At 45.5% G+C, this 57,671-nt stretch carries 55 protein-coding genes (1 of these 55 running past the window's edge); 45 read left to right on the top strand and 10 right to left on the bottom strand.

Annotated features, from left to right (window positions below; genetic code table 11):
- On the top strand, positions 1-394 hold the end of the coding sequence (gene fliI, locus R7O13_RS15410; RefSeq protein WP_318304192.1) for a flagellar protein export ATPase FliI. The gene continues 926 nt to the left of window position 1, outside the view; only the last 394 of its 1,320 coding nucleotides appear in the window; its start codon lies off the left edge, out of view; the stop codon is at positions 392-394.
- A gap of 6 nt (positions 395-400) precedes the next feature.
- Positions 401-844: a flagellar export protein FliJ gene (gene fliJ, locus R7O13_RS15405; RefSeq protein WP_005380474.1), complete on the top strand. Its 444-nt coding sequence runs from the start codon at positions 401-403 to the stop codon at positions 842-844.
- A gap of 40 nt (positions 845-884) precedes the next feature.
- Here fliJ and R7O13_RS15400 read toward each other — a convergent pair whose 3' ends face one another.
- Complete coding sequence (locus R7O13_RS15400) at positions 885-1,199, bottom strand: NIPSNAP family protein (RefSeq protein WP_213876293.1); 315 nt, start codon at positions 1,197-1,199, stop codon at positions 885-887.
- A gap of 280 nt (positions 1,200-1,479) precedes the next feature.
- Between R7O13_RS15400 and R7O13_RS15395 the strand changes: the two genes are divergently transcribed.
- The 31 genes from R7O13_RS15395 (at position 1,480) to R7O13_RS15245 (ending at position 30,263) form a co-directional block, all read left to right on the top strand.
- On the top strand, positions 1,480-3,333 hold the full coding sequence (locus R7O13_RS15395) for a flagellar hook-length control protein FliK (RefSeq protein WP_318304189.1): 1,854 nt from the start codon (positions 1,480-1,482) through the stop codon (positions 3,331-3,333).
- A gap of 85 nt (positions 3,334-3,418) precedes the next feature.
- Positions 3,419-3,922: a flagellar basal body-associated protein FliL gene (gene fliL, locus R7O13_RS15390; RefSeq protein WP_005380477.1), complete on the top strand. Its 504-nt coding sequence runs from the start codon at positions 3,419-3,421 to the stop codon at positions 3,920-3,922.
- 7 nt (positions 3,923-3,929) lie between these two features.
- Complete coding sequence (gene fliM, locus R7O13_RS15385; RefSeq protein WP_005380478.1) at positions 3,930-4,976, top strand: flagellar motor switch protein FliM; 1,047 nt, start codon at positions 3,930-3,932, stop codon at positions 4,974-4,976.
- A 58-nt stretch (positions 4,977-5,034) separates the two neighbouring features.
- Positions 5,035-5,445: a flagellar motor switch protein FliN gene (gene fliN, locus R7O13_RS15380; protein WP_005380479.1), complete on the top strand. Its 411-nt coding sequence runs from the start codon at positions 5,035-5,037 to the stop codon at positions 5,443-5,445.
- 1 nt (position 5,446) lies between these two features.
- Entirely contained in the window at positions 5,447-5,860 is a 414-nt protein-coding gene (gene fliO / locus R7O13_RS15375; protein WP_262665345.1) for a flagellar biosynthetic protein FliO, read from the top strand.
- Positions 5,847-6,716: a flagellar type III secretion system pore protein FliP gene (gene fliP / locus R7O13_RS15370; RefSeq protein WP_005380487.1), complete on the top strand. Its 870-nt coding sequence runs from the start codon at positions 5,847-5,849 to the stop codon at positions 6,714-6,716. Before fliO ends, fliP begins: the two co-directional genes overlap by 14 nt.
- A gap of 24 nt (positions 6,717-6,740) precedes the next feature.
- Complete coding sequence (gene fliQ, locus R7O13_RS15365) at positions 6,741-7,010, top strand: flagellar biosynthesis protein FliQ (RefSeq protein ID WP_005380488.1); 270 nt, start codon at positions 6,741-6,743, stop codon at positions 7,008-7,010.
- 8 nt (positions 7,011-7,018) lie between these two features.
- Positions 7,019-7,801 carry a flagellar biosynthetic protein FliR gene (fliR, locus tag R7O13_RS15360; RefSeq protein ID WP_258644809.1) on the top strand — a complete coding sequence of 261 codons (783 nt, stop codon included), beginning with the start codon at positions 7,019-7,021 and terminating at the stop codon, positions 7,799-7,801.
- 3 nt (positions 7,802-7,804) lie between these two features.
- Entirely contained in the window at positions 7,805-8,935 is a 1,131-nt protein-coding gene (flhB, locus tag R7O13_RS15355; RefSeq protein WP_005380490.1) for a flagellar biosynthesis protein FlhB, read from the top strand.
- A gap of 210 nt (positions 8,936-9,145) precedes the next feature.
- A complete protein-coding gene (gene flhA, locus R7O13_RS15350; RefSeq protein WP_025998722.1) occupies positions 9,146-11,245 on the top strand; it encodes a flagellar biosynthesis protein FlhA in 2,100 nt (699 codons plus the stop codon).
- A 28-nt stretch (positions 11,246-11,273) separates the two neighbouring features.
- Positions 11,274-12,791, top strand: coding sequence for a flagellar biosynthesis protein FlhF (gene flhF / locus R7O13_RS15345; protein WP_017635950.1), 1,518 nt, complete (start codon positions 11,274-11,276; stop codon positions 12,789-12,791).
- Positions 12,792-12,805: 14 nt separating this feature from the next.
- On the top strand, positions 12,806-13,693 hold the full coding sequence (locus R7O13_RS15340) for a MinD/ParA family protein (RefSeq protein WP_005380498.1): 888 nt from the start codon (positions 12,806-12,808) through the stop codon (positions 13,691-13,693).
- Positions 13,686-14,420, top strand: a complete 735-nt coding sequence (locus tag R7O13_RS15335; protein WP_005380499.1) for an RNA polymerase sigma factor FliA — start codon at positions 13,686-13,688, stop codon at positions 14,418-14,420. Before R7O13_RS15340 ends, R7O13_RS15335 begins: the two co-directional genes overlap by 8 nt.
- A 45-nt stretch (positions 14,421-14,465) precedes the next feature.
- Positions 14,466-14,834 (top strand): chemotaxis response regulator CheY, encoded by a 369-nt coding sequence (gene cheY, locus R7O13_RS15330; RefSeq protein WP_017635949.1) that lies wholly within the window; start codon positions 14,466-14,468, stop codon positions 14,832-14,834.
- A 118-nt stretch (positions 14,835-14,952) separates the two neighbouring features.
- Positions 14,953-15,693 carry a protein phosphatase CheZ gene (locus tag R7O13_RS15325; RefSeq protein WP_005380502.1) on the top strand — a complete coding sequence of 247 codons (741 nt, stop codon included), beginning with the start codon at positions 14,953-14,955 and terminating at the stop codon, positions 15,691-15,693.
- Positions 15,694-15,702: 9 nt separating this feature from the next.
- A complete protein-coding gene (locus R7O13_RS15320) occupies positions 15,703-17,937 on the top strand; it encodes a chemotaxis protein CheA (protein ID WP_154205109.1) in 2,235 nt (744 codons plus the stop codon).
- Positions 17,938-17,966: 29 nt separating this feature from the next.
- Positions 17,967-19,079, top strand: a complete 1,113-nt coding sequence (locus R7O13_RS15315; protein ID WP_318304183.1) for a chemotaxis response regulator protein-glutamate methylesterase — start codon at positions 17,967-17,969, stop codon at positions 19,077-19,079.
- 8 nt (positions 19,080-19,087) lie between these two features.
- Entirely contained in the window at positions 19,088-19,867 is a 780-nt protein-coding gene (locus R7O13_RS15310; RefSeq protein WP_005380505.1) for a ParA family protein, read from the top strand.
- On the top strand, positions 19,857-20,879 hold the full coding sequence (locus R7O13_RS15305) for a chemotaxis protein CheW (RefSeq protein WP_318304181.1): 1,023 nt from the start codon (positions 19,857-19,859) through the stop codon (positions 20,877-20,879). The genes R7O13_RS15310 and R7O13_RS15305 overlap by 11 nt, the downstream gene beginning before the upstream one ends.
- Before the next feature lie 35 nt (positions 20,880-20,914).
- A complete protein-coding gene (locus tag R7O13_RS15300; RefSeq protein WP_005380507.1) occupies positions 20,915-21,409 on the top strand; it encodes a chemotaxis protein CheW in 495 nt (164 codons plus the stop codon).
- A 13-nt stretch (positions 21,410-21,422) separates the two neighbouring features.
- The gene (locus R7O13_RS15295) at positions 21,423-21,917 is read left to right on the top strand and encodes a DUF2802 domain-containing protein (RefSeq protein WP_262659128.1); all 495 of its coding nucleotides are present in this window, start codon (positions 21,423-21,425) and stop codon (positions 21,915-21,917) included.
- A gap of 290 nt (positions 21,918-22,207) precedes the next feature.
- Positions 22,208-22,825, top strand: coding sequence for a cytochrome c biogenesis heme-transporting ATPase CcmA (gene ccmA / locus R7O13_RS15290; RefSeq protein WP_005380511.1), 618 nt, complete (start codon positions 22,208-22,210; stop codon positions 22,823-22,825).
- 1 nt (position 22,826) lies between these two features.
- The gene (ccmB, locus tag R7O13_RS15285; protein ID WP_005380512.1) at positions 22,827-23,495 is read left to right on the top strand and encodes a heme exporter protein CcmB; all 669 of its coding nucleotides are present in this window, start codon (positions 22,827-22,829) and stop codon (positions 23,493-23,495) included.
- 109 nt (positions 23,496-23,604) lie between these two features.
- Entirely contained in the window at positions 23,605-24,348 is a 744-nt protein-coding gene (locus tag R7O13_RS15280; protein ID WP_005380513.1) for a heme ABC transporter permease, read from the top strand.
- Positions 24,349-24,359: 11 nt separating this feature from the next.
- Positions 24,360-24,566, top strand: a complete 207-nt coding sequence (ccmD, locus tag R7O13_RS15275; RefSeq protein ID WP_005380515.1) for a heme exporter protein CcmD — start codon at positions 24,360-24,362, stop codon at positions 24,564-24,566.
- On the top strand, positions 24,563-25,048 hold the full coding sequence (gene ccmE, locus R7O13_RS15270) for a cytochrome c maturation protein CcmE (RefSeq protein ID WP_005380516.1): 486 nt from the start codon (positions 24,563-24,565) through the stop codon (positions 25,046-25,048). Before ccmD ends, ccmE begins: the two co-directional genes overlap by 4 nt.
- A complete protein-coding gene (locus tag R7O13_RS15265) occupies positions 25,045-27,021 on the top strand; it encodes a heme lyase CcmF/NrfE family subunit (protein WP_017635943.1) in 1,977 nt (658 codons plus the stop codon). Before ccmE ends, R7O13_RS15265 begins: the two co-directional genes overlap by 4 nt.
- 1 nt (position 27,022) lies before the next feature.
- The gene (locus R7O13_RS15260) at positions 27,023-27,577 is read left to right on the top strand and encodes a DsbE family thiol:disulfide interchange protein (RefSeq protein ID WP_005380518.1); all 555 of its coding nucleotides are present in this window, start codon (positions 27,023-27,025) and stop codon (positions 27,575-27,577) included.
- Positions 27,574-28,059, top strand: a complete 486-nt coding sequence (locus R7O13_RS15255; protein WP_005380519.1) for a cytochrome c-type biogenesis protein — start codon at positions 27,574-27,576, stop codon at positions 28,057-28,059. The genes R7O13_RS15260 and R7O13_RS15255 overlap by 4 nt, the downstream gene beginning before the upstream one ends.
- Positions 28,059-29,273 (top strand): c-type cytochrome biogenesis protein CcmI, encoded by a 1,215-nt coding sequence (gene ccmI / locus R7O13_RS15250; RefSeq protein WP_258483206.1) that lies wholly within the window; start codon positions 28,059-28,061, stop codon positions 29,271-29,273. Before R7O13_RS15255 ends, ccmI begins: the two co-directional genes overlap by 1 nt.
- A 216-nt stretch (positions 29,274-29,489) precedes the next feature.
- Entirely contained in the window at positions 29,490-30,263 is a 774-nt protein-coding gene (locus R7O13_RS15245; RefSeq protein ID WP_005380523.1) for a VacJ family lipoprotein, read from the top strand.
- 74 nt (positions 30,264-30,337) lie between these two features.
- Here the strand turns inward: R7O13_RS15245 and R7O13_RS15240 are convergent, their stop codons facing one another.
- From R7O13_RS15240 to R7O13_RS15225, 4 genes are all read right to left on the bottom strand, one after another.
- Complete coding sequence (locus tag R7O13_RS15240) at positions 30,338-31,654, bottom strand: outer membrane protein transport protein (RefSeq protein WP_005380525.1); 1,317 nt, start codon at positions 31,652-31,654, stop codon at positions 30,338-30,340.
- Positions 31,655-31,963: 309 nt separating this feature from the next.
- Positions 31,964-33,223, bottom strand: coding sequence for an outer membrane protein transport protein (locus tag R7O13_RS15235; protein WP_318304180.1), 1,260 nt, complete (start codon positions 33,221-33,223; stop codon positions 31,964-31,966).
- A gap of 297 nt (positions 33,224-33,520) precedes the next feature.
- The gene (locus R7O13_RS15230) at positions 33,521-34,252 is read right to left on the bottom strand and encodes a DUF3379 domain-containing protein (RefSeq protein ID WP_005380527.1); all 732 of its coding nucleotides are present in this window, start codon (positions 34,250-34,252) and stop codon (positions 33,521-33,523) included.
- Complete coding sequence (locus R7O13_RS15225) at positions 34,245-34,820, bottom strand: sigma-70 family RNA polymerase sigma factor (RefSeq protein WP_042522516.1); 576 nt, start codon at positions 34,818-34,820, stop codon at positions 34,245-34,247. The genes R7O13_RS15230 and R7O13_RS15225 overlap by 8 nt, the downstream gene beginning before the upstream one ends.
- A 720-nt stretch (positions 34,821-35,540) precedes the next feature.
- Between R7O13_RS15225 and fadI the strand changes: the two genes are divergently transcribed.
- Together fadI and fadJ are read left to right on the top strand one after the other, a co-directional pair.
- Complete coding sequence (gene fadI / locus R7O13_RS15220; protein ID WP_318304179.1) at positions 35,541-36,848, top strand: acetyl-CoA C-acyltransferase FadI; 1,308 nt, start codon at positions 35,541-35,543, stop codon at positions 36,846-36,848.
- Positions 36,848-38,959 (top strand): fatty acid oxidation complex subunit alpha FadJ, encoded by a 2,112-nt coding sequence (gene fadJ, locus R7O13_RS15215; protein ID WP_318304178.1) that lies wholly within the window; start codon positions 36,848-36,850, stop codon positions 38,957-38,959. The genes fadI and fadJ overlap by 1 nt, the downstream gene beginning before the upstream one ends.
- Before the next feature lie 62 nt (positions 38,960-39,021).
- Here fadJ and R7O13_RS15210 read toward each other — a convergent pair whose 3' ends face one another.
- Positions 39,022-39,276 carry a hypothetical protein gene (locus R7O13_RS15210; RefSeq protein WP_005384444.1) on the bottom strand — a complete coding sequence of 85 codons (255 nt, stop codon included), beginning with the start codon at positions 39,274-39,276 and terminating at the stop codon, positions 39,022-39,024.
- 167 nt (positions 39,277-39,443) lie between these two features.
- A complete protein-coding gene (locus R7O13_RS15205; protein WP_318304177.1) occupies positions 39,444-42,221 on the bottom strand; it encodes an insulinase family protein in 2,778 nt (925 codons plus the stop codon).
- A 374-nt stretch (positions 42,222-42,595) separates the two neighbouring features.
- On the opposite strand from R7O13_RS15205, the gene sixA reads away from it, so the two are divergent.
- Positions 42,596-43,060, top strand: coding sequence for a phosphohistidine phosphatase SixA (gene sixA, locus R7O13_RS15200; RefSeq protein ID WP_005380537.1), 465 nt, complete (start codon positions 42,596-42,598; stop codon positions 43,058-43,060).
- 96 nt (positions 43,061-43,156) lie between these two features.
- On the opposite strand, the gene smrB is transcribed toward sixA, so the two are convergent.
- A complete protein-coding gene (gene smrB / locus R7O13_RS15195; protein WP_005380539.1) occupies positions 43,157-43,687 on the bottom strand; it encodes an endonuclease SmrB in 531 nt (176 codons plus the stop codon).
- Between the two features lie 62 nt (positions 43,688-43,749).
- Between smrB and prmB the strand changes: the two genes are divergently transcribed.
- Both prmB and aroC read left to right on the top strand, forming a co-directional pair.
- Entirely contained in the window at positions 43,750-44,682 is a 933-nt protein-coding gene (gene prmB / locus R7O13_RS15190; RefSeq protein WP_005380541.1) for a 50S ribosomal protein L3 N(5)-glutamine methyltransferase, read from the top strand.
- A gap of 180 nt (positions 44,683-44,862) precedes the next feature.
- Positions 44,863-45,948, top strand: coding sequence for a chorismate synthase (gene aroC / locus R7O13_RS15185; protein WP_213901793.1), 1,086 nt, complete (start codon positions 44,863-44,865; stop codon positions 45,946-45,948).
- Positions 45,949-46,171: 223 nt separating this feature from the next.
- On the opposite strand, the gene R7O13_RS15180 is transcribed toward aroC, so the two are convergent.
- Positions 46,172-46,795: a trimeric intracellular cation channel family protein gene (locus R7O13_RS15180; RefSeq protein WP_005380544.1), complete on the bottom strand. Its 624-nt coding sequence runs from the start codon at positions 46,793-46,795 to the stop codon at positions 46,172-46,174.
- Positions 46,796-47,127: 332 nt separating this feature from the next.
- On the opposite strand from R7O13_RS15180, the gene R7O13_RS15175 reads away from it, so the two are divergent.
- The 3 genes from R7O13_RS15175 (at position 47,128) to R7O13_RS15165 (ending at position 48,618) form a co-directional block, all read left to right on the top strand.
- Positions 47,128-47,658 (top strand): elongation factor P hydroxylase, encoded by a 531-nt coding sequence (locus tag R7O13_RS15175; protein WP_005380546.1) that lies wholly within the window; start codon positions 47,128-47,130, stop codon positions 47,656-47,658.
- Between the two features lie 25 nt (positions 47,659-47,683).
- The gene (locus R7O13_RS15170; RefSeq protein ID WP_005380548.1) at positions 47,684-47,947 is read left to right on the top strand and encodes a YfcL family protein; all 264 of its coding nucleotides are present in this window, start codon (positions 47,684-47,686) and stop codon (positions 47,945-47,947) included.
- 146 nt (positions 47,948-48,093) lie between these two features.
- Entirely contained in the window at positions 48,094-48,618 is a 525-nt protein-coding gene (locus R7O13_RS15165) for an NADPH-dependent FMN reductase (protein ID WP_005380552.1), read from the top strand.
- A gap of 76 nt (positions 48,619-48,694) precedes the next feature.
- Here R7O13_RS15165 and mnmC read toward each other — a convergent pair whose 3' ends face one another.
- A complete protein-coding gene (mnmC, locus tag R7O13_RS15160; RefSeq protein WP_064354220.1) occupies positions 48,695-50,713 on the bottom strand; it encodes a bifunctional tRNA (5-methylaminomethyl-2-thiouridine)(34)-methyltransferase MnmD/FAD-dependent 5-carboxymethylaminomethyl-2-thiouridine(34) oxidoreductase MnmC in 2,019 nt (672 codons plus the stop codon).
- 128 nt (positions 50,714-50,841) lie between these two features.
- On the opposite strand from mnmC, the gene fabB reads away from it, so the two are divergent.
- From fabB to R7O13_RS15140, 4 genes are all read left to right on the top strand, one after another.
- The gene (gene fabB, locus R7O13_RS15155) at positions 50,842-52,053 is read left to right on the top strand and encodes a beta-ketoacyl-ACP synthase I (protein ID WP_005380557.1); all 1,212 of its coding nucleotides are present in this window, start codon (positions 50,842-50,844) and stop codon (positions 52,051-52,053) included.
- Between the two features lie 340 nt (positions 52,054-52,393).
- The gene (locus R7O13_RS15150) at positions 52,394-53,527 is read left to right on the top strand and encodes a 4-phosphoerythronate dehydrogenase (RefSeq protein ID WP_167415373.1); all 1,134 of its coding nucleotides are present in this window, start codon (positions 52,394-52,396) and stop codon (positions 53,525-53,527) included.
- Positions 53,524-54,537, top strand: a complete 1,014-nt coding sequence (locus R7O13_RS15145) for an aspartate-semialdehyde dehydrogenase (RefSeq protein ID WP_005380562.1) — start codon at positions 53,524-53,526, stop codon at positions 54,535-54,537. Before R7O13_RS15150 ends, R7O13_RS15145 begins: the two co-directional genes overlap by 4 nt.
- 197 nt (positions 54,538-54,734) lie before the next feature.
- The coding region (locus R7O13_RS15140) for a FimV/HubP family polar landmark protein (protein WP_318304172.1) at positions 54,735-57,671 on the top strand (2,937 nt) is incomplete at its 3' end.

Raw genomic sequence — 57,671 nt, 5'->3', positions numbered from 1 at the left:
CTTTACCGTGTTGACCGAAGGGGATGATTTGCAAGATCCGATAGCGGACGCATCGCGAGCCATTCTTGATGGCCATATTGTACTTTCTCGTGAAATGGCGGATGCAGGCCATTATCCGGCGATTGATGTCGAGAAGTCGGTGAGCCGTGTTATGCCGCAAATCACGACCGAAGAGCACGTTCTGATGTCAAAAGCGGTGCGACAGGTCTTGTCTATTTGTCGCAAGAATCAAGATTTGGTCTCGATTGGAGCGTACAAACCGGGTACCGATCCTGCTATTGATGGCGCATTTACTTTGAAACCGAAGTTAGACGAATACTTGCAGCAGAGCATGAAAGAATCAGTGCCATATGATATGTGCGTCAATATGCTTAGAAACATTTTGGGTGGGTGATAGCGCATGAATAATGCGATGGAGTTTCTACTTGAGCAAACTAAGGATCGTGAAGACCAAGCTGTGCTTGCACTGAACAAAGCGCGTTCTGAACTCGAAGATTATTACCGTCAGGTTGAACAAATTGAAAAGTATCGGCTTGATTATTGCCAGCAGCTCGTCGACCGTGGTCAGGCGGGCCTAACGGCAAGTCAATATGGACACTTAAATCGATTCCTTACCCAGCTAGATGAAACTTTATCTAAGCAAAAGCAAGCAGAAAGTCATTTCAAAGAGCAGGTTGAAAACTGTAAAGAATATTGGTTAACCGTGCGTAAAGAACGCAAATCCTATGAGTGGATGATAGACAAACGCGAAAAAGAGAAACAACTTGCTGAAGCTAAGCGCGAACAAAAGCAAATGGACGAGTTTTCCACCTTACTTTACAGTCGAAAACCACATCGTTTCTAAAGGTTATCGGTTCGATATTGCATTACGGTGTTGCAGTTGACTACATCTCTACCGATTCAAGTAAGGTAACTTTGATTGAGTCTTGTTCAATTAGCTCAAATACCTTCGGTCGAATCTCGCGAACCCACCACTCGTTGTATGTTTTTTCGTAGAGAACCTGGCGTGCTTGTTCATTGTCGAACTCTCTAAGCCAAACAAAATAGTCATGTCCATCATCACCAGTGTGGACGTAAGTATTCAGTACACGCATGCCTTGTGAGCGTTGATAGGGCAACAGTTCTTCCTTCATCCAACTTAGCCACTGTTCTGTTTTGCCTGCTCTGATTCTATATTGGCGTAATTCTGTGATCTTCAAAGTGATTCCTTAATTGTTAAGCCAAGTGTCTGTTTACGCTTATCGTTTTTCAAAGTCAATCAAGTAGCTGTACATCATGTTAGGAACCAGGTTATCGGATAGTATTGTTGATGTTTGTTCCATAAACATGCCATCTATTAGCTTGCCGAGAATTGGCTCAATATTGTGGTGTGATTTTTGCATTTTAGCTGTCAGTGTCGGGTCTTTTTGACCTTAGTTTGCCGCCAGTATTGCTGCCTGCCAGCGATATACTCAGAGCCACGAGAACGAGAGTTTCTAAATGAGTGTGAATTTGTCCCATGTATCTGCGACTACCAAGACGCCAGTTTCTGATGTGTCCGCTAAAGCGTCCGCAGAGAGCACTGAGAGCAAGGGATTTTTAGAAACGTTAACCGATGCGTTTGCTGGTAAACAAAAGCCCGAAAAAGTAGCAACAGAATCGACAGTGGTTGAAGAAAAAGAAAGAGCGGATGTAGGCAGTACTTCTTCTGCTAACGTCTCGGACGAATTGTTGGCGCAAGAAAGCCAAGAATCCGTCAGTGACGAGACCCATGGTTTTGATGAAATATCAGCAAACAAACCGAATGCAACCTTAAGTGAAGAAGCAAGTTTACAAAAGGCGAGTAACAGCACACCTTTGGAGAATGATGTTGAAGCTATTGAAAAAGTGAAATCAACATCAGTCGATACGAGCAACCCATCAAATACAATGGACGTAAAAAGCACGATGGGCGAAGGACAACAGCTTCTTGGTCGAATTGAACAAGCGAATCAAACCCTGAATGCGAGTAATGCATCCATCGATAGTGGCAAAGTTTTGCCTCAGAGAGCGAATTTAGTGCATTCGTTCCACGAGCAAGCAACCGTTTCGACAAACCTTGATGAGCTGGCTTTGAATGAAACGCCATTAGTTCATTCGCTTGAACAAGCACAGATGATCCCAGGGCAAGACTTAGAGCCAATTTTAGATAAGAATGGTCAACCTATCGATGTCGACAAACTCTCGTCTGAGTTTGCTGCTTGGCAAGAGCTAGCGAAACAAGCCAGCCATCCGACGACTAAGAGCGCAGTCAGTGGTGAAGTAGCTAATGATCTGTCGCCGTTGTTAACAGACGTTGATGGTTCCAACATCGACGCGCTTCCACGAGTCTCCTTGGATGAACTTGAAGTTATAGATACTAAGTTGGCGCAAGGAAAACCACTGACTCAGCAAGAAGCTCAGATCATTGAAGGGTTGAAACAAGGAAGGATCACGGCGGATATTCCTGATCAAGACCTTGCCCAATTTGTTGCGCTCCCTAATGACATTAAACAGATTCTCGCAGAGCAACAAGTACAACATAATTTAACTCGCCAGGCTGGACCTATGGCAGTGTCTCAGCAAATCCAGCATACAGCGGCTCAAGTACCCCAGCCACAAACTGCTCATAGTGGAGATAAAGTCGCATTATCTCCAACGCCCGATACGTTGATAGCCGCGCAAGTGCCGACGTCGCTTCAAGGTGTGAAAGACGGAGAGATTAGCCAGAAAGTGATGAACGCAGCATTGGCGACTGGTGCGCTAAAGGCGACTGCTGATAAACAAGATAAGCCGGACCTCCAACATGGCTTCGCTGGACAGCTTCAGGCTATGGCAGGTCAGCAAGGAATTAATGTGCAGCAACAAGCGCGTATTGATGCTGCACAACAAGCTCAGCTTCCGTTGCAACTAACTAAAGAGCTAGCCAACGAGCAAGTTGCGGAAAAAGTGCAAATGATGATGTCGAAGAATCTGAAAAATCTCGATATTCGTCTTGATCCACCAGAGTTAGGTCGTATGCAAATTCGTATGACCATGAATAATGACGTTGCCAATGTACATTTTACAGTGAACAACCCGCAAGCTCGTGACATTATTGAACAGACGCTCCCTCGTTTGAGAGAAATGCTAGCGCAACAAGGTATGCAGCTGGCTGATTCTTCCGTCCAGCAACAAAACAGCGGGCAACAGCAAGGTAGGTATACTGCTGAACAACATGGTCAAAGCGCGCAAAGTGGCGGTTTTTCTGGACAGTCCGAAGAGGGTTTTGAATCTGATGTCAATCTGGATTTGAATGTCGCTTCAAAGCGTGATGGAATTAGTTTTTACGCATAAAAGGCCGTTTAACGGCAATGGAATATGGTTACCAAGCAACTCACTAAAACGTCTTGGTAACTCAAAAGAACAATAAGAGACAAGAATGGCAGAAGAACAGTTACAAGGGGCCGATGCGCCGAAAGGAAAAAGCAAGTTACTTATCATCATCATCGCTGTTGTAGTATTACTACTTGGTGGCGGGGCAGCGGCATTTTTTCTAATGGGCTCTGATGAACCTGCTCAGGCTGAATCGTCTCAACAGGCTCAAGTGAAGGCATCGGATGCTGCGCCCATCGCGTATGTGAATCTTCCTCAGGCATTTGTATTTAACGTTACTGGGGATAGCCGCGATAGGCTGGTTCAAATTAAAGCGCAGTTAATGGTTCGCGGTGCAGAAAATGAAGAGTTGGCGCGGTATCATTCGCCACTGATTGAAAGCTCTATGCTATCAACGTTTGCTTCCGCGACGGTTGATCAATTGCGCTCTCCTACAGGACGAGTGGAGTTGCGCGATCGTGCTTCCGAAGATATCAAAGCAGCGCTGAATGCTGCGGTCGGTAAGCCAGTGATTGAAAAAGTACTGTTTACAGATTTTGTTATTCAATAGGTAAAACGTGACCGATCTATTAAGCCAAGACGAAATTGATGCGCTATTGCATGGGGTTGACGATGTTGATGACGTCGATGAACCGATAGAAAACGACACTGAGGGTGCCGTCAATTTTGATTTCTCGTCGCAAGACAGAATCGTACGTGGTCGAATGCCGACGCTCGAACTTATCAACGAGCGCTTTGCACGGCACATGCGTATTAGTCTGTTTAATATGCTGCGTAAAACGGCAGAGGTGTCGATCAATGGCGTGCAGATGATGAAGTTTGGTGAATACCAGAACACATTGTACGTGCCAACCAGTTTGAACATGGTGCGTTTTCGTCCGTTAAAAGGCACTGCGTTGATCACCATGGAGGCTCGTTTAGTCTTTATTCTGGTAGAAAACTTCTTTGGCGGTGATGGTCGATTCCACGCCAAAATCGAAGGCCGCGAATTTACCCCAACGGAACGCCGCATCATTCAGTTGTTACTGAAAATTGTATTTGAAGATTATAAAGAAGCGTGGTCGCCAGTGATGGGGGTAGAGTTCGAATATCTCGACTCTGAAGTAAACCCAAGTATGGCAAACATTGTCAGCCCGACAGAAGTGATTGTCGTGAGTTCCTTCCATATAGAAGTTGACGGCGGTGGCGGCGATTTTCATGTCGTTATGCCTTACTCCATGGTTGAGCCTATCCGTGAACTATTGGATGCAGGTGTTCAGTCCGACAAGATGGAAACGGACGTTCGCTGGAGCTCAGCACTACGTGAAGAGATCATGGATTGTCCGGTTAACTTCCGCGTGAACTTGCTCGAAAAAGACATTTCTTTGCGTGACCTCATGGAGCTGCAACCGGGCGATATCATCCCGATTGAAATGCCAGAACATGCGACGATGTTTGTAGAAGACCTACCGACCTATCGCGTAAAAATGGGTCGTTCGGAAGACAAATTAGCGGTGCAAATTTCTGAGGAAATTGAGCGCCCACATGTCGTCAAAACAGATTTAGCTTTCTTAGGTAAAGACATCATGTCCGAGCTTGAGAGTGAAGACGATATAGACCATTAAGATACCTTATTAAACAGACATGCTATGGCATGAGTAAGGCGTAACACAGGATAGAAAAATGGAACCAAGTGACGATCAAAAGCTAGCAGACGAATGGGCAGCCGCTCTTGGCGAAGACCCGTCTGCCCCTTCTGTAGACGTAGATGAAGTATTGGCTGCGCCACTGGAAGAGCTAAAAGACACTTCAAGCCCAATTAGCGAAGATGAGCGTCGTAAACTCGACACTATTATGGATATCCCGGTGACGATTTCGATGGAAGTCGGTCGTTCTCAAATTAGCATTCGGAACCTGTTGCAGCTTAACCAAGGTTCGGTTGTTGAGTTGGATCGTCTAGCCGGTGAGTCGCTCGACGTATTGGTTAACGGTACTTTGATTGCTCACGGCGAAGTCGTGGTCGTCAACGATAAGTTTGGTATCCGTTTGACGGATGTGATCAGCCAAACTGAACGAATTAAGAAGCTGCGTTAAGATGAGTCGTTCAATCAAAATGCGATTGAAGCAAATCACTGGAGCACTGAGCTTAATGCTAAGTGCTCCTTATGCATTTGCTGCCGCACCAAATAATCTGGATCTTGCGACGACACTTGGCTCGCTTGTGCTTGTAATCGGTGTGATTCTTTTGCTGGCTTGGTTGCTGAAACGTATGCAAGTGCCAGCGATGGGACAACAAAAGGGCTTGCGTATAGTGAGTCAGTTGCCAGTGGGTACAAAAGAAAGAATCGCAGTAGTTCAAGTGGGTGAAGAACAGTTTTTGGTTGGGATTACTAGCCAATCGATCCAAACTTTAGCCAAGTTAGATAAGCCACTGAAAGAGGAAGAGTTGGCGACCAATGCTTTTGCGACTCAATTTAGCCAGCTGATCAAAAAATATGACAAAGGGTAATCCAATTCGTTTGCTCCTGAGTACGTTGTTACTTTTTGTCGGCGTGCTGTTTTCTTCATTTACCTTTGCTGAAGCAGAGGAGTCAGCGCTGCCAGATAACTTAGCCGATGGAAGTAGTGTTACAGTTCAGGCTATGCAAAGTGATACTGGTGCTAGCCGTGCTATGTCCGTTTCTAGTGGCGGTGGTATTCCAGCATTCACCATGACCACGAACCCTGATGGCAGTGAAGACTACTCGGTTACACTACAAATTTTAGCGTTAATGACCATGCTTGGCTTCTTGCCTGCCATGGTGATTCTGATGACCTCGTTCACTCGAATTGTGGTGGTGATGTCGATATTGCGTCAGGCAATGGGTTTGCAACAAACGCCTTCTAATCAGGTTATTATTGGTATTGCGCTGTTTTTGACCTTTTTTGTTATGTCTCCTGTCCTGAACGAAATCAACGACAAAGCTGTTCAGCCTTATTTGAACGAGCAAGTCACGGCGCGAGAAGCGTTTGATGCTGCACAAGCGCCAATGAAAGCATTTATGCTTAAGCAGACCCGAATCAAAGATTTGGAGACGTTTGTAACCATGTCAGGAGAGCAAGTCGAGAATCCAGAAGATGTGTCGATGGCGGTGTTGATTCCGGCTTTTATCACCTCAGAGCTAAAAACTGCATTCCAAATTGGCTTTATGCTCTTCTTGCCGTTTTTGATTATTGACCTTGTAGTCGCTTCGGTACTGATGGCAATGGGTATGATGATGTTGTCACCAATGATTGTTTCGTTGCCGTTCAAGTTGATGTTGTTCGTATTGGTCGATGGTTGGAACTTGATACTCTCGACACTCGCGGGCAGCTTTGCCCTTTAGTTAAGCGCAGATAGAGGATAAGACATGACACCAGAAATGTTTGTCGAGCTTTTCCGTGAAGCACTTTGGATGGTGCTTATCATGGTCTGCGCTATTATCATCCCAAGCTTGCTTATCGGCCTTGTAGTCGCGATTTTTCAAGCTGCGACATCCATCAACGAACAAACATTGAGCTTCTTACCGCGTTTGATTGTCACGCTTTTGGCCCTGATGCTGTTTGGGCATTGGATGACGCAAATGTTGATGGAATATTTCTATGGCTTGATTGAACGCTTACCTCAGGTGCTTTATTAGAGGCGCCTATGGAGTACCCCACTAGCGTTGTCTTAGATTGGATCGCAAACTACTTCTGGCCCTATGTTCGTATCTCATCCATGTTGATGGTGATGACAGTAACCGGGGCCCGATTTGTTTCGCCAAGAATCCGCCTTTACCTCGGTTTAGCCATCACTTTCGCTGTCATGCCAGCCATCCCCGCCGTACCTCAAGACATTGAGCTACTCTCGTTTCGTGGCTTCATGACCATTGCCGAGCAAATGATCATCGGCATAGCGATGGGTATGGTTACTCAATTTATGATTCAAACCTTTGTCCTACTTGGTCAAATATTGGGTATGCAATCAAGTTTGGGCTTTGCTTCTATGGTTGATCCTGCAAATGGTCAGAACACGCCATTGCTTGGCCAGTTATTCATGTTCTTAACGACAATGTTTTTCCTTGCCACCGATGGACACTTAAAAATGCTGCAATTGGTGGTGTTCAGTTTTAAAACTTTGCCGATTGGCTCCGGCTCGCTCAACGCGGTTGATTTCCGTGAAATGGCAGGCTGGCTTGGTCTTATGTTCCAAACGGCACTGAGTATGTCTCTATCCGGCATTATTGCACTACTGACCATTAACTTGTCGTTTGGTGTAATGACCCGTGCCGCACCACAGCTGAATATCTTCTCGCTTGGTTTTGCTTTTGCTTTGATGGTGGGTCTATTACTTTGTTGGTACATACTGGCTGGTCTATACAGTCATTATGAAATGTTCTGGACAGTGGGTGAGGCGCAGATTTGTCGGCTTATTCGCTTGGAGTGCTAAGATTTGGCAGAATCAGACGGTCAGGAACGCACCGAAGAAGCCACGCCCCGACGGTTACAACAAGCCAGAGAAAAGGGGCAGGTCGCTCGATCTAAAGAGCTGGCATCAGCATCTGTGCTGATCGTTGGCGCCATTTCATTGATGTGGTTTGGCGAGGCGTTAGCACGTTCATTGTTTTCCATCATGAGCCGTTTATTTGATCTTCAACGAGAAGAGATTTTCGATACTGCAAAACTGTTTGATATCGCTTTGGGCGCGATGAGTGATTTGTTGTTCCCACTATTTTTGGTGTTAGCGACATTGTTTACCGCCGCCATGATTGGAGCAGCAGGTGTGGGAGGAATCAGTTTTTCTGCCCAAGCGGCCATGCCCAAGCTGTCGAAAATGAATCCGCTTAGCGGCTTAAAGCGAATGGTTGGAATGCAAAGCTGGGTAGAGTTGATCAAATCAATCCTTAAAGTGGTTCTGGTCACTGGTGTCGCCATCTATTTGATCCAAGCATCGCAGGCCGATCTGATTCAATTGAGCATGGATGTGTATCCGCAAAACATCTTCCATGCTTTAGATATTTTGCTGAACTTTATTTTGCTGATCAGTTGCTCGCTATTGATTGTGGTTGCCATCGATATTCCATTTCAAATCTGGCAGCACGCCGATCAGTTAAAAATGACGAAGCAAGAAGTCAAAGACGAATACAAAGAGACTGAAGGTAAGCCGGAAGTGAAAGGCCGTATTCGTATGTTGCAAAGGGAAGCGGCTCAACGTCGAATGATGGCGGATGTTCCTCAAGCTGATGTTATTGTTACTAACCCAGAGCACTTCTCGGTAGCGCTTCGTTATAAGCAGAAGACAGACCGTGCGCCAGTCGTGATCGCTAAAGGTACTGACCACATGGCGATGAAGATTCGAGAAGTCGCACGCGAACATGACATTACGATTGTGCCCGCACCACCTTTGGCTCGTGCGTTGTACCACACGACAGAGCTCGAGCAAGAGATCCCCGATGGGTTATTTACTGCCGTCGCTCAGGTTTTGGCATTTGTATTCCAATTGAAGCAATACCGAAAACGAGGTGGACAGCGCCCGAAAATTCAAGATTATGATTTGCCAATCCCGCCCGAGCACCGTCATTGATACGAAAAGCGGTAAAGCCTTAAAAAAGCTCGTTTGATCAAAAGCTAAACTCTATTTGAGTGTTTAGTCATTATTTTGGCGCTAATTATGGTACATAGATTGCTTAAAACGCTTTAATTATCAACCCTACCTAAACTTTTAGGCTAAAGCGGTCGCGTATTAATAGTAAGAGCTTACGTGACGCTTCAATCGATTGAGATCTCTCGCAGTATGAAGTTAAGCCTGCCGTTTGCAGATAAATTGCCACGAATCCCTCAACGTGAAATGCCAGCTATTGGTGCTCCGGTGATGGTTTTGGCCACCCTAGCGATGGTGGTACTGCCGATTCCAGCATTTTTGCTGGATATGTTCTTCACCTTTAACATCGCGCTGTCGATGGTGGTGTTGTTAGTGACCGTTTACACACGTCGCCCTTTGGACTTCGCTGCTTTTCCAACGGTATTGCTGATCGCCACGTTGCTCCGCTTGGCTTTGAACGTTGCCTCGACTCGTGTCGTCTTACTGCATGGTCATGAAGGCGGTAATGCGGCAGGTAACGTAATTGAGGCGTTCGGTAACGTCGTTATTGGTGGTAACTACGCGGTCGGCCTAGTGGTTTTCCTCATCTTAATGATCATCAACTTTATGGTGGTGACCAAAGGTGCGGGTCGTATCTCTGAGGTAAGTGCTCGCTTTACGCTTGATGCGTTGCCGGGTAAGCAAATGGCGATTGATGCGGACTTGAATGCCGGATTGATAGACCAAGAGCAGGCAAGAGTTCGTCGTTTTGAAGTGACCAAAGAAGCGGATTTCTATGGCTCGATGGATGGTGCCTCGAAGTTCGTAAAAGGTGACGCGATTGCCGGTATTTTGATTCTGTTTATCAACATCGTCGGCGGTCTGTCGATCGGTATGGCGCAGTATGGATTGGGTTTCGGTGAAGCGATTGAAATCTATACCTTACTGACAATCGGTGATGGTTTGGTCGCACAAATCCCATCGCTATTGCTGTCAATTGCAGCGGCAATGATGGTGACACGCCAAAACACCGATGAAGACATGGGTGAACAACTGGTCTTCCAGATGTTCGACAACCCAAAAGCGCTGATGATTACTGCGGCTATTCTTGGTGTGATGGGCATCGTACCGGGCATGCCACACTTTGCGTTTTTGAGCCTGGCAGTCGCGGCCGGTGCAGCGGCATATTTCATCGACAAACGGCAGAAGCAGAAAGCGAAAGAGCCCGCTTTACCAGCAACAGCAGACGAAGGTACAGAACCTTCCTCACAGCGCGAACTGTCTTGGGATGACGTCCAGCCAGTCGATATTATTGGCTTGGAAGTCGGTTATCGCTTAATCCCTTTGGTGGACAGAGATCAAGGTGGGGAACTGTTAGAGCGGGTAAAAGGTGTGCGTAAAAAGTTATCGCAAGATTTTGGGTTCCTAATTCCAGCGGTTCATATTCGTGACAATCTTGAGCTGACCCCAAACAGTTACCGAATTACATTGATGGGGGTTGCGGTGGGCGAAGCAGAGATTCGTCCGGATCAAGAGCTAGCGATTAACCCAGGTCAGGTGTATGGCATGATTGATGGTGAGCCAACCATTGACCCTGCTTTTGGACTGGAAGCCGTATGGATCCGAGAAGATCAGCGTGAGCACGCGCAGGCTCTGGGTTATACGGTTGTTGATTCATCAACGGTATTAGCGACGCACCTAAGCCAGCTATTGACCAACAACGCATCACAGCTAATTGGCCATGAAGAAGTAGAGAATTTATTAGAAATGTTGGGACGCAGCGCGCCTAAGTTGGTCGAGAACTTTGTTCCTGACCAATTACCATTAGGTGTGGTGGTGAAAGTCCTACAAAACTTGTTAAACGAGGCCATTCCAATCCGCGATATTCGCACGATTGTTCAAACTTTGGCTGAGTACTCAAGTAAGAGTCAAGAAGCTGACATATTGACGGCAGCAGTTCGAATTAGTCTTAAACGTCTAATTGTTCAAGAAATCAATGGTATAGAGCCTGAGTTACCAGTGATTACTTTGATACCTGAACTGGAACAAATATTGCATCAAACTATGCAAGCATCAGGAGGCGAATCCGCGGGGATTGAACCGGGACTCGCTGAGCGATTGCAGTCTTCACTAAGCCAAGCGACACAGGAACAAGAACTGAAAGGCGAACCTGCCGTTCTGCTTACTTCTGGTGTATTACGCTCGACGTTGGCTAAATTTGTGAAGAACACAATACCTAATCTCCGGGTACTGTCTTACCAAGAAATCCCGGATGAAAAACAGATCAGAATTGTGCAAGCCGTGGGTAACTGATCTCACGCATCATTAATGGATTCATAGTTTGAAAATAAAGCGATTTTTTGCCAAAGACATGAGAACGGCGCTGCTCCAAGTGAAAGAGGAGTTAGGCGCGGAAGCGGTGATCATGTCAAACAAGAAAGTGGCTGGTGGAGTAGCGATTGTTGCGGCGATAGATAGTGAATCTAATCCGCCTCAAGCAAGCGCAGCGTCACAGCAAAATCGCGGTGCTTCTCAATCGAATCGCTATAACGAACATCGTCAAATGTCATCGTCTTCTGCTGATCGTTACCAAGATCGTCATTTAGATGAAGATAAAATTAGCCTGAACAGTAATAACAGTAACAATGAAAAAACAGGCTCAATGACGCAGCGATTCGCTAATATGCTTAAGCAATATAGCGGTGGTGCAGCAGATGCTGACGACCACGTAGCGGAAAATGAAGATTCGCTCTCTGCTTTGCTGCAACGCCAAAATAAGCATCGCGACGGCTACAACCAAGAAAAGCCAGCGCCATATCAACCAGATTCACCTTTGGCGAAGCTAATCGCACAGGACAATCGATTTGAACGTCCGACGCCCAAGCTGGACCCGACGCGCTATGACCGACGTCGCCCAAGTGATGAGCGTGACGAATCGGCCGATGAGCTAGAAAGCATGCGCGAAGAGATGACGTCAATTCGTCGTCTGTTGGAGCACCAAGTTTCTGGCCTGATGTGGCAAGAAGTAGAACGCCGTGAGCCGCTAAGAGCAATGCTGATTAAGCGCTTAGAGCGAATGGGCGTTTCTCCGGAGTTAGCAGACCAGATGGCCTGTTATATTCCGGAAGATACAAAGCCAGCGCGAGCGTGGAAAGCGTTATTGTCGCTGGTGGCGGATCAAATCAATATTCCTAAACAGGACATTTTAAAACGTGGTGGCGTAGTCGCATTGTTGGGTCCGACTGGGGTTGGGAAAACAACAACCGTAGCGAAACTCGCAGCACGCGCAGCCATGGAATACGGTGCCGACAATGTGGCCCTTGTGACAACAGATACATATCGCATAGGTGCACATGAGCAACTCTCAATTTACGGAAGAATCATGGGTTGTCCCGTAAGAGTTGCTAAAGATTCTAACGAGTTAGCCGATGTTATATATCAGCTAAGAAACAGAAGACTGATTTTGGTCGATACGGCAGGGATGGGGCAACGAGATGTGAGGCTTTCCGAGCAGCTCGACACTCTAATGCAAGAGAGCGGAGAAGTGATTCACAGCTACCTTGTTTTGCCGGCTACCGCACAACGTCGTGTTCTACAAGAAACGCTGGATCACTTCCGACGTATACCACTTTCGGGTTGTATTATGACGAAGCTTGATGAGTCATTAAGCCTAGGCGAATTCATCAGTGTAGTGATTCAAAACGCAATGCCAGTAGCTTACATCGCTAATGGTCAGCGCGTACCAGAAGACATTGTGATAGCGCAACCAAAATATATGCTTGCGAAAGCAAATGAACTGTTAGAGAAGTCGACAGAGAACGAACCTCACTTTTGGAACAGTGACAGTGAAGGACTCTAAGGCGGCGGACTACTATGACTGAGAATATGATACACGATCAAGCAAGCGGCCTCCGTCGCTTAACACAACCATCGTTGACCAAAGTGATTGCTGTTACTGGCGGCAAAGGTGGTGTGGGGAAATCAAACGTAACACTGGGTCTGGCGATTTGTATGGCTCGCCAAGGCAAGAAGGTGATGGTTCTCGACGCTGATTTAGGTCTGGCCAATGTGGACGTGATGCTCGGAATTCGTGCAAAACGTAATCTAGGACATGTCTTAGCGGGTGAATGTGAGCTAAAAGATGCGATTGTCGAAGGGCCTTATGGTATAAAGATAATTCCTGCAACTTCTGGCACACAGAGCATGACAGAGCTTTCTCACGCTCAGCATGCTGGACTCATTCGAGCATTTGGTAGTCTTGAAGACGAAATGGATGTCCTGCTGATTGATACCGCTGCTGGTATCTCTGACATGGTAATCAGTTTTTCGCGAGCAGCTCAAGATGTGGTTGTAGTTGTGTGTGATGAACCGACGTCAATCACAGATGCCTATGCATTAATCAAGCTGTTGAGTAAAGAACACCAAGTTCAACGCTTTAAAGTTGTAGCAAATATGGTCAGAAGCTACCGTGAAGGGCGAGAATTGTTTGCAAAGTTGACACTAGTCACAGAGCGATTCTTGAATGTTAGCCTTGAACTCGTAGCATGTATTCCATTAGATGATAAAGTACGACAGGCTGTAAAAAGACAAAAAATTGTCGTTGATGCGTTCCCACGCTCGCCTGCTGCTTTAGCTATCAGCTCACTAGCAAACAAAGCGTTGACGTGGCCACTACCGAAAACACCAAGTGGACACTTGGAATTTTTTGTGGAAAGGTTGCTAAATCGTACCGAATTCGCAGAGGACCCTTTTGGTGAATAAAGCGATAACCTATGACCAACATGGCAAATTTAATAGCCAGCAGGCGTTCATTGAACGTTATTCAGTGTTGGTTAAGCGCATTGCTCACCACCTACTAGGCCGTTTACCGCCGAGTGTTCAGGTAGAGGATTTAATTCAGGCCGGCATGATCGGTCTTATCGAAGCTCAGCAGAATTATGATGGTTCTAAAGGTGCGAGCTTTGAAACTTATGCAGGTATCCGTATTCGTGGCGCAATGTTAGATGACATGCGTAAAGGCGATTGGGTACCGCGTTCTGTTCATAAAAATAATCGAGAGATTAACCAAGCGATTGCGGAGCTGGAAGGCGAATTAAATCGAGATCCTACTGATTCTGAAGTAGCCACGCATCTCGGTATGACACTGGATCAATATCATAGTGCTCTTACCGATATCAACTGCTCAAAATTAGTCGGTATTGAAGATTTAGGCGTTTCTGATGATGTGATTTCACCGGCGGATGAAACCGATGACAGCAACCCATTCAAAGGGGTAGTTGATGAATCATTTCGAAAAGCACTGGTTGAATCAATAAAACAGCTTCCAGAGCGTGAAGCTTTGGTTCTTTCGCTTTATTATGATGAAGAACTCAATTTGAAAGAAATTGGCGATGTGTTAGGCGTAAGCGAATCTCGCGTAAGTCAAATACTGAGTCAAGCGATGCAACGTTTACGTACCAAGCTCAGTGCGTGGACACAAAATGACTAAAAACACTGATTTTACGATTCAGTGGAGGCAATTTTGAATAAAAACATGAAGATCCTTATTGTTGATGATTTCTCAACAATGCGCCGTATTGTTAAAAACCTGCTTCGTGACTTGGGTTTCAATAACACTCAAGAAGCGGACGATGGTTTAACCGCATTACCAATGCTGAAAAAAGGTGACTTCGATTTTGTTGTAACTGACTGGAACATGCCAGGTATGCAAGGCATCGATTTGCTTAAACACATCCGCGCGGATGCAGAACTTAAGCATCTGCCAGTTCTAATGATCACGGCTGAAGCGAAGCGTGAGCAGATCATTGAAGCTGCTCAAGCAGGCGTAAACGGCTACATTGTTAAGCCATTTACTGCTGCAACATTAAAAGAAAAATTAGATAAAATTTTCGAGCGTTTATAACTCTCTCTTTCTCTTTGTTATTCGAGTCATTCATACCAATTATTAAATACCTATTAAATGACTCGTTTAGCGTTTTCAAAGTGATAAGAAGAACTAAACGTAAAAGGGTCTATTCAGAATGATCTCACTAGAGCAGGCGAAGTCACTCGTTCAAATGCTAGAAAACGGGGAACAAGACCAAGCCAATATGCTTGTTGCCTCGATCTACGAAGGTGCCGATAACCCAATGCTGCAAGAAATTGGAGCGTTAACTCGAGACCTTCACGAATCACTCAAGCAGTTCAGTCTCGATCAGCGCATGACCGAAATTGCGAAAGACGAAATCCCTAACGCTAGGGATCGTCTCAATTATGTGATCGAGAAGACAGAGCTTGCAGCCAACAAAACAATGGATGCGGTCGACTGCTGCCTTCCTATCGCTGACAACCTGCATGATTGCCTTCTAAAAGTTCGTCCTCAATGGAATGAACTCATGCACGGGCGCATAGAATTAAGCGAATTTAAAGCACTGTGCCACCGAATCGACGGGCTATTAGTGCAAGTCGAAGGTGACAGCACTGAATTGCGCGGCCAGTTGACCGAAATTCTCATGGCGCAAGACTTCCAAGACCTAACTGGCCAAATCATTCGCCGCGTAATTACGTTGGTTAATGAAGTAGAAGGCCGCTTAGTGGAAATCCTAACCGTATTCTCTGGAAATAAACTTGAAGAACACATTCAAGTTTTGTCAGAACCGGCAGATAAAAAGAATACACAAACAAGCGAAGCCGAAGGCCCGATTCTTCATCCAGAACTGAGAGAAGATGCGGTTTCATCGCAGGACGAAGTCGATGACTTGTTGTCCAGTCTTGGATTTTAAAGGTAACGTATGAGCTACGATTTAGACGAAGATATTCTTCAGGACTTTCTCATTGAGGCTGGGGAAATTCTCGAGCTGCTTTCTGAGCAGTTGGTTGAATTGGAAAATAACCCAGAAGACAAAGACTTACTTAATGCTATTTTCCGCGGGTTTCATACCGTAAAAGGCGGTGCCGGCTTCCTTTCATTGGCAGAGCTAGTCGATACTTGTCATGGTGCGGAGAACGTGTTCGACGTTTTACGAAACGGTCAACGCACGGTAACGCAAAACTTAATGGATACGATGCTAAAAGCCTTGGATACGGTTAATACCCAGTTCCAGGCTGTTCAAGATCGTGAGCCGTTAGAAGCTGCGGACCCTGAGCTTCTTGAAGAACTTCATCGTCTATGCAAACCTGAGTCAGAAGATGAAGTAGCGGCAACCGTAATTGAAGAACCAGTGGCTACTCCAGAACCTATTATTCCCGAGCCTATCATCGAAGAACCTGCTGCACCGTCAGCACCATCAAGTGTCGGCTCTGTTGATGAAATTACCCAAGACGAATTCGAAAAGCTACTGGATGAGCTTCATGGTAAAGGTTCAGCGCCAGGCACCTCAATGTCTGCGACACCTACAACGCCATCTGAACCGCCTCAATCGAGTGCACCATCAGTTGAAAGTGGTGATATCACTGATGATGAGTTTGAACGTTTACTCGATGAACTGCACGGTGTAGGAAAAAGCCCTTCTACGGCAGAGGCTGCTGCATCTGTACCAGTAGAGCCACCTAAAGCGGCAGAGCCTTCCGCTCCAGTGTCATCTTCATCAAATCAAGACAGTGACTTAATGACGGACGAAGAGTTCGAAAAGTTACTCGATGAGCTACATGGTTCAGGTAAAGGTCCAACGCTAGAAGAATTGGATATGGCAACGAAGCCAGCTTCAGCAAACGTAGAGCAAAGCCCTGCGAAACCTGAGCCTGTTGCTAAGCCAACACCCGTTCAAGCAGCGCCAGCACCAAAGCCAGAATCTAAACCAGTCGCGTTAAAAGAAGAAGCCAAAGCACCAGCGGTTAAAAAACCTCAGGCTGAAGCAACCGTTCGTGTTGATACCTCGACGCTTGATACCATCATGAACATGGTGGGTGAGCTCGTATTGGTTCGAAACCGCCTATTAAGCCTTGGTTTGAATAGCGACAACGAAGAGATGTCCAAAGCGGTCGCTAACCTTGATGTGGTAACTGCGGATCTACAAGGCGCGGTAATGAAAACGCGTATGCAGCCAATTAAGAAAGTGTTTGGCCGTTTCCCACGCGTTGTCCGTGACTTGGCTCGTAACCTAAATAAAGACATCGTGCTAGAAATGCGCGGTGAAGAAACCGATCTCGATAAAAACCTTGTAGAAGCATTGGCCGATCCGTTGATTCACTTGGTGCGTAACTCGGTTGATCACGGTATTGAAATGCCAGACGCACGCGCGAAGGCCGGCAAATCACGTACAGGTAAAGTGATTTTGTCAGCATCGCAAGAAGGGGACCATATTGAACTATCCATCGTAGATGATGGTGGCGGTATGGACCCGAACAAACTGCGTGGCATCGCGGTGAAGCGTGGCATGATGGATGAAGATGCGGCGGCACGTTTAACAGATAAAGAGTGCTTCAACCTTATCTTCGCACCTGGCTTCTCAAGTAAAGATAAAATTTCTGACATCTCTGGTCGTGGTGTGGGTATGGACGTGGTTAAGACGGCGATCAATACCTTAAACGGTTCAATCGATATCGATTCTGAGCTAGGCAAGGGCACTAAGATTACGATCAAAGTACCACTAACGTTAGCGATTTTACCGACTCTGATGGTTGGTGTTGGCGGTCATCCTTTTGCTCTACCACTGGCTTCGGTGAGTGAAATTTTCCACTTGGATCTTAGTCGTACAAACGTGGTAGATGGTCAGCTGACGATTATTGTGCGTGAGAAATCTATCCCACTATTTTACTTACAAAACTGGTTGGCATCCAAATCGCAAAACGTCCAAGAGCGTACTGGTCACGGTCACGTGGTGATTGTACAGATTGGTAACCAGCGCGTTGGTTTTGTTGTGGATACGCTTATTGGTCAAGAAGAAGTGGTTATTAAGCCACTCGATAATCTATTACAGGGCACTCCAGGTATGGCTGGTGCGACAATTACTAGCGATGGCCATATTGCATTAATTCTAGATGTGCCTGATTTACTTAAGCGATATGCTGCGGCTTCACGCCTTTAAGCAAAGCTGACGTTATTAAAAGGAATAAGATGGCGATTAAAGTACTAGTCGTTGATGATTCGAGTTTTTTCCGACGTCGCGTGAGCGAAATCATCAACTCAGAATCGCGCCTAGAAGTGATTGACGTTGCGGTAAATGGTAGAGATGCGGTTGAGAAAGCCAAATCTCTCAAACCTGACGTCATCACGATGGATATTGAAATGCCAGTGATGGATGGCATTACAGCTGTACGTGAAATTATGGCCGCTGCTCCAACGCCAATTCTAATGTTTTCGTCCCTGACCCACGACGGGGCGAAAGCTACGCTTGATGCGCTAGATGCGGGCGCATTGGACTTCTTACCGAAAAAGTTTGAGGACATTGCGCGTAACCGTGAAGAAGCGGTGTCATTACTTCAACAGCGTGTGATTCAGATTGCCTCGAAGCGCGCTTTCATGCGTCGACCTATCGCTCGCCCAACAGCGAGTACCAGCACGACTACTCGATCATTAGGTTCAAGAACGGCTTCACCTGTGACTCCAACACCAACTCGACCTGCTGCGACAAAGTACCGTGCTTCTGGTAAGAAGTATCAACTGACGGCAATTGGCACATCAACAGGTGGCCCCGTTGCTCTACAAAAAATTCTGACGCGTTTGCCGATGAACTATCCGCATCCGATTGTATTGATTCAACACATGCCAGCAACGTTTACTGCTGCGTTTGCCAGCCGTTTGAACACCTTGTGTAAGATTCAAGTGAAAGAAGCACAAGATGGCGATGTGTTACAGCCCGGTGTGGCATACCTTGCACCAGGTGGGAAACAAATGATGGTGGATGGACGAGCGGGCGCTGCTCGTCTTCGCATTATTGATGGCGGCGACCGCATGAACTACAAACCATGTGTGGATGTGACTTTTGGTTCTGCCGCAAAAGTATATGGCGACAAAGTGCTCTCTTTAGTGTTGACAGGCATGGGTGCAGACGGTCGTGAGGGCGCTCGCATGTTGAAGTCTTCAGGCTCAACTATTTGGGCACAAGATGAAGAAAGTTGTGTTGTTTATGGCATGCCCCAAGCGGTTGCTAAAGCAGGCATTTCTTCAGAAGATTTACCGCTTGACCGCATTGCTGAACGCATGTTGGTGGAAGTTGGCCTAGCTTAGGATTCATCATGATTGTTTGGAGTGTAGCTAACCAGAAAGGAGGCGTGGGTAAAACCACCTCAACAGTGACATTGGCGGGCTTATTGAGCCAGAAAGGCCATCGAGTATTGATGGTTGATACTGATCCTCACGCCTCACTGACTACTTATCTCGGTTATGATCCTGATGCAGTAACTTCGAGCCTATTTGATTTATTCCAGTTGAAGACGTTTTCTCGTGAGACGGTTAAACCGTTGATTTTAGAAACAGAGCTGGAAGGAATGGATATCATTCCCGCGCATATGTCCCTTGCCACGCTTGATCGCGTAATGGGTAATCGCAGTGGTATGGGATTAATCTTAAAACGGGCGCTGCAAACTGTCTCACAAGACTATGACTATGTGTTGATTGATTGTCCGCCAATCCTTGGCGTGATGATGGTGAACGCGTTGGCAGCCAGTGACCGAATTTTGATTCCTGTTCAAACAGAGTTTTTGGCGATGAAAGGTCTAGAGCGCATGATGCGTACGCTAACCATTATGCAAAAATCTCGCCCGGGCGGTTTCAAAGTGACTATCGTCCCAACCATGTACGATAAGCGCACGAAAGCGTCATTGCAGACATTGATGCAACTGAAAAAAGATTACCCAAATCAAGTGTGGACCTCAGCGGTGCCTATTGATACCAAGTTCCGCGATGCCAGTTTAAAGCACTTGCCAGCGTCGCATTTTGCATCTGGTAGTCGTGGTGTGTTTGCCTATAAACAGCTACTGATTTATCTGGAGAGGTTGGCGTTCGATGAGCAGTAATGATGTGCTGTCCAGTGAACAAGCACTTGATGACTACTTTAATGCATTACTGGATGATGAAACTGAAATAACGACTCTTGAGGAAGACCTTGACCTATTGGCTCAAGAGGTATCATCTGCAGAGCCAGAGCCAGAGCCAGAGCCAGAATTGCAGCTACAATACTCGGAGCCAGAAACGTACCAGTTTCAAGAAACATATCCGCCAGAGTTGGAAGCTCCAAACCTGGAAGATGTTCAAAGGCTATTAAGTCAGCTTGAAGCAAGCAACCCAGTGGCTGAGTTGGATATTGATAGTATTCTTGAACAAAATACGATTGATATTGCAGCAGAGATAAAAGCGGCTGAGCCTGAGGTACAAACCTTTAGTGAGGTGCCTGAGCTTCAGGGTGTTGAGGAAATACAGGACTGGGTGACTGATGAGCCAGTTTTTGAGGAAGCGCAACCAGAGGTGGATGAACCTCACGCAGTGATCGAACAAAGTATCAATATAGAATCGAACGTCGATACTGAACTCGAAACACAAGCAGATTCCGATATACCAACGGTCTGGGAAAGCACGAAGCGAAGTGAGGACTTCCAAGTTCTTTACTTTGATGTGAATGGTGTCACGTTTGCTGTACCTCTTGATGAGTTAGGTGGTATTCATCGCATTAGCGAGCTTAACCATTTGATAGGAAAACCCGCCTGGTATTTGGGGCTACAAACAAATCGCGAGCAACAGTTTGATGTCGTCGATACCGCGAAATGGGTGATGGCAGATAAGCTTCGTGATGATAGCTATAAAGATAACTACCAATATGTCGTCATGCTTGGTGAGAGCATGTGGGGGTTGGCCAGTAACCAATTAATGGGGACTGAAACGCTTAATATCGACAAGGTTCGCTGGCGTGAGCAGGCGGGTAAACGCCCTTGGCTAGCGGGCATGGTAAAAGAAAAAATGTGTGCCTTAATTCATGTCCAGGCGCTCATTGACATGCTAAACGCCGGTTTAGATGTCAAATCACTGAATTAGATTTAAGTCGGGAACGACATTAACGAGGATTAACTATGTCTCAAGCTTTTGAAGTAGAAGTGAAGAAAGATGCATCGAATGACGAAGTTCTTCAATGGGTGACGTTCCAGCTAGAAGAAGAAACGTACGGCATCAACGTAATGCAAGTTCGTGAAGTACTTCGTTATACTGAAATTGCCCCTGTTCCAGGTGCACCAGATTATGTACTTGGTATCATCAACCTACGCGGTAATGTAGTTACTGTTATCGATACACGTTCACGTTTTGGCCTGATGGAAGGCGAAGTCACCGACAACACTCGTATTATTGTGATCGAGTCTGAGCGTCAAGTGATTGGTATCTTAGTAGATAGCGTGGCAGAAGTTGTTTATCTGCGTTCTTCTGAAATTGATACGACGCCTTCAGTTGGTACCGACGAGAGTGCGAAGTTCATCCAGGGTGTGAGCAACCGTGACGGCAAGCTTCTTATCCTTGTGGATTTGAACAAGCTGCTAACAGATGATGAGTGGGACGAGATGGCTCACCTTTAATGGCTGAATGATGATGGCTGAAGAGACTCTTTTATCTGCTCCATTCCTTGCGGGTGGCGTCGCTTTTATCGTGTTAGTATTGGTTGTTTTGCAACTGCAGATTCGCTCGGGGTTACAAAAGCAGTTAGACCAACAACGAGCTCAATCTCGACACGCAGATAAAGAAGTGCAAAAGTTGAGTAAGCAGTTACTCGAAGTGCGCTCGGTTGTCGTTGGTCTTGGGCAAAAAGTGACGGAGCAACAGGACATTATTCAGCACTTAAACGAGAGAATTCGCGAACTCGAACACGCTGATACTGATGGTCGCTTGTACAGTCGCGCTTCTAAAATGGTACAGCTTGGCGCTGATATCAACGAGTTGATTGAAGAGTGCGAACTACCAAAAGCCGAAGCTGAGTTGATGCTTTCACTGCAGAAGAAACTGGCGGGGAAAGAGAAGATTCCACCATTAAGTGGTCAGCCATCAGATGACGCAGAATATCCAGCGCGTGGACGTCGTCGACGCTAAAGGTTATCAAGCGATAAAAAAGAGGCGTTATTACGCCTCTTTTTTTGTTTTTAGCCGCTAATGCTCTTCTTAAATACAACCCTAGATAACCTTCAGTCGATCTTGCTCTTAGTTCTGGCCTCTCAAATTCAAAATGAGCGCTTATAACTACTTATAGTTAATTTTATTAAAGTGTGATGATTAATTAACAAAAATACATGAACTTACATGTAACCTAGCCCTCTTATCCTGTTTTGTCATAACTAAGCTGTGCTAATATAGCGGCTCGTTCATTTTTTAGTTGAAGCTCTATGTTAGAAGTGTCTAACCTGACAGCAATCCGTGATGAAAGGGTTCTGTTTGAAAACCTGCAGTTTGAAATTAAGCCTGGTGAATTGGTCCAGATCGAAGGGCGTAATGGTACTGGTAAAACTACATTGCTACGGATTGTGACAGGGTTAGGTGATAGAGAAGAAGGTGTCATTAAATGGAAAGGCGAAGAGGTTGAAAAATCTCGTGATGTTTTCCATCAAGATCTGCTTTTCTTAGGACATCAAACAGGAGTGAAACGAGAGCTTACCGCATTAGAAAACTTACGTTTTTATCAATCTATTCAAAATAATCGCTCTTCAGACGAAGAAATCTTTATCGCTTTGACTCAAGTAGGATTAGCTGGTCGAGAAGATGTGCCTGTAGCACAACTTTCCGCAGGTCAGCAACGACGAGTCGCATTGGCAAGGTTATGGCTCAGTAAGCAAATTTTATGGATTTTAGATGAGCCGTTGACTGCCATTGATAAGCAAGGCGTCAAGGTGCTTGAATCTTTGTTCGCAAGTCATGCTGATAATGGCGGTATTGTTGTGTTGACGACGCATCAAGATATGTTTGCGGACAGCCCGAAACTTAGAAAAATAAAGCTGGGTGACTGATATGATTTCCTCGATGACCACCATCATTCGTCGTGAGCTCCTAATCGCATTTCGCCGTCAGGCAGACATTCTGAACCCGTTGTGGTTCTTTATTATTGTCATTACTCTCTTTCCTCTGAGTATTGGACCAGAACCTAATTTGTTAGCACGTATTGCAGCGGGCATCGTTTGGGTTGCCGCATTGCTGTCCGCCTTATTATCATTAGAGCGTCTATTTCGTGATGATTTTCAAGACGGTGCACTAGAACAAATGATGCTAATGCCGATTCCATTGCAACTTGTAGTGGTTTCAAAGGTCATAGCACATTGGTTGTTAACAGGGTTACCTCTGATTTTAATTAGCCCATTATTGGCGGTTTTACTTTCGCTCGACTTCAATACTTGGCTATCGGTTGTATTAACCTTGATGATCGGTACACCAACACTAAGTTTTATTGGCGCCATTGGTGTGGCGTTGACTGTTGGGTTGCAAAAGGGTGGCGTTCTTTTGAGTTTGCTTATTCTTCCGCTCTACATCCCAATTTTGATTTTCGCAACATCGGCAATTGATGCTGCCGCACTCGGTATGGCGTATAACGGTCAACTAGCGATTTTAGGTGCGATGCTAATGGGGGCGATGACATTAACGCCTTTTGCCATCAGTGCCGCATTACGAGTTAGTGTTAACTAACTCAATAAAGTGCCAATGAAGCGGCGCTTGATCAAAGAATTATTATTAAAGCACTGCTACGGTCTCAACCCTTTAGACAGTGTCCCTGAAGTAAGAGTGAGAACAAAACATGTGGAAATGGCTACATCCTTATGCCAAGCCAGAAGCAGCTTATCGTTTGAGTGGTAAGTTTCTGCCTTGGTTTTCTGTATTGGCCCTCGTATGCTTATCGGTTGGTACGGTTTGGGGGCTTGCATTTGCGCCTTCAGATTACCAACAAGGTGACAGTTTCCGAATCATCTACATTCATGTCCCATCAGCTATTTGGTCTATGGGCGTTTATATGTCGATGGCGATCGCTGCATTTATTGGCCTAGTATGGCAAGTTCGCCTATCTGATATGGCGGCACTTGCGATGGCTCCGATTGGTGCAGTATTTACTTTTATTGCTCTACTTACAGGTGCTGTTTGGGGCAAGCCTATGTGGGGCACTTGGTGGGTATGGGATGCCCGTCTTACATCTGAATTGATTCTGCTATTTCTCTACCTTGGTGTGATTGCGCTCTACCATGCGTTTGACGATCAAAAAACCGCTGCAAAAGCCGCTGGTATCTTAGCGATCGTAGGCGTAGTAAACCTACCTATAATTCACTTTTCCGTGGAATGGTGGAACACGCTTCATCAAGGTGCGACGATCACGAAATTTGAGCAACCTTCTATTTCATCCGACATGCTTTGGCCGTTATTGCTGAACATCTTTGGCTTTGCGTTCTTCTTTGGTGCCGTGACGATGGTCCGTTTTCGTAACGAAATCATCAGTAAAGAAAGTCACCGCCCCTGGGTGCGCAAACTCGCAACAGAACAAACTCAGTGAGGTAACTGATTATGCATTTTGAATCTCTGAGCGACTTTTTTGCCATGGGTGGCTACGCATCATACGTATGGAGTGCGTTTGGTATTACTTTCTTATCCATGCTGATTCTTCTGATCACTAGCCTTCGCCGCGGTGATGCATTATTGAAAGAAGTGAAAGCAAAAATTGACCGTCAAGCTCGTATCGACGCAGCGAAGAACATGGAGAACACCTTATGAACCCGAGACGTAAAAAGAGGCTAGGTATTGTACTAGCGATCTTTATCGGTATTAGTGCCACCATTGGTTTGATACTTTATGCGCTTAACCAAAATATGGACCTTTTCTACACTCCAACGGAATTGGTTAATGGTAAGCCAGATGGCACCAAGCCAGAAGTAGGCCAGCGTCTGCGTATCGGTGGAATGGTGGTTGTGGGCTCAGTTCGTCGAGATCCTAATTCTTTGAAAGTGAGTTTTGACCTGCACGATGTCGGTCCGAAAGTGACGATTACCTATGACGGTATTCTTCCTGACTTGTTCCGTGAAGGGCAGGGTATTGTTGCTCAAGGTGTACTGAAAGATGCCACGACAGTTGAGGCATTTGAGGTCCTAGCGAAGCACGATGAAGAATACATGCCACCAGAAATTGCAGAAGCGATGAAGAAAACGCATGAACCGCTTCAATACAGCACCGAACAGAAACAAGGAAGCGGCCAATGATTGCTGAAATCGGTCACTTTGCTCTCATTCTTTCGCTTGCAATGGCTGTGCTGTTGAGCGTATTGCCATTGTGGGGAGCATCGAATAATAACACCATGCTCATGAACACAGCGCGACCGCTATCTTGGTCTATGTTCCTGATGCTGTTGTTCTCTTTCGCCATTTTATGCTGGGGATTTTATACCAACGACTTCACGTTACAGTATGTAGCGAGCAACTCGAATAGTCAGCTTCCTTGGTACTACCGTTTAACCGCAGTATGGGGTGCACACGAAGGTTCACTGTTGCTATGGGTGTTAATCCAAGCAGCTTGGACTGTCGCTGTAGCGACGTTTAGTCGTGGTATGCCGCAAGAGTCGGTTGCACGTGTACTTGCTGTTATGGGCATGATCTCAGTGGGTTTCCTACTGTTTATCATCCTAACGTCAAATCCATTCCTACGTACGTTACCGTTCTTCCCGGTTGACGGACGTGACTTGAACCCTCTGCTTCAAGACCCTGGTTTAATTGTTCACCCGCCAATGCTTTACATGGGCTATGTTGGTTTCTCGGTTGCGTTCTCTTTTGCGATCGCATCCCTAATGACCGGACGCCTTGACACGGCTTGGGCTCGTTGGTCTCGTCCTTGGACAACCGCAGCATGGGTATTTTTAACACTTGGTATCGCACTAGGTTCTTGGTGGGCTTACTACGAACTTGGCTGGGGTGGCTGGTGGTTCTGGGACCCAGTAGAAAACGCATCATTCATGCCTTGGTTAGCGGGTACCGCATTAATGCACTCTCTTGCCGTGACAGAAAAACGCGGCACATTTAAAGCGTGGACGGTACTATTGGCAATCTCTGCATTTTCGTTGAGTTTGTTGGGCACCTTCTTAGTCCGTTCCGGTATTTTAGTATCGGTGCACGCGTTCGCGTCTGACCCGTCGCGCGGTATGTTTATTCTAGGCTTCCTCGTTTTCGTTATCGGCGGCTCTTTATTGCTGTTTGCCGTAAAAGGGGCAGCAGTGCGTGTACGAGGTAACTTCGACTTAGTCTCACGTGAAAATGCGCTCTTAGCCAACAATGTATTACTTATCGCCGCTCTTGTTGTGGTGTTAGTGGGGACACTGTTGCCGCTCGTACACAAGCAGCTTGGTTTGGGGTCGGTCTCTATAGGTGCGCCATTCTTTGACATGCTATTTGCGTGGTTAATGATGCCATTTGCTTTTCTGCTTGGTATTGGTCCTCTTATTCGTTGGAAGCGAGACAATTTATCTAAACTTGTGAAACCAATGCTCGTTTCAGGTGTGCTTGCTTTCGCCTTGGCCGCGCTATGCGTGTACCTGTTTGCCGATTTCTTCTCAACCATGGCTTACATTGGTTGGGTGATGGCGATTTGGATTATTGCGATGCATGGCTTTGAACTGTACGAGCGCGCAACGCACCGTCATAGCTTTAGTGAAGGTGTTCGCAAGCTGCAACGTAGCCACTGGGCAATGATGTTGGGTCATGTTGGTCTGGCGGTATCTGTTATCGGTATTGCGATGGTACAGAACTACAGCATCGAGCGTGATGTACGTTTAGCACCTGGCGAACACTTCCAAATTCAAGGCTATGATTTCTACTTCTCAGGCTTGCGTGATAAAGATGGTCCAAACTACGATGGCTACATCGCAGACTTTGAGATCACACACGATGGCAAATACGTGAATACGCTTCACGCAGAGAAGCGCTTCTACCGTACGGCTAAGTCTATGATGACTGAAGCAGCCATTGACCGTGGTATTAGCCGCGACTTATACATTGCAATGGGTGAACGTTTAGACGACAACCGATCTTGGGCTGTTCGTATTTACTATAAACCGTTCGTTCGTTGGATTTGGGCTGGCTCTTTGATTATGGCATTAGGCGGCGCACTAGCGATTTCTGATAAACGCTACCGCTTCCGTAAATCGCCGAAGAAAAACGCGAAGTCAAAAGAGCAGGAGGCATAACATGAATAAGAAAATCTTATTTATTCCGCTTGTCGCTTTCATGATTCTAGCGGGCATTTTCGCAACCCAATTAATGCGTAATCAAGAGGGCGATGATCCAACTAAATTGGAGTCGGTTTTGGTTGGCAAGCCAGTTCCTGAATTTCATTTAGAAGATCTGGCTGAGCCTGGAAAACAGTACGACCAATCAATTTTTAAAGGTGAACCGTTGCTCTTGAACGTTTGGGCAACGTGGTGCCCAACGTGTTATGCAGAGCATAAATACCTAAACGAATTGGCGGGTAAGGGCGTTAAGATCATCGGTATGAATTACAAAGATGATCGTAATAAAGCAATAGGTTGGCTGAATGATCTCGGCAACCCGTACTTGATCAGCCTATTTGATGGCAGTGGTATGCTTGGCCTTGACCTTGGTGTTTATGGTGCTCCAGAAACATTCATTATTGATGCAAATGGTGTGATTCGCTATCGCCATGTAGGGGATGTAAACCCACGTAATTGGTCAGAAACACTGGAGCCGCTTTACAACAAATTGGTTGAGGAGGCGAAGCAATGAGAAAGCTAATTCTTGCCGTTTTTGCTGCGATGACATTATCTCTTGCTGCTCATGCGGCCATTGAAGTGTACGAGTTTGATAATTTGGAACAAGAACAGCAGTTCAAAGAGTTAAGCCATACGCTCCGTTGCCCTAAATGTCAGAACAACACGATCTCGGATTCTAACGCTGAACTTGCTCAGGACTTACGCCATAAGGTGTACGAAATGACCAAAGAAGGTAAGTCCAAAGATGAGATTGTTGATTACATGATCGCCCGTTACGGTAACTTCGTGACTTACAACCCACCATTTACGGTCGCGACTGCGATTTTGTGGCTAGGGCCACTCGCTGTAGTACTGGGTGGTTTTGGTTTGATTGTGCTGCGTAGCCGTAAATCTAAAGTTAAGGCAAAAGCGAGCAGTGACGAGCAATGGGATGAGCAAAAAGAAGCTCGTTTAAAAGCATTGCTTGAAGAAGAGAACAACGGAGATAAGAAGTAATGACACTATTTTGGATTTCCACCGTTGTTCTCACGCTTATTGCTTGTGCGCTGGTGGCTTTGCCGCTGCTTAAACAAAAAGCGAACAATGATGATGTGTTACGCGATGAGCTTAACAAGGCATTTTATAAAGACCGACTATCTGAGCTTGCAGAAGAAACTGACGAAGGTCTAGTTGAAAGTGAAGACGAACTGATTTCTGATCTAAAGCAATCACTGCTTGACGATATCCCTGGTGATAAAGCGCAAAAAGAAACTAAGGTTTCTCCAATCGCGGTTTTAGTTCCATCGGTAATTCTGACGGTGGTGCTGAGCTATGGTTTGTATTATAAATTTGGCGCGTCAGACGATATTGTTCAATGGCAAGAAGTGTCTGCAAATCTACCTGAGTTATCGAAAAAGCTGATGTCGGCTTCTTCTGAGCCGCTGAGTGACGATGAAATGGCGGATTTGACCCTTGCCCTTCGAACTCGCTTACATTACCAGCCGGAAGACTCGACAGGTTGGTTACTGCTAGGTCGTATTGCGTTAGCAAATCGTGATGTCACCACAGCTATCGATGCGATGGAAAAATCGTACCACCTAGAGCCAAAAGACCCAGATGTGATGTTGGGTTATGCACAAGCTCTGATGCTGTCTCAAGAGGAAATGGATCAAGCGACGGCTCGCTCATTACTCGGCAAGCTGATGCAGCAAGACTATGTCGATCTGCGTGTGTTTTCTTTGTTGGCGTTCGATGCGTTTGAGCGTCAAGACTTCCCGGCTGCCATCAAGTACTGGGGAATCATGCAGCAAATGATTGGTCCAGAAGATAGCCGCTACGAGATGTTGTCACGCAGTATTGAGAGTGCTCGTAAGCAAATGGGCGAAGCGGTTTCACCAGATAAGAGTGTAGCTGTGACAATTGATGTGGCACCAAATGCTCAGTTGGATCCAAACGCAGTTCTGATTGTGTCAGTACATCGTTCAGATGGCTCCCCAATGCCTGTGGCTGCTGCTCGTTATCCGCTAGGTACTTTCCCTCGCACAGTCGTATTAGATGATGGCAATGCCATGATGCAAGGGCAAAAGTTATCTTCACTCGATAAGCTAATCGTCCGTGTGCGTGTAGATTCTGACGGTAACGTAGCAACGCGTGATCAAGATTGGCACGGAGAAAGTGACGTCGTTGAATTTGGCGCACCAGTAGAAGTGACCATTGATCAGCAGTATTAATTGTTAACATCTGTCTCTGAAACATGACAACGAGGTAGAGTCAGTTGCCTTTAGTGGTATGACTCTAAACGATCGAGTAGAATACCGAAGGCCAGCGATTGCTGGCCTTTATTTATTCCCATATCTGAGTCATCTTTACTATGTATCCTGCTCAACATACGTACTATGGTTAATCGGGGTGACTTAGGTACATTAATAGTCGTTATGGAAAATAAAATGTATAACAAGGGTAAATCTACCTTCTTGTTGCTGTTAGCCGTTGGACTGGTTGGCTGTTCAAGTGCGCCTGATGAAGCAGTAACAGGACAAGAAACAAATCAAACGACTTCTGATGTGTATGACCCGTTGGAAGGCTTTAACCGAACCATGTGGGAACTCAACTACGAATATTTAGATCCGTATTTGGTTCGTCCTGTATCACTTGCGTATGTAGAATACACGCCAGTTCCTATTCGTTCTGGTATTGCTAACTTCTTATCGAACTTAGATGAGCCAGCAAGCATGGTTAATAACTTAATCATGGGTAATGGTACGAAAGCCGTGGACCACTTTAACCGTTTTTGGATTAACTCGACGTTCGGTATTTTCGGTTTATTCGATATTGCAAGTGCCGCGGGTATTACGAAGTACGACGAGAAAGCGTTCAGTGATGCAGTAGGCCACTATGGTGTTGGAAATGGTCCTTACTTCATGGTTCCAGGTTATGGTCCGTATACCTTACGTGAAGTGACAGATACCGTAGATAGTACGTATTTACCCCTCTCTTATCTCAACTTCTGGGCGAGTTTGGGTAAGTGGGCGTTTGAAGGAATGGAGAAGCGTGCTTTATTAGTACCGCAAGAAGCGCAGCTAGACTCGTCGCCGGATCCATATATTCTAACTCGCGATGTTTATATCCAGCGTCAAAACTTTAAAGCAGAAGTTGAAACGGTAGAAGAAGTTAACATCGAAGAAGAAGAGTATTTAGATGAATATCTAGAAGACTTTTAAGCGTTGTTCTTCACAATAGAGAAATGAAAAAAGGCTTAGCTGATGCTAAGCCTTTTTTGTATTTTGCAGCTTGGTTAGAAACGGTAGTTTGCTTGAACACCGATTAGCCAAACATTACCCGTAGTTTCGCCTACGAATTGGCCGCCGACTTGTTCTGCAGTGTCGTCTGACTTGTAACCACGAGACTCAACGATTGGTGCGTCTTTCGCAAAAATATAGGTGAAGCCAGCGTCTAGGCTGAAGTCTTTCGTCCAATCGTACGTTGCGCCAATACTTAGCCAAGTACGGTCAGTTTCTGGAATAGTAATCGTGCGGTTTTTGTCGCTTACCGCTGAAGTATCGTATGCAATACCAGTGCGTAGCGCTAGCTTAGGATCAAGCTGGTAAGTAGCACCAACAGCAAAGCGATAGTTGTCTTCCCAGTTTTCTACTTTAACCATATGCGTGCCAGCAGTATTTAGACGTGCTTCCAATTTCTCGAAAGAGCTCCAATCCGTCCAGTTAACGCTTGCGTGTAACGCAAGTTGGTCTGTTACTTGGTGGAAGCTTGCCAATTCAGCCGTTGCAGGCAGGTTTAGATACATGTAGCCGTTGTCGCGTTCAGAAGTACCGAAGCCAAAACCAAGACCTTCAGCATGGCCTTCAAGCTTTAGTTCAACTTCAGATTTGTACGCGAAGCCGATACGGTTATTTTCATTGATCTGCCATGCTGTACCAACTTGCCAGCCCCAAGCGGTATCGTCACCTTCCATGTATTTTAGAGCAGTACCTTGAGGAACACTGATTGGTTGATTAGTTTCAGGATTTAACCCTACAACGTTATTCTTAGGAGCTGCTGCGCCAAAGCTGCCTTCGCCGATGATGTAACGGATACCACCACCAACGCTGATTGATTCATTGACTTTGTAAGCTGCGTTCAAGTTCGCTTCCATTGTCGTTACGCTTGCTTCGTTACCGAAGTGCGAGGCACCAAAGCCTTTACCTAAATCGGTTTCCATGCCGTAGTTGGTGCCAAATGCCAAACCAATCGCGAATTTCTCATTATATTGGTGTGATAGGTAGAAGTTTGGAATGATTGCATCATGTGCGAAGTCATCTGAAGATGCAGAAGAAGTGCTACCGTGGAAGTTTACATCACCTTCAATATCAATATTTGGGTTCACATAGATTGCACCAACGGACACTTGAGTGCCTTCCAAATAAGTTAGCATTGCTGGGTTACGCCATTGTGCACTTGCGTTGTCAGCCATTGCAGCTTCACCAGCATATGCTCGACCTAGGCCTGTTGCAGAATATTCAGCAAGTTGGAAACCTGCTGCGTTAGCCATGCCCGTTGTGCCAAGTAGGCTTAATGCCACTGCTGTTGATAGAAGAGTCTTGTTGGTTTTCATTCGAATGTTCGCTGATTTGTTTATAACGTGGGACGAAAGTTTAAAGGTAGAGTTTTTACTTTAGAAATGAAAATCCAGCGTAAGTGGTCATTTGAAATATTATCCTTTCAAATGTTATTTTTGCGGTTTAATAATCTAACTGTGAAAGGCTTGTAAACGGAATTCAGCGAACAGCTGTGCGTCCTAATTGTGAGATTTAGATACACGTGTTCACTCAAATTGAGTGGGCAATAAATCGCAGATATGAAAAAAGGCTGGAAATCCAGCCTTTTATATAAAGTATTTTTCTACTAACTAACAGCGAAGCGTTTAGAAGCTACGGCTGTATTGTAAGCCGAATAGAATTGCATCAGCATGAGTTGTTGCTGTTACACCGGTAGAAAGAACAGGAGATAATTGAGTATTCTCATTAACTTTTACATCTTCACCTAACAAGTACGTGAAGCCAAAATCGATGTTTGAGCTATTATCAATATGGTAAGAGAAACCTGTGGAGAACCACTGGCGATCAGAGTCTGGTACCGAGATAGACGTTACTTTATCTTGAGCGCTTGTGTCGTACATGTAACCAGCACGAAGTGTCCAGTTGTTGTTTAGGTAGTAAGTACCACCAATTGCGTAGTGCCAGCCATCTTGCCATTGATAGTCTTTCGAGTAACCACCTTTAAGTAAACCCTGATTTAGGTTCTCAAAATCAATTTGGTCGAAATCTTTCCAACCGATGTATTGGATGCTGTAGTGTACAGCAAACTTAGTGTCTTGGATTTTGTGGAAACCAGAAAACTCGGCCATATCTGGTAGAGGTAGCGTGATTTCCTGACCTTTGTCGTCTTTCGCCGTAAATTCAGGGCTGTAACGATACGCTAGACCAAAACGGTTGTTTTCATCTAGTTCGTACACAGTACCAACGTTAAAACCAACAGCCCAACCATCAGCTTTATCTACGTCCAGAATTTTTTGACCGCCAACCCCTGGGACTGAAGAGCTAGTTGTACGCTTCATTGTGCCTTGGCCGTAGATTAAATCTAAACCAGCACCAAAGCTCCATTGTTCGTCTAAACGGTAAGAACCCGCCAATCCAAAGTTGAAGCTTTTTACATCCGTAAGACCACCGTACTCGGTTGCGGTGTAGTTATCTGAAAATTCAGTTTTAGTGCCGAAATTAGAGTATGCGTTTACGCCCCATGCAAACTTGTCATTTACTGGAACGATTAGGTGAATGTTTGGAGCTATTGACGTATCACCCACATCATCAGTATCAGCAACATTTACAGTACTGGAGCCCAAAGGAGTATTAACGTTATATTTCGCATCTTTCACTTCAATCATTGAAGTAATGCTTTCGAAGCCTAACGAAAGTTCCATTTTATCAAATAGAGCCATTGCTGCTGGGTTACGAGCCATTACCGCGGCGTTATCTGCGATTACTGCATCACCAGCAAATGCACGGCCGATGCCAGTTGCTGATTGAGCGTTGATTTGGAAACCCGCTGCCATCGATTGACCTGAGGCCAAAGCTACCGTTACTGCTAGGAGAGTCTTTTTAAACAGACGCGTGTTCTGAGTCATTTGTTTTTCCTTATTAGATTCGTCTCTTTGGACGATAAATTGAGCTTTTGCTCAGTGGCGCAGATAGTAGTATCAATAATTGCTTGGACAAATCCGACCATTGGATAAAATTGAATAAAAATTGCAGAAATGATGTCTAAAAGACGGGAAATTGCACTTAAAATGCATAATTTAGAGTTTAAGCTCTAAATGGTATAGCGGTGGTGAATGTTTTGCGTTCTATTTATACAAAAATGCCGCTAAATAAGATCATTTAGCGGCGTTTAACCTTTTGAAGGCTGGAAATCGTCGAAGTTGTTACATCGGCTTAATCATTGATGCAAGAGTCGTAGCGATAGCATCAATATTTTCACCTTCTTCCCCGACTAAAATCAGGCTTGAACTCCCGACGGGCTGAACGATTCCGGTCATGCCATCCTTATTAAAGTCGGTACTTTGTTCGCTTGGAATACCAGTAATAAATAACGTTACTTTACCTTTTGGACCTTGGAACACCATATGCACCGCATTGGATTCACCAAAACCGCAGTGGTTTAGGTAGTAAACGTGATATGGAAAGTTTTCACTAAACTGGTAATGAAATGGCGACATTTTCGCATTAATTTGCGAGCTCGGTACATCCTCATCAAGATGACGAACAAACGGTTCTTCATGAATTACGTGTTTCATCGCGGTATCTGCTAAACTGGCTTGTGCTGGAGACACCAAAACATTTCCCCAGTTTACTTGACCAACTAATAACCCTGCGGTGAACGCAATAGAAGCGGCAAGTGCCATTGCTTTGCGGACAAAGTTTGGTCTGACGACCTTCTCTTCATCAAGTGCACTCGACGTCTGGCTAAATAAAATCTTATCTGCGAGATCTTCGGGTACATCCACATTCATGGCTTGTTTAATTTTTACATCGAGATCCAAAACGTCATCAACAAACTTATTGTTGGCGTCGCTACCAGCTAAAGCTTGCAGAATCTCTTCATCCTTTTGTTTTGGATCCGACAAAATACGACGACGAAATTCTAAATCATCCATTCTTTTGTCCTCTCTTGGTATCTTGAGAATCCAACATCTCTTTAAGTTGATTACGAGCGCGAAATAGTCGAGTCATCACTGTGTTTTTATTTAAATCAAGAATGTCGCCAATTTCTTCTCCACTGAAACCACCGACAACTTGGAGAAATAAAGGCTCACGGTATTCAACATCGAGCTTCATGATCTGTGCCTGCAGCCATTCTTGCTGATGATGTGGGTCATCGCTGACTTTAGCATCATTGCCGTAATCATCGATATCAACTAAATCAAATTGTTTACGTTCGAAGCGGCGCGCATTTTCTCGTCTCAATATTGTGATGAGCCAAGACTTGGCAGCTTTTTCGTCTTGGAGGCTATCGAGTGACTTCCAAGCTCTAAGACAGGTTTCCTGAACTAGATCTTCCGCGACCGCTTTATCTTTGCACAACCAATATGCGTAGCGGTACAAGTCACGATGATACCCTCGGACGAGCGCTTCGTATTTTCTTTGCTTGTCCATATCAGAGTTGACCGGACTGTTGGAGTTTTTCTTTCCAAACATTTTTAATATGGCCACAGGAGCCTCCATCCTCGCTCTGTGAGTTTCTTACTTGTTCTGAGCATGACTTTACTTGCTTCATCGCTTAGCGGTTTTGGTTGCAGGATTTGTCATGCAAACCCTTTGACACAATAAGCCATGTGGTTACCTAAAAGTGTATACGCAAATGTCAGATATCATCGAACACGAATTGATATATATTGTTAACAATATCATCATTAGTAATCAATGGCTTGGATAAGTTCACTCGATGGAGCATTAAAAGGGACTTCTGAAGGTGGATTCTTGAATTGTTTTGAATCAATAATCGCTCTAGGTGAGCTTAAAACTCGTAAAATCACTATAAAATTGATCTATTTCAAAATATCAAGCAGTGAAGGGGTTATAGTACACCTTGTCATCTCGTTAGTCATTGCGACTAACATGTTGAGCAAGATGACACTTCCTTTTGAAGGCTGACTTTACTTTCTCCTAATCAGGAAACTGATTACTTTTCAATTGGCGTAAGTTAATTGTTTTATAGATATTCCGACCACACAGTTATGTGTGGTTTTTTTTTGCTTCGATTTTACTTTCCGTATACCTCTTACCGTTTTAACTCTCTATAGTTAACCATTAGTAATCGCATAAGAATCAAAGAAGTAGAGTAATTGAACTACTTGCTTCACGTTTATTTAAACGCACGTTTGATAAATTTAACAAATTCATTACAATGCATCAGGTCAGACCTCTTGTATTTAAGGAGAAACAATGGGCAAGCAGGAAGTAAAAACACGCAATGGTGAGCGTGTCGCTATTGTCGCGGGGCTTCGAACTCCCTTTGCTCGTCAAAGCACGGAATTTAGCCAAGTGCCAGCGGTCGATTTAGGGAAAATGGTAGTAAGCGAAATGCTTGCTCGAACAGATATTGATCCGAAGCTAATCGAACAAGTGGTATTTGGACAAGTAGTACAAATGCCTGAAGCGCCAAACATCGCACGAGAAATCGTGTTAGGCACCGGTATGAGCATCCATACTGATGCATACAGTGTGACTCGAGCGTGTGCGACGAGTTTTCAAGCGGCGGTTAATGTCGCAGAAAGCATCATGGCGGGAACCATCGATATTGGTATTGCTGGCGGTGCAGACTCTTCTTCCGTCCTGCCTATTGGCGTATCAAAGAAACTGGCCGCTAATCTGCTTGCTCTTAGTAAGACAAAAACAATGGGTCAGAAGCTTAGTATCCTCAAAAACTTGAGCTTTAAAGATCTGATGCCAGTGCCACCAGCAGTAGCAGAGTACTCTACGGGTTTATCCATGGGACAAACTGCAGAGCAAATGGCTAAAACACATGGTATTTCTCGCGCAGAACAGGATGCGCTTGCACATCGTTCTCATACGCTGGCTTCTCAAGCTTGGAAAGAAGGAAAAATCCAAGGTGAAGTGATGACGGCTTTCCCTGAACCATACAAAAAGTGGATTTCGGAAGATAACAATATTCGTCATGACTCAACGGTTGAGGGATACGCAAAATTGCGACCTGCGTTTGATCGTCAGTATGGCAGTGTTACGGCTGCGAACAGTACGCCATTGACTGATGGTGGTGCGGCAGTGATGTTGATGCGAGAAGGTAAAGCGAAAGAGCTCGGAATGGAGATTCTTGGTTACATCCGAGGTTATGCATTCTCTGCTATCGGCGTGGAAAAGGACATGCTGATGGGTCCGACTTATGCCACAGCGAAAGTGCTTGAAAATACAGGCTTGGAACTGTCAGATTTGACGTTGATCGACATGCACGAGGCCTTTGCTGCTCAAGCATTGGCGAATGTGAAGATGTTTGCTTCCGATAAGTTTGCTCAAGAAAACCTTGGTCGCTCAAAAGCGATTGGTGAAATTGACATGGATAAGTTCAACGTGCTTGGCGGATCAATTGCTTATGGTCACCCATTTGCTGCGACTGGTGCGCGTATGATGACGCAAACCCTACGAGAGCTAAAACGCCGTGGCGGTGGTATTGCATTGAATACCGCATGTGCTGCTGGTGGTCTTGGTGCGGCAATGATTCTGGAGGTTGAGTAATGAGCGAGCAAAAAGCATTTAGTCTAAAGGTTGATGAGCAAAATATTGCTTGGTTAGCCATCGATGTTCCTAATGAAAAAATGAATACGCTGCAGGCGGCTTTTGCTGACGAAATGAAAGAAATTTTTGCTCAGCTAAAAGACTCCAGTGGTATTAAAGGGATGATCATCCACTCCCTAAAACCGGACAATTTTGTTGCGGGCGCAGATGTTCGAATGCTAGAAGCATGCACCACAGCAAGTGAAGCGGAAGACTTAGCAAGGCAAGGTCAGGATTTATTCCAGCAGCTATCGGACTTACCTTATCCTGTCGTTGCGGCTATTCATGGCCCATGTTTGGGCGGTGGTTTAGAACTGGCTCTTGCATGTGATTATCGTGTTTGTACGGATTCTGACAAAACGCGTTTAGGTCTGCCAGAAGTACAACTTGGTTTATTGCCAGGTTCTGGTGGTACTCAGCGTCTGCCACGTTTGATTGGCCTGTTACCATCGTTGGACTTGATCCTGACGGGTAAACAACTTCGTGCGAAGAAAGCTAAAAAACTGGGCGTTGTGGACGCCTGTGTGCCTGACACCATTTTGCTCGACGTAGCAAAACAGTTTATCGACAAAGGTAAAAACAAGGGTACGAAAAAGCTATCGACGAAAGAAAAGGTGATGTCTGGTAGCGGGCTAGGGCGCAAGTTTGTATTTGAACAAGCAGCGAAGAAAACGAATCAAAAAACCCGTGGTAACTATCCAGCAACGGTTGCAATTCTAGAAGTTATTCAACATGGCTTAGAGAAAGGCTTCGCTAAAGGCCAAGAACTTGAAGCGAAGCGCTTTGGTGAGCTTGTGATGAGCTCAGAGTCAAAAGCGCTCCGTTCGATCTTCTTTGCCACAACAGAAATGAAGAAAGAAAATGGCACGGATGCGAAACCAGCACCAGTTCATAAAGTTGGTGTGCTTGGTGGTGGTCTGATGGGCGCCGGAATCAGCCATGTGTCTGTTGCAAAAGCAAAAGTACCTGTTCGCATCAAAGATGTTAGCAACGATGGCGTTTTAAATGCGCTCAACTACAACTACAAGTTATTTGAGAAACAGCGCAAACGTCGCATTCTATCCAAGGCCGATCTGCAAGCGAAAATGCTGCAACTGTCTGGTGGTGTCGATTTTACCAGTTTTAATCATATTGATGTCGTAATTGAAGCCGTTTTTGAAGACTTAGATCTTAAGCAAAAAATGGTGGCGGACATTGAAGCGAACGCTAAGACAGAAACTATCTTTGCGACCAATACTTCTTCGTTGCCTATCCACAAAATTGCAGAAAAAGCAGAGCGTCCAGAAAACGTAGTTGGTTTGCATTACTTCAGCCCAGTAGAAAAAATGCCTTTGGTGGAAGTGATTCCGCATGAAACGACGTCAGATGAAACCGTTTCAACAGTTGTTGCACTTGCTAAGAAGCAAGGTAAAACCCCAATCGTAGTGAAAGACAAAGCGGGCTTTTACGTGAACCGCATTCTTGCGCCATACATGAACGAAGCGGCGCATATTTTGTTGGCTAACGAACCGATCGAAAAGATTGATACGGCGTTGCTTGATTTTGGTTTCCCTGTTGGCCCGATTACCTTGTTGGATGAAGTTGGTGTCGACATTGGCGCAAAAATTATGCCGATCCTGGTTAATGAGTTAGGTGACCGATTCAAAGGGCCGGATGTGTTTGATATCTTGTTAAATGATGGACGTAAAGGACGCAAGAGTGGTAAGGGCTTTTACAGTTACAAGGGCAAGAAGAAAGATGTCGACAAATCGGTTTACAAACTGCTTAAGCTCGACCCTGAATCTAAGCTAAGCGATAACGATATTGCGTTGCGCTGTGTGCTGCCAATGTTGAATGAAGCGGTACGTTGTTTGGATGATGGCATCATTCGCTCGCCACGTGACGGTGATATTGGCGCGATATTTGGTATTGGTTTCCCACCGTTCTTGGGTGGTCCGTTCCGTTACATGGACCAATTTGGCATTAAAGAGCTCGTAGAGAAAATGAATGAGTTTGCATCGAAGTATGGCGATCGTTACGCGCCATGTGATGGTTTGCTTACTCGAGCTGGTGAAGGGACAACGTTCTATTAAACGTTGCTTCGGTAGAGAAAAAGGCTTGCCAGTGGCAAGCCTTTTTCATAAAGAAGAAATGGTTACTTCTTCTTGTCTTTCTTATCTTTATTGTGGCCTTTACCTGGGTTGTCGTCCCCGTGAACGCTGCTGTTACCTTTTTTGTCTTTATCATTCCACTGCTTTGAAGAGCAATCATCTGATTTGATGGATACATTGTCTCCGCTAAGGCGCACACAGTCGTCACTTAATTCGAAGCCATCGCCTTTGACTGAGATTTCAGCGTGAGCAGATGCCAATGGCAGTATAAGAGCCACAAGTAAAAGTGCTTTTTTCATGATTACCTCATTAAGTTATTTTTAGTGCGGTAATTAGAGCATAAGCCGCAATGGCGTAATTTCAATTTTCTGCCAATTATGGTGCCGATTCAATCTATGAGACCGACAACCTCATGGGTTTATAGGTTCATTCTAGTAATCGACAATTTTATTTCTGCGCAACTAGATCACCCCAAGCCGCAATCTTTTGGCCGAAGTTGGAACTCTTCAATCGATCCTATTTCTTGTCCTAGATGGATGCGCGGAGCCTCCGAATGCGCTTGACCTTGAGAGTGCATGATCAAACGATTTGCAGTACGAGGTTTCAATTCGTTCACAACGAAGCGAATCATGTCTGCGCGCGTCAGCTTCTTCAAGTCCGCCAGTACCTTGTCACGTTGGTTAAACTCAGTGTCTTTGTTTCCTATCGCAACCCAAAGACGTTGAGCCCGACCTCGAAGTGTGGTGTCCGGCGTTGCTATTTGGTTCCACAAGCCGCGCTTACTGCTGTGCCATTGGTAATCGTTTAACTCTAACAGCACCATATAAAAGGCATTTAAAAACTCATCGATTGAGGTAACCAGCTCGGCAGGTGCTGCATTAGGTGACTGCACATACAGTACAATACCAGGGTGACGATTTAGCGGCATATTGCCAGTGCCTACCATGTAACCTAATTGCTGCTTGGTACGGATTTCGTGGAAAAACGTTGCCGACATAAGGTGATTGGCCAATGAGTATAGCGCGATACTGCGAGGCTCAATATCCTCGCACTGGTGGTAAATAACGACCGCGGAATCTTGCTGATTACAATGCACCTCACGTTGAAAACTGCCATTTTTACCTAGCATAATGAGCGGACGAAGTGCTTCTTCATAACGTTGCTCGTTAACTCTTAGAGCATCTTTTAAAGTCGTTGCCATGTCATGGGCTTGCTGGCGTTGCCAGTCTCCGTAAACAAACATTTCAACGTGCAGTTCTGCAAGAATGGATTCTACGAATACCGAGAGTTCATCGACTTCGATTTCTTCTAGCGCTTCGACTAAGGTTGCGAAAGGCGGGTTATTGGGTTGAAGTAACCCAGTAAGTGCGTTAAACAGCTGCGAAATAGGGCGATCTTGTGAAGCATTTCTCCAGTTTCGTAACAGTTGTTGTTTGATGGTTTCAAAGCGAGCAGGGCTGAAATCTCGAGAAGCAAAACGGTGCAGAATCATTTCCAGCAACTGAGGCAGCTTTTGACTGAACCCTGAGAGGGTTAAGGTCACGCCACCTTGGTGAGCGTACATGTTGTAACCCATCCCTGCGATTTCTGCTTGATAGGTTTCTTTTGCTAGCGAATCGAGGAACATCTCTACACATAAGCGCGTTTTGACGATGTTCTTTGGTGATGCAACGGCATGAGTGCTGTCGATAGCGACATAAACGACACCTTTTGGCACGCGAAATTCGTCATCTTGCAAATGCCACAGCCGAAACCCTTCGAGATCCTCAATCAACTCTGGCAGTGAATCACCATTTTCGAGTGGCATGGGGTCGAGGTCGTAGCAAATATAAGGGTTCTTTTCCGGTAAGACGAATTGCCAGCTTGGGTCGATTTGCTGATAGAAACGACGTTGGTCTTCACTAAAAGGTGTGACGGAGTACGGGGTAAAGTACCATTCGGCAGTACGGTTGTATTCCAGGCCTTTAGCAATCAAAGTGACGCGTACATTATCGATGGTTAAGTATCGCAGCAATGAACGCTGTAACTCCTCATCGTAGCCCGCCATTTTGTAGTCACCATAAACCGTGTCTTCCGGTTGATAGTGCTGCATGTTGATCACCAGATGGCTGACGAGATCCATTGGGCGCGATGGCTCTTGGAAGCGAAAAGCCGATTCTAATACCGCTTGTTTTTCGAGATAGCGCCATTCATCTAACCCGTCTTGTTTGATCATCGAGAGGTATTGAAAAACTGCTTGAACGATATCATCAACATGATCTAAGCCGTTTGGCGTCAGGGTGCAGCTTACGGTAAAGTCTCGGTAGTTACTGCCACTCGCGCCGCCGCCCGCTGAGAGAGAAGTAATCCAGCCTTTTTCTTTGAGTTGAAGCATCAAACTGCCTTCTCCTTCATAACCCAAAAGGTGAGCAAAGTAGGAGAGTGGCTTCACGCTATAATGCGCATCCATTCCCGGCATGGGGAATGTGAGAATCAGTTTACGGAACTCTTTGAGCGGCTCGACTTGAACCAAAATGCCCGTGCTTTCCTCAGTGCCGATCGGTACATCAATCGATTTTCCACGAAGATGGTGATTTGGGATGTCGGCAAACATGGCTTCTACCCAAGCTTGCTGTTCATCGAGCGGCTGTGGCCCAAATAGAGTCAGTGTCATCAAATCGGCGGAATACTGAGAGTGGTGAAACTCCACAATTTCGTCGCGGATGGATTTACCATCTCGGTCGCCAAGAGTATCTAAGTTTCCGACAGAGAATTTTGAAAACGGGTGCTCTGGATTGATGACTTCTTTGTTAACTTGATACAGGCGACGAGAATCATCATTGAGTTTGAGCTTGTATTCGGAGTCGACAGCCTGGCGTTCTTTGTCTAATGCTTCTTCGTTAAACAAAGGTGCGGTAAAAAATTGGCTAAATCGAGCTAAGGCACTTTCAAAGGCATTTGGAGCAATATTGAAAAAGAAACAAGTGTGCTCTGTACCAGTCCAAGCGTTGTTTGTTCCACCGTGTTGGCTAATATAGCTTTGAAACTCGCCCACTTTAGGGTATTTTTCCGTACCCAAAAAAAGCATGTGTTCTAAATAGTGTGCCAGACCTTGGCGATCGTTTGGGTCGTCGAAGTGTCCAACGTTCACTGCCAGAGCAGCTGCCGACTGTTGAGCTGTATCGGAATGAATCAGCAGTACACGCAGTTCATTGCTCAAGGTAATGTAGCGGTATTGATTTGAATCGTTAGGACTTAGATGCACGATGCGTCTCCAGATTTCGCATTACAGTAATTTAGGCTCCCCTCGCGGGGGGCGCAAAGTTTGCGTTTCGACAAATACTGCTTGCCGTATTTTTGTTATTCGTAGACTTCTGCACAGGCCCATCGCGTTTGCGTATGGGGAAGAACTGTTTGAGTGAATGCTCTGAACTCATTGCACAGTTAAATAGTGTGATGAACTGAGTACATTCTTTTAATAGATTGTTAAGAAAGTCGCTATCTTTAACAAGCGAATTGGTATAATGAACAGATAATTATATCAGTATTTTTGTTTCGTCATTGTTAAAGTTAGCCCCGTCTATCTAATAAAGATAGCAGTCAACCTTTTGGTAGCGTTAGCTATCCCTAGGAAATAACATGAAAATATTCATCATGCGTCACGGTGAAGCCGAGCATTTTGCAGATTCAGACGCAGCACGACAATTGACCCCAAGAGGCAGAGTCGAATCAGAAGCGGTTGCGAGAGCCTGTAAAGAACAGGGTTTTGCGCAATTCGATAAAGTGTTGGTGAGTCCGTACATTAGAGCTCAACAAACTTGGCAAGAGATCAGTGCGTATTTCTCTGCAAAAAGCATTGAAACTTGTGAAGATATTACACCTTATGGCCAGTCCGAGCATGTCTTCGATTTCGCAAGTGCATTAATCGAAGTCGAACAATTGGACTCGCTTTTGTTCGTATCGCATTTGCCTTTGGTCGGTTATCTGACTTCAGAGTTTGTAAAAGACATGACACCACCGATGTTTCCTACATCAGGGCTAGTGTGCATTGAATATGATTTACAAACACAAAATGGTGAAGTGCTTTGGCATATTACGCCATAAGTGTCTAAACCAAAATAAGCGTTTGCAAATTAGAGACAGAATAAGAAAGGCAGGAGATCCCTGCCTTTTCGTTTCGTCGTGTATACAGCAAGCTTGTTACTTTTCAGGAATTGAAAGCAACACTAACAACGCACCATCACCACCAAATTCTAGTGGCGCTTGGTGAAAAGCCATAACGTCAGGATGCTGTGCTAACCAAAGTGGGGCTTTCTGTTTCAGGATGTGTTTCCCAATACCATGTTGCACACACGCACAATGAATCTCGTTTTTGATGCAATAGGCTATCATCGCACCAAGCTCGCGTTTTGCTTCTTGCTGTGTCATGCCGTGCATATCGAGGAACACGTCCGGTACATACACGCCACGACGTAGACGTTTGACTTCATAAGTGGAGACGTCGTCACGTGCATAACGAGTTGGACCTTCATCGTTTAATAGAGGGACAAACTCGTCTGAAAAGTAAAATTCAGAGTCACTCGCTTCACGGTTGGAGCGCTTGATTTCTTTTTGCTTAGTATTTTTTTTTGGTTGCTGGATTATGGTATCCTGTCGCAACTTTTTTACGCCCTGTACTGCTTCCTGAAACAAGGCGAAATCGTCATCGTTCTCGGTGTCTTTTTTGCTCATTAGGTAAACAATTTCATTAATAAACTTTATTGGCAGTATTGTAGCGCTTTTCGGAGGCAATTTTGGATAAGATTTTTGTAGAAGAAGCGGTATCGGAACTGCATACCCTTCAAGATATGATTCGTTGGACGGTAAGCCGCTTTAATGCAGCGAACCTGTTTTACGGTCATGGTACTGATAATGCGTGGGATGAAGCAGTTCAGCTTATCCTGCCAACCTTATACTTGCCGATTGATGTGCCTCCGCACGTATTGAACTCTCGCCTAACGACAAGCGAGCGTCTGCGTATTGTTGAGCGCGTAGTAAAACGCATCAACGAGCGTACGCCAACAGCATACCTAACAAACAAAGCATGGTTCTGCGGTCTTGAGTTCTTCGTTGATGAGCGTGTACTTGTGCCACGTTCTCCTATCGGCGAATTGATTCAAGCGGAATTCCAACCTTGGTTGGTGGAAGAGCCTACGCGCATCATGGACCTATGTACGGGTTCTGGTTGTATCGCGATTGCTTGTGCGCACGCTTTCCCTGAAGCAGAAGTGGATGCTATCGACATCTCTACAGATGCTCTACAAGTGGCTGAGCAAAACGTACAAGATCACGGCATGGAGCAGCAAGTGTTCCCAATTCGCTCTGATTTGTTCCGTGATCTTCCAAAAGAGAAATACAATCTAATCGTGTCCAACCCACCATATGTGGATGAAGAAGACATGAACAGCCTGCCAGATGAGTTCACGCATGAGCCTGAGCTTGGGCTAGCTGCGGGTACGGATGGTCTAAAACTAGTGCGTCGTATTCTTGCTAACGCGCCAGATTATCTAACAGATAACGGCATTCTTATTTGTGAAGTCGGAAACTCAATGATTCATATGATGGAACAGTACCCAGAGATTCCATTTACTTGGATTGAGTTCGAGAACGGCGGTCATGGCGTATTTATGCTAACGCGTGACCAGCTGGTTGAGTGTGCAGAAGAGTTTAAACTGTACAAAGACTAATAGAGTCTTGCACTAAACATTAAAACACCGAGCTTTATGCTCGGTGTTTTTTTATGCATACCTCGCCGATATTAACTCTTTACATCAAAACGTAATAAAGCCACTATGAATCCACGAAGAATTGGAAAGCAGCTATGCTCTGTTTTGAGAGAGCGTGGCGATAAAAAACTTGAGGAAGTAATGGCAGGAAACAGTATCGGACAACATTTCCGAGTGACGACATTCGGGGAAAGTCACGGTATCGCACTGGGATGTATCGTAGACGGATGTCCTCCGGGGTTGGAAATTACAGAAGCAGATCTACAAATCGATCTCGACCGCCGTCGTCCAGGCACATCACGTTACACCACACAACGTCGTGAACCGGATGAAGTTAAAATTCTTTCTGGCGTTTTTGAAGGCAAAACCACGGGCACATCGATCGGTTTGCTAATTGAAAACACCGATCAGCGCTCAAAAGACTACTCTGACATCAAAGATAAGTTCAGACCGGGTCATGCTGATTACACTTACCACCAAAAATATGGCATCCGCGACTATCGCGGTGGCGGCCGTTCTTCAGCTCGTGAAACCGCAATGCGTGTGGCTGCTGGTGCAATCGCGAAGAAATACTTAAAAGATGAGTTTGGTGTTGAGATTCGTGCTTACTTGTCACAAATGGGTGATGTATCTATCGACAAGGTAGATTGGAACGAAATCGAGAACAATGCATTCTTCTGCCCTGATGCTGACAAAGTAGAAGCATTTGACCAACTTATCCGTGACCTGAAAAAAGAAGGCGACTCTATTGGCGCAAAAATCCAGGTTGTGGCAACTAACGTGCCTGTTGGCCTTGGGGAACCCGTATTTGACCGTTTGGATGCAGACATCGCGCACGCACTAATGAGCATCAACGCGGTGAAAGGCGTGGAAATCGGAGACGGTTTCGACGTGGTAAACCAAAAAGGCAGTCAGCACCGTGATACGCTTGCTCCTGAAGGTTTTGGTAGTAATCATGCGGGTGGCATTCTTGGCGGTATCTCGACTGGTCAAGACATTGTCGCTAACATTGCGCTTAAGCCAACATCAAGTATCACTGTGCCGGGTGAGACCATCACAAAAGAAGGTGAACCAACTCAGTTGATCACCAAAGGTCGTCATGACCCATGTGTGGGTATTCGTGCTGTGCCTATCGCAGAAGCGATGCTGGCAATTGTGGTGATGGATCATTTACTACGCCACCGTGGTCAAAACCATGGCGTACAAACCGAGACTCCAAAGATTTAAGAGCTTTGTGTCATTCCAGCGAGCTATAGCGAGACTAGGAATCTAATTTCAGCACGATGAAAAGAGAAAGAAACATCTCTGACAACAGAGTGCTCGGATAATAGATCCTGAATCATGCTCCTTCGTCGCTGTTCAGGATGACTGAATATAAAATTATGCCACTCACTGAATCGCGGGTGGCACAATTTTATCAGGCAACCTTTTTTGTTTAAGTAGTTTTTGCTTAATGAATCGAGCCTTCGGTTTCCAAATGGAAAGAAGGCAGACGCCACTTAAAGCGCACTGCAGCCATACGCAGCATGTAACCAGTAACCAGTGTAATGATCGTGGCAGTGACATCGGGAACATTAAATTCTAATAGCGCTAAGTACATTCCTGATGCGATAAGAGCGACAGAAGCGTAAAGCTCTTCATGCAGTACCAATGGTGTTTGGCGACAGATTAAGTCACGAAGTAGCCCACCGAATACACCAGTTACTAACGCTGAAACCATACAAATACCAGGGTGCAAGCCCATGCCCATCGCAATTTTTGTTCCGATGATACTAAACACGATTAAACCTAGTGCATCGAGGCGAATGAACAGACCTTTCAGCTTAATCACCCATTTCGCTAAACCTGTTGTTAGCACACCTGCAACACACGTAATTGCAAGGAACTCTGGGTTTTTTACCCAACCAAGAGGGTAGTGGCCTAATAGAATGTCACGTACGGTGCCACCACCAATGGCCGTTGCGCTGGCCACCAACATAACACCAAACCAGTCCATCTTTCTTCTACCAGCACTTAACGCACCTGTCATGGCTTCAGCCGTGATACCAATGATATACAACACACTTAGCAACATAGGGAAACACTCAACGTAAAAAGTCACTACGTTCTACGAGAATCAGCGTAGGCGAAGTAACAACACTTACAAACGGTTCTATCTCTCTTAAAAAGTGATTAAAACCAGCAACATGCTTGTAATCAAACGGCTTAAAAATAGCGGTTTGAACGGCATCAAAATAAGGCGAGAGTGTAGTGGTAAATAAGTACGCTGACGAATGAGAAATTGTATGGAGAAAGCGATGTTCAGATAAATTCAACTAATAACCAAAAATGTGGGGTTGCCTTTACCTCATAGCTAAAAACAGCGACAATATGCAGCGCATGTCAAACTGAAGTACAAACTCGACGATGACCCACGAATACCAAGACTTAATCACCATTTTTAATGACACCTTTTTAGAACAATTTAATACGAAATTAGAGTTAGGTGGTGATGAGCCTATTTATCTTCCTGCTGATGATGAACACCCTCATCATCGGATTATTTTTGCTCGGGGTTTTTACGCCTCTGCTTTACACGAGATTTCGCATTGGTGTGTGGCTGGTCCAGAGCGTCGTTTGCTGGAAGATTTTGGCTATTGGTATGAACCCGATGGGCGAACAGCAGAAGTTCAAGCGGAGTTTGAGAAAGTTGAAGTGCGACCTCAAGCTTATGAATGGATTCTGGCACAAAGCGCTGGCTTCCCTTTTACGGTGAGTTGTGACAATCTACACGGCGATTTTGAACCAGATAGGCTCGGCTTTATGAAAAAAGTGCATAAAGAAGTGCTAGGTATTTTGGACGTTGGCTTGCCTTTGCGAGTGAAAATGCTTTCTGATGCCCTGCGCGCATTTTATCAAACTAAGCCACTGGAAGCGTCGGACTTTTGCGTTAAATAACCACTAATAACCTCAGAGATACACCATGATTATTGAATTTGAAGAAAAACTACTGGAACTGATTGATGCTCGAATTGAAACAGCATCTGACGATGAATTGTTTGCTGGTGGTTATTTACGTGGTCACATCTCTTTATCCGCGGCGTCTTGTGAAGAAGAAGGGATTAGCGATATTACTGAGCTGAAGTCACGCATTGAGAGCAGCTTAGAAGATGCGCGTACCGAGTTAAGCCCGGCCGATCGCGTGATTGTCAGTGATTTGTGGCAAGAGCTCCAGGCTCAGGCTTAATCCCCAAGCAGCGTTCTCCCTTTATTTAATCCTAGTCATTTACTACTTCGAAAAATTCGAACCTCTCCATAAAATTTTTGTGGTTGTAGCGAAACAGTTCAACTTTTATTCTGATCAGCATAAAACGTGAACAAAGGATTACAACCATGAAAATTGTCGCATTTGGTGCATCTACCAGCTCTACCTCAATCAACAAACTACTTGCTACATACGCAGCAAATCAAGTCGAAGGCGCTCAAGTGAATGTTCTAGACTTAAACGATTATCAAGCGCCAATGTTTAGCGAGGACAAAGAGAAAGAAATAGGTCAAGCTGAAGGGGCTGTCGCGTTTTTACGTGACTTGGCGGAGGCTGACGCTCTCGTTGTTTCCTTCGCAGAGCACAACGGTTCGTACCCAGCGGCCTATAAAAACTTGTTCGATTGGGCGACGCGCATTGAGCGTAATGTATTTCAAAACAAACCTGTCGTTTATTTAGCAACTTCCCCAGGTCCCGGTGGTGCACAAAGTGTTCTTGCGGCGGCGACAGGTTCTGCTCAATTTTTTGGCGCGGATGTAAAGGCATCGTTATCTGTGCCGAGCTTCTACGAAAATTTTGACGTGGAATCGGGTAAGGTTGTAAACCCAGAAGTGGCAGAGCAAGTGAAACAGGCAGTTGCACTGCTGAAGTAATCTCAGTACGAGCAACTTAGTGAGTTAGCGATTCCCGACACGTATCTGTGTCGGGAATTAAAACGAGAGAATACTCTTACAGCTCGGTAATGGCTTTGCCTTTTCTTAGTTTACGAACCCACATTCGACTTGGGTGAAGTTCGGTCAATACATCAACCGGTAATGGCAGCGGGTCCCCACAGATCTGGGAGGCCAACACTTCAGCTAATAATGGTGCAGAGCTCAGTCCACGAGATCCTAAACCTAAGAAGCAGAATAGGTTAGGGTACTGATGAATGGTTTCTACCTCTTCTGCTTTTTGATTTTGTAAGTTGGCGTATTGCGTTTTGATCGTCTCAAAGTCACCCACATTCCCGACAAATGGTAAGTGATCTCGGCTAACACAACGAATACCTTGGCGAGATTGATTATCAGTGATATCTACCTCTTTTGCCCATGTTTGATTCGGTACACATTTCACTAGCTTTTCCGCATTATCTTTTTGGGCGTTTTCATCAAATTCGTAGTCAAGGTGACTGCGGTCGTAGCTTGCACCGATACACAAGTGTTGATTACTTGGGTTAACAGGTGTCATGTAACCGTCGTAACACAACACCGTTTTCAGCTGACTCAGCGTTTCTGTTGCTGGCGCATGACTGACTTGTCCTTTCACTTGTCCCATTGGTAGGGAAGCGGTTTGACTCAATGTCTGGAACTCATGGCCGTTCGCAATTACAACCGTTGAGTGCTCAAATGTTTGACCACTCGCCGTTAGTAGCCAGAACTGACGCTTTTCATCCCAATCTAATGCCTCAACATGGTGTTCAAACTTCGTTGAGAGTAACGACGTCTTCTCCAATTGTTTAATTAACCCGCGAGTTAACTCGGCAGGGCACAGCCACCCTCCCATTGGGTAGTGCACAGACGCCATATCAATAGGTAACCCGATAGTGTTCGCAGTCTCCTCGGCGGACAGCTTGTGAATGAGCTCTGGAGTGAAGTTACCCGCAAGCATTTTCTCCAGTTTGTCTGTGGATTTGTCATCCCACATCAACTGAGTTACGCCACACCAGTCATGATCAAAATCGATCTCTTGTGCTGCTTGTTCAACAAACTGACGTGCGAACAAAAATGCAGGAGCAAACACTCGTGAAACACCCGTGTGCGGGCCATTAAGCAGTGGATAAACGGCTCCTTGTCGATTGCCTGAAGCTCCTTTGGCTGGTTGTTTGTCTTTACAGTAAAGGGTGACGTTTTGGCCACGACGAACTAACGTTTTCGCTAACGCCGCGCTAGCTATACCACCACCAATGATGGCAATCGAATCAAGATTGCTAGATGCTGAGCGATTGAACCAAGGGAGATGGTTCGACTGCTTTTCACGTTGCTCCATAGAGCCGGCGATCATTTCTCGCTTAGTGCCGAAACCTTTCACCTTTTTCATTGTAAAGCCAGCTTCGTTCAAACCACGACGTACAAAGCCTGCTGCGGTAAACGTGGCAACTGTACAATCTTGCTTGGCTAGCTTTGCCATGTTGTTGAACAGGCCTTGGTTCCACATTTCTGGGTTTTTGCTTGGCGCGAATCCATCTAAGAACCAAGCATCAATCAAACCTTGTTCGTTGTATGGAACTTGCGGCATGCAGTCTTTAATGTCACCAAACCAAAGGTCGAGTGTGATTGCGCCGTCTTCTAAAACAATGCGATGACACTCCGGCACAGCGGCAGGGTAGTGCTTTTGTAACTTTTCCGCGTACTCAGCTAGCTCAGGCCAAGCTTCATGCGCCTTCTTTAAATCGGCTTTGCTTAATGGGTATTTTTCAAAGCTAATAAAATGCAGCTCTTTCAATGTTGCGTCCGGATGCTGACGACGAAACTCACTAAACCACTGGCATACTGCTAAGAAGTTTAATCCCGTGCCAAATCCTGTTTCACCAATGACAAAACGTCTTTGGTCAAATTCCTGCCATCTTTCTGGGAGATGATTTTGTTTTAAGAAAACGTAGCGTGTCTCTTCAAGACCGTTTACGTTAGAGAAGTAAACATCATCAAATTGGTCTGAAACCGGAGTACCAGCTTCGTTCCAACCAAGTTCTGCGTTTTTTATTGAAGTCATAATGGTGCAAATTTGTGATTTGGCGCGGTAAGAATGGGGCGATTGTACGAATTTATGGGAAAGCTGACCACTTTTGTTGACTATCTTAGTTATCATCTAGCGGATTTTTGAATTATAGGAATGTCATAATGAAACGAGTCGTAATCACCGGTATGGGTATTGTTTCAAGTATCGGTAACAACGTCGAAGAAGTTCTAGCGTCTCTTAAAGCGGGCAAATCTGGCATCACTGCATCTGAGCAGTTCAAAGAACACGGTCTTCGTTCGCAAGTATGGGGTGACCTAAAAATCAACCCGGCGGAACACATCGACCGTAAGCAGATGCGCTTTATGGGTGATGCGGCTGCTTATGCATACCTATCAATGGAGCAGGCAATCGCAGACGCTGGTCTTACAGAAGAGCAGGTTTCAAACGATCGTACCGGTATCGTTGCAGGTTCTGGCGGTGCTTCTGCATACAATCAAACGGTAGCGACAGACACGATGCGCGCCAAAGGCGTAAAGCGAGTTGGTCCTTACATGGTTCCTCGTACTATGTCTTCTACTGTTTCTGCTTGTCTTGCTACGCCATTTAAGATTCGTGGCGTGAACTACTCAATGAGCTCTGCATGTGCAACATCTGCACACTGTATCGGCCATGCTATGGAGCTTATTCAACTAGGCAAACAAGATATTGTTTTTGCTGGTGGCGGCGAAGAGCTAGATTGGTCTCAAACTATGATGTTTGATGCGATGGGCGCACTGTCAACCAAATACAATGACACGCCAGACAAAGCATCTCGTACATACGATGCAGACCGTGACGGTTTTGTTATCTCGGGCGGCGGCGGCATGCTGGTTATTGAAGAACTAGAGCACGCACTGGCACGTGGTGCGAAAATCTACGGTGAAATCGTAGGTTACGGTGCGACATCAGATGGCTACGACATGGTAGCGCCATCAGGTGAAGGCGCAATTCGTTGTATGAAGATGGCGATGCAAGACGTTGATGGTGTGGATTACATCAACACGCACGGCACATCGACACCAGTTGGTGACGTGAAAGAGCTTGGTGCTATCCAACAATTGTTTGGTGAGAACAGCCCTGCAATCTCTGCAACAAAAGCAATGACTGGCCACGCACTCGGCGCAGCGGGCGTGCACGAAGCAATTTACTCAACACTTATGCTAGACAAAAACTTCATTGCTCCAAGCATCAATATTTCAAACTTGGACGAAGCAGCACAAGGTCTGGACATCGTGACAGAAGCACGTGATGCAGAGCTAACGACCGTAATGTCAAACAGCTTTGGCTTTGGCGGCACAAACGCAACTTTGGTTATTAAAAAGTACCAAGGTTAACTGAATTTGTTGGCGCCTTGCGAGAGTACTGTAAACGCCAACAATCCAGTTTCCAGAGCTTGATCAGTCACACTGATCGAACAGACGCAGACTCTATCCCATGGAGAGCGGGATAGGATCCTTTTGTTCTGGAACTTTGCCCGGCTATTTAGCCGGGCTTTTTCTTTTCTCTGTTTCTGCTTTTCTCTAGGCTTCCCGTCAATCGATTCTATAGGAGTTACCTCCTTGAGGTTTATTGGTGTTATATCTTGAGATTTTTCGGGAAAAGGGCACAATCGCTTTAGTTTCGCATCTTGCGAATAAACGAACTCTTACAAATGGATGTTAGAACGCTGGCGTTATGAAAATTATTGTTGATGAAAATATGCCGTATGCTGAAGAGCTATTCAGCCAACTCGGTAACGTAATTCTAAAACCAGGTCGTACACTGACCGCCGATGATTTAGTGGATGTTGATGCCCTAATGATTCGCTCAGTCACCAAAGTGAATGCTGACCTGATCAGCAAAGCAAACAAGCTGAAGTTTGTTGGTACGGCCACGGCAGGCATGGATCATGTTGACCAAGCACTTTTAAAAGAGAAAGGTATTTTCTTCACTGCGGCGCCAGGGTGTAACAAAGTGGGTGTGGCGGAATACGCGTTCAGCGTGATGATGGTGCTCGCTCAGCAACAAGGTTTCTCGGTATTTGACAAGACAGTAGGTATTATTGGTGCAGGCCAAGTAGGTAGCTACCTAGAGAAATGTTTGAAAGGCATGGGTATGAAAGTTCTCATCAATGACCCATTCAAACAAGAGGCTGGTGATCCTCGTAGCTTTACTCCGTTGACAGAACTGATTGAAAGCTCAGACATCATTACACTACATACGCCAATCACCAAAGATGGCCCATACCCAACGCATCATTTGATTGATGAGAAGGTATTAAATGGTCTCCGCAGCGATCAAATTTTGATTAACGCGGCTCGAGGTCCCATCGTTGACAACGCTGCTTTGAAGCAACGTCTTTTGAAAAATGATGGCTTTACAGCGGCACTCGACGTATTTGAATTTGAACCAGAGGTTGATATGGAGCTTCTGCCTCTGCTAGCATTCGCAACCCCTCACGTTGCAGGCTACGGCTTGGAAGGGAAAGCTCGCGGTACAACGATGATTTTCAACAGCTACTGTGAGTTCTTAAATAACGAATTACGTGCGCATGCCAGCGATTTACTGCCAACCGCGCCTGTTCCTACTATGGTATTGGACAGAGCTTGGGACGAAGCAACACTGCATAACATCACGCAGTTAATCTATGATGTGCGTAGAGATGACGCTCTTTTCCGCCGTGAAATCAGTAAGCCAGGCGCTTTTGACCTGATGCGTAAAAACTACTGGGATCGCCGTGAATACAGCGCTGTCACGCTAGTGGGTAACAAAACATGTAACCTTGCTCCATTAGCAGAACTAGGTTTTCAGATTGAGGTAAGTCAATGAGCCAGCAATATAATGTTGCCATTTTAGGTGCGACCGGTGCGGTCGGTGAAACAATTTTGGATGTGCTTCAAGAGCGCAAATTCCCAGTAGGCGAAATCTTCCTACTCGCGAGTGAGCGCAGCGAAGGCAAGACTTACCGCTTCAATGGTAAAACGGTACGCGTTCAAAACGTAGAAGAGTTCGATTGGTCTCAAGCGCATATCGCACTGTTTTCTGCTGGTGGTGAGCTATCAGCCAAGTGGGCTCCAATTGCCGCTGATGAAGGCGTGATTGTTATCGACAATACATCACACTTCCGTTACGAGTACGACATTCCTCTTGTTGTGCCAGAAGTAAACCCAGAAGCGATTGCAGAGTTTCGTAACCGTAACATCATCGCGAACCCGAACTGTTCAACCATCCAAATGCTGGTGGCACTAAAACCAATTCACGATGCGGTGGGCATTGAGCGTATTAACGTATCAACTTACCAATCGGTATCTGGTGCAGGCAAAGCGGGTATTGATGAGCTAGCAGGTCAAACGGCGAAGCTGCTAAACGGTCTGCCTGCAGACAAGAAGCAATTCTCTCAACAGATCGCGTTTAACTGCATTCCACAAATCGATCAGATGATGGAAAACGGCTACACCAAAGAAGAAATGAAAATGGTGTGGGAAACACAGAAGATCTTTAACGATCCATCAATCACAGTCAATCCAACGTGTGTACGTGTTCCTGTATTTTACGGTCACGCAGAAGCACTTCACATTGAGACTCGTTCACCTATCGATGCACAAGAAGTCGTTAACTTGCTTGAGCAAACTGACGGTATCGAAGTGTTCCACGGTGAAGACTTCCCTACACAAGTTCGCGATGCGGGCGGTAAAGACCATGTAATGGTTGGCCGTATCCGTAACGATATCAGCCATCATAGTGGCGTAAATCTGTGGGTTGTTGCTGATAACGTGCGTAAAGGCGCGGCAACTAACGCGGTGCAAATCGCAGAAGTACTGATCCGCGATTACTACTAAGTCGTTTATAGTTCATTTCAAAGCCTCGCACAGTGCGAGGCTTTTTTGTACGAACGAAACAAAATAGTGTGAGATTAGTACGAATATGGCGAGAGCCACACATTTTTTATTCTCAACGCTATAGTTTTGCATGCGATATCCGATATATTTAACCGATCACCATTTCAAATTGTATTTAGCACAAAACTGAGCCTTCTATGCGTCAAAATTATAAGCGTTTGTTAGCAGCCCTTGTGTTGATGAGCGCGACTCAGACATCATCAGTGGTTCAAGCCGAAGGAATTCGTCTTGTTGGACCGTCTGGTGAAGTGCAATCATCTCCAAGCTATGCTGAAGATATTGAGCGAGCATTACCTGCTCCTCCTGCGAATACTCAACCGTCACGTTTCTTTGGTCCGACTGGTGAAAATCAAACACTATGGTCGATCGCTTCAGAATTACGACCTTCACGCGGTGTTACCGTTCAACAAACGCTTCTTGCCATTTACCGAATTAACCCTCAAGCGTTTGAGAACCAAAACATTCATGAATTGATCCCAGGGAGTCGGCTACGAGTACCTTCTCTAGAGCAAGTGCAAAGCGCGACCACAGCGCAAGCTGTTGCGATTATGAAGGCGCATGAAGCTAAGTTAAAACAGCCGAAGCCGACAAATAGAGCGACGCCAGCACAACGAGTCACCGAGCAACCAAAGCCACAAATTAAAGTAGAACCCAAGCCTGCGACTAAGCCAGAGACAGTGGCAGCAAAGGAGCCAAAACCAACTCCGAAAACAATACCCGTCATCCCTGCGCCACCAGTAACCACCTCTCCGCAGGGTGAAAAGCAGGTCAGTGCGCTAAAGGACAAACTTCAAGGCTCACAAAGTGAATTAGACTCATTAGAAGAGAAGAACCATCGTCTTCGATTGATGCTGTCAGAAGTGCAAAGCGAAGTCGAAACTTTGAAAAGCGAGCTGAATGACGAAGAACGCATTCGCTCAGAAGTCGAGAAGCTGCTTGCTGAAGAACGCCAGCGCCTTGCTGAACAACAACGCATGCAACCAAGCACCATGGACAAAATTTTGTCGAATGGTTGGCTTGTTGGTCTTGCGGCATTAATTCCTGGTGCTTTGATTGCGTTGCTAGTTGTTATGCTTCTTGGTCGACGCTCTAAAGCGAAAGAGGAAGATGCGGCTGCACAGGAACAGCAAAACGTTGATCCTCTTGCGGCGCCAATCGGTTTAGCGGCGGCGGATGAGCTTGATGAAGAGCTCACGCTTGATGATGAATTGTTTGCAGATGAAGATATCAACACACAGTCTTTACAAGAAGAGAAGTCAGATTTAGAAGAAGACGTCTTTGCTAACCTCGACGATGAAGAACTTGATTTCAATCTGGAAGGGGACGATGACCCATTTGCAGATATTGGCGATGACGGCGACCTAGATGTTGGTCTGGATGAGTTTGAATCATCGAACAATGGTATCCAAGTCAACGGCGAAGAAAAAGCGCTTGGTTTAGAAGAAATGGAGCGAGCCTTAGATGAGGTTGCTCCAGAACTAGAAGTGCTCGATGACGATGAGTCTGGCTTCGATCTTTCGGATGATACGAATGAGAAATCAGACTCGCTTTCAGACGACGCATTTGCCGAGTTACTTGCAGCCGATGAGCCGTCAGAAGAGTTACCAAGTGACACTGTCGACCAGGATATGCTTGATGACTTGTTTGCTGAACTTGGCAACGATGACTTCGATTTAGATACTGATGAGCCTGAGTTAAAACAGCCCGTTTCGGATGATGACTTTAGTGTAGGAGAGGCATCTGACGACGATATCGATAGGCTATTGGCCCAGTATGAACAACCGGCTAGTGAATCGGAAGTTCGAGAAGCTGACGCAAATGAAGGTCCTGTTCTAGATGAAAACAGTACAGAGCTACTCGATGAACTCATTGATTTTGATGAAGATGACACAGACGAGTTTGATCCACTAAACGAGCTAGAAGCAATCTCAGGTTTTGAAGGTGATGACTCGATCGAAGAGTTAGACGCAGATAGCACAGACTTACTGGATGAACTCATTGATGATGTTACCTCTGAACTTGATGAAGAGACTCAAGCTGATTTAGATCCGTTTGATGATCTGATTCGAGAGGACGAGAGCCCAGAGCAGAATAAATCGGAAGAGGAAGAGTTACTGAAATCACTTGGTTTTGGTGAGTCAGACGCCGGCGAAAAGCCATCTTCCGTAGTTGAGTCAGAACAAACTCTTGAAGATCCGGATATTGAGTCTGGGTTGGACATCGACGCTTTATTAAGTGAAAGCCAACCAGACACGCAACAAGCTGCAGAAGAGCAAGCATTAACCGAGCCAGAGGCTGCTTCAGAGCCATTTAGCAGCGATGAATTTCTTGGTGATTTAGAGGACCTTTCACCAGAGAATGATCCTTTAATGAGCGAGCTAGACGACCTATTTGAGTCAGACAGTGAAGAACTTCTGCCAACAGAACAAGAAAAAGCGGATTTTTCTGCTGAACTTGACGCTCTATTTGATAGTGAAGACGATTTACCGCAGCAAGTTGAAAAAACACAAACGGAGATAGAGGAAGCTTCATCACTACAACAAGAGGCTACCGATACTGATTCAACACAAGAACCATACGTGGAGTCCGATGCTGAGGTACAGCCTCACGTTGAGCAAGAGGAAGACATTCCAGCCTTCACACCGACACCAAATACAATAGAAAATGAATTCGGTGTTCCACAAGAAGAAGATTGGCTACTGGATGAACCTGAATTGGAGCCGGAAACTGAGTCGACCAACGATTCAGAAGATGAACTCAATTTTGATGAGCTGGATCTTCCTGAGTTTAGTGAAGAAGATGCATTGGCGTCTATGGCGGATGAGCCGGAGTTAGAAACGTCCGAGTCCGTTGAGCCAGAACTGGTTGAAGCAGACTTGCCAGCTGAATCAGAAGATGAATTCAATTTTGATGAGCTCAATTTGCCAGAGTTCAGTGAAGAAGATGCACTGGCGTCTATGGCTGGCGAACCTACGTTAGAAACGTCCGAGTCCGTTAAGCCAGAACAAGTTGAAGCCGACTTGTCAGCTGAGTCCGAAGAAGAGTTCAATTTTGACGAGCTGGATCTTCCTGAG

Source organism: Vibrio sp. Y176 (assembly GCF_033438945.1).
The sequence above is the reverse complement of the archived record's forward strand: the minus strand, read 5'-3'. Positions and strand labels throughout refer to the sequence as shown.

Coding starts and splice junctions, on each gene's coding strand:
- fliJ (WP_005380474.1), top strand. CDS start 401: ATGAATAATGCGATGGAGTTTCTACTTGAGCAAACTAAGGATCGTGAA.
- R7O13_RS15395 (WP_318304189.1), top strand. CDS start 1,480: ATGAGTGTGAATTTGTCCCATGTATCTGCGACTACCAAGACGCCAGTT.
- fliL (WP_005380477.1), top strand. CDS start 3,419: ATGGCAGAAGAACAGTTACAAGGGGCCGATGCGCCGAAAGGAAAAAGC.
- fliN (WP_005380479.1), top strand. CDS start 5,035: ATGGAACCAAGTGACGATCAAAAGCTAGCAGACGAATGGGCAGCCGCT.
- fliO (WP_262665345.1), top strand. CDS start 5,447: ATGAGTCGTTCAATCAAAATGCGATTGAAGCAAATCACTGGAGCACTG.
- fliP (WP_005380487.1), top strand. CDS start 5,847: ATGACAAAGGGTAATCCAATTCGTTTGCTCCTGAGTACGTTGTTACTT.
- fliQ (WP_005380488.1), top strand. CDS start 6,741: ATGACACCAGAAATGTTTGTCGAGCTTTTCCGTGAAGCACTTTGGATG.
- fliR (WP_258644809.1), top strand. CDS start 7,019: ATGGAGTACCCCACTAGCGTTGTCTTAGATTGGATCGCAAACTACTTC.
- flhA (WP_025998722.1), top strand. CDS start 9,146: ATGAAGTTAAGCCTGCCGTTTGCAGATAAATTGCCACGAATCCCTCAA.
- R7O13_RS15340 (WP_005380498.1), top strand. CDS start 12,806: ATGACTGAGAATATGATACACGATCAAGCAAGCGGCCTCCGTCGCTTA.
- cheY (WP_017635949.1), top strand. CDS start 14,466: ATGAAGATCCTTATTGTTGATGATTTCTCAACAATGCGCCGTATTGTT.
- R7O13_RS15325 (WP_005380502.1), top strand. CDS start 14,953: ATGATCTCACTAGAGCAGGCGAAGTCACTCGTTCAAATGCTAGAAAAC.
- R7O13_RS15320 (WP_154205109.1), top strand. CDS start 15,703: ATGAGCTACGATTTAGACGAAGATATTCTTCAGGACTTTCTCATTGAG.
- R7O13_RS15315 (WP_318304183.1), top strand. CDS start 17,967: ATGGCGATTAAAGTACTAGTCGTTGATGATTCGAGTTTTTTCCGACGT.
- R7O13_RS15310 (WP_005380505.1), top strand. CDS start 19,088: ATGATTGTTTGGAGTGTAGCTAACCAGAAAGGAGGCGTGGGTAAAACC.
- R7O13_RS15305 (WP_318304181.1), top strand. CDS start 19,857: ATGAGCAGTAATGATGTGCTGTCCAGTGAACAAGCACTTGATGACTAC.
- R7O13_RS15300 (WP_005380507.1), top strand. CDS start 20,915: ATGTCTCAAGCTTTTGAAGTAGAAGTGAAGAAAGATGCATCGAATGAC.
- R7O13_RS15295 (WP_262659128.1), top strand. CDS start 21,423: ATGGCTGAAGAGACTCTTTTATCTGCTCCATTCCTTGCGGGTGGCGTC.
- ccmA (WP_005380511.1), top strand. CDS start 22,208: ATGTTAGAAGTGTCTAACCTGACAGCAATCCGTGATGAAAGGGTTCTG.
- ccmB (WP_005380512.1), top strand. CDS start 22,827: ATGATTTCCTCGATGACCACCATCATTCGTCGTGAGCTCCTAATCGCA.
- R7O13_RS15280 (WP_005380513.1), top strand. CDS start 23,605: ATGTGGAAATGGCTACATCCTTATGCCAAGCCAGAAGCAGCTTATCGT.
- ccmD (WP_005380515.1), top strand. CDS start 24,360: ATGCATTTTGAATCTCTGAGCGACTTTTTTGCCATGGGTGGCTACGCA.
- ccmE (WP_005380516.1), top strand. CDS start 24,563: ATGAACCCGAGACGTAAAAAGAGGCTAGGTATTGTACTAGCGATCTTT.
- R7O13_RS15265 (WP_017635943.1), top strand. CDS start 25,045: ATGATTGCTGAAATCGGTCACTTTGCTCTCATTCTTTCGCTTGCAATG.
- R7O13_RS15260 (WP_005380518.1), top strand. CDS start 27,023: ATGAATAAGAAAATCTTATTTATTCCGCTTGTCGCTTTCATGATTCTA.
- R7O13_RS15255 (WP_005380519.1), top strand. CDS start 27,574: ATGAGAAAGCTAATTCTTGCCGTTTTTGCTGCGATGACATTATCTCTT.
- ccmI (WP_258483206.1), top strand. CDS start 28,059: ATGACACTATTTTGGATTTCCACCGTTGTTCTCACGCTTATTGCTTGT.
- R7O13_RS15245 (WP_005380523.1), top strand. CDS start 29,490: ATGTATAACAAGGGTAAATCTACCTTCTTGTTGCTGTTAGCCGTTGGA.
- R7O13_RS15240 (WP_005380525.1), bottom strand. CDS start 31,654: ATGAAAACCAACAAGACTCTTCTATCAACAGCAGTGGCATTAAGCCTA.
- R7O13_RS15235 (WP_318304180.1), bottom strand. CDS start 33,223: ATGACTCAGAACACGCGTCTGTTTAAAAAGACTCTCCTAGCAGTAACG.
- R7O13_RS15230 (WP_005380527.1), bottom strand. CDS start 34,252: ATGGATGATTTAGAATTTCGTCGTCGTATTTTGTCGGATCCAAAACAA.
- R7O13_RS15225 (WP_042522516.1), bottom strand. CDS start 34,820: ATGGAGGCTCCTGTGGCCATATTAAAAATGTTTGGAAAGAAAAACTCC.
- fadI (WP_318304179.1), top strand. CDS start 35,541: ATGGGCAAGCAGGAAGTAAAAACACGCAATGGTGAGCGTGTCGCTATT.
- fadJ (WP_318304178.1), top strand. CDS start 36,848: ATGAGCGAGCAAAAAGCATTTAGTCTAAAGGTTGATGAGCAAAATATT.
- R7O13_RS15210 (WP_005384444.1), bottom strand. CDS start 39,276: ATGAAAAAAGCACTTTTACTTGTGGCTCTTATACTGCCATTGGCATCT.
- sixA (WP_005380537.1), top strand. CDS start 42,596: ATGAAAATATTCATCATGCGTCACGGTGAAGCCGAGCATTTTGCAGAT.
- smrB (WP_005380539.1), bottom strand. CDS start 43,687: ATGAGCAAAAAAGACACCGAGAACGATGACGATTTCGCCTTGTTTCAG.
- aroC (WP_213901793.1), top strand. CDS start 44,863: ATGGCAGGAAACAGTATCGGACAACATTTCCGAGTGACGACATTCGGG.
- R7O13_RS15180 (WP_005380544.1), bottom strand. CDS start 46,795: ATGTTGCTAAGTGTGTTGTATATCATTGGTATCACGGCTGAAGCCATG.
- R7O13_RS15175 (WP_005380546.1), top strand. CDS start 47,128: ATGACCCACGAATACCAAGACTTAATCACCATTTTTAATGACACCTTT.
- R7O13_RS15170 (WP_005380548.1), top strand. CDS start 47,684: ATGATTATTGAATTTGAAGAAAAACTACTGGAACTGATTGATGCTCGA.
- R7O13_RS15165 (WP_005380552.1), top strand. CDS start 48,094: ATGAAAATTGTCGCATTTGGTGCATCTACCAGCTCTACCTCAATCAAC.
- mnmC (WP_064354220.1), bottom strand. CDS start 50,713: ATGACTTCAATAAAAAACGCAGAACTTGGTTGGAACGAAGCTGGTACT.
- fabB (WP_005380557.1), top strand. CDS start 50,842: ATGAAACGAGTCGTAATCACCGGTATGGGTATTGTTTCAAGTATCGGT.
- R7O13_RS15150 (WP_167415373.1), top strand. CDS start 52,394: ATGAAAATTATTGTTGATGAAAATATGCCGTATGCTGAAGAGCTATTC.
- R7O13_RS15145 (WP_005380562.1), top strand. CDS start 53,524: ATGAGCCAGCAATATAATGTTGCCATTTTAGGTGCGACCGGTGCGGTC.